Annotated in this window: 51 protein-coding genes (2 of these 51 only partly in view); 34 read left to right on the forward strand and 17 right to left on the reverse strand. The window is 63.3% G+C overall.

The window, feature by feature from the left end; all coding sequences use genetic code 11:
- The 4 genes in view from V7Q53_RS01275 to V7Q53_RS01290 are tightly spaced (at most 24 nt apart) and all read left to right on the forward strand, a layout consistent with a single transcriptional unit that may run on beyond the window.
- Positions 1 to 822 carry the 3' portion of an acyl-CoA dehydrogenase family protein gene (locus V7Q53_RS01275; RefSeq protein ID WP_333826551.1) on the forward strand. The gene continues 318 nt to the left of window position 1, outside the view, so only the last 822 of its 1,140 coding nucleotides appear in the window; the start codon falls outside the window, past its left edge; it ends in the stop codon at positions 820 to 822.
- Positions 822 to 3,281, forward strand: coding sequence for a CaiB/BaiF CoA transferase family protein (locus V7Q53_RS01280; RefSeq protein ID WP_333826552.1), 2,460 nt, complete (start codon positions 822 to 824; stop codon positions 3,279 to 3,281). The genes V7Q53_RS01275 and V7Q53_RS01280 overlap by 1 nt, the downstream gene beginning before the upstream one ends.
- A 16-nt stretch (positions 3,282 to 3,297) precedes the next feature.
- On the forward strand, positions 3,298 to 4,869 hold the full coding sequence (locus V7Q53_RS01285; RefSeq protein WP_333826553.1) for a class I adenylate-forming enzyme family protein: 1,572 nt from the start codon (positions 3,298 to 3,300) through the stop codon (positions 4,867 to 4,869).
- A 24-nt stretch (positions 4,870 to 4,893) separates the two neighbouring features.
- A complete protein-coding gene (locus tag V7Q53_RS01290) occupies positions 4,894 to 5,898 on the forward strand; it encodes an SDR family NAD(P)-dependent oxidoreductase (protein WP_333826554.1) in 1,005 nt (334 codons plus the stop codon).
- Positions 5,899 to 5,980: 82 nt separating this feature from the next.
- On the opposite strand, the gene V7Q53_RS01295 is transcribed toward V7Q53_RS01290, so the two are convergent.
- Complete coding sequence (locus V7Q53_RS01295) at positions 5,981 to 6,607, reverse strand: TetR/AcrR family transcriptional regulator (protein WP_333826555.1); 627 nt, start codon at positions 6,605 to 6,607, stop codon at positions 5,981 to 5,983.
- A gap of 346 nt (positions 6,608 to 6,953) precedes the next feature.
- On the opposite strand from V7Q53_RS01295, the gene V7Q53_RS01300 reads away from it, so the two are divergent.
- The 10 genes from V7Q53_RS01300 (at position 6,954) to V7Q53_RS01345 (ending at position 17,784) form a co-directional block, all read left to right on the forward strand.
- Positions 6,954 to 7,934: a Bug family tripartite tricarboxylate transporter substrate binding protein gene (locus tag V7Q53_RS01300; RefSeq protein ID WP_333826556.1), complete on the forward strand. Its 981-nt coding sequence runs from the start codon at positions 6,954 to 6,956 to the stop codon at positions 7,932 to 7,934.
- A gap of 128 nt (positions 7,935 to 8,062) precedes the next feature.
- On the forward strand, positions 8,063 to 8,512 hold the full coding sequence (locus tag V7Q53_RS01305; protein WP_333826557.1) for a tripartite tricarboxylate transporter TctB family protein: 450 nt from the start codon (positions 8,063 to 8,065) through the stop codon (positions 8,510 to 8,512).
- Positions 8,512 to 10,038 carry a tripartite tricarboxylate transporter permease gene (locus tag V7Q53_RS01310; protein WP_333826558.1) on the forward strand — a complete coding sequence of 509 codons (1,527 nt, stop codon included), beginning with the start codon at positions 8,512 to 8,514 and terminating at the stop codon, positions 10,036 to 10,038. Before V7Q53_RS01305 ends, V7Q53_RS01310 begins: the two co-directional genes overlap by 1 nt.
- A 268-nt stretch (positions 10,039 to 10,306) precedes the next feature.
- Positions 10,307 to 11,092, forward strand: a complete 786-nt coding sequence (locus V7Q53_RS01315) for a FadR/GntR family transcriptional regulator (protein ID WP_333826559.1) — start codon at positions 10,307 to 10,309, stop codon at positions 11,090 to 11,092.
- A gap of 92 nt (positions 11,093 to 11,184) precedes the next feature.
- Entirely contained in the window at positions 11,185 to 12,018 is an 834-nt protein-coding gene (locus tag V7Q53_RS01320) for an ABC transporter ATP-binding protein (RefSeq protein WP_333826560.1), read from the forward strand.
- Positions 12,015 to 12,899 carry a branched-chain amino acid ABC transporter permease gene (locus tag V7Q53_RS01325; protein ID WP_333826561.1) on the forward strand — a complete coding sequence of 295 codons (885 nt, stop codon included), beginning with the start codon at positions 12,015 to 12,017 and terminating at the stop codon, positions 12,897 to 12,899. Before V7Q53_RS01320 ends, V7Q53_RS01325 begins: the two co-directional genes overlap by 4 nt.
- Before the next feature lie 2 nt (positions 12,900 to 12,901).
- Positions 12,902 to 13,945, forward strand: coding sequence for a branched-chain amino acid ABC transporter permease (locus V7Q53_RS01330; RefSeq protein WP_333826562.1), 1,044 nt, complete (start codon positions 12,902 to 12,904; stop codon positions 13,943 to 13,945).
- Positions 13,946 to 13,972: 27 nt separating this feature from the next.
- Positions 13,973 to 15,139: an ABC transporter substrate-binding protein gene (locus tag V7Q53_RS01335; protein WP_333826563.1), complete on the forward strand. Its 1,167-nt coding sequence runs from the start codon at positions 13,973 to 13,975 to the stop codon at positions 15,137 to 15,139.
- Positions 15,140 to 15,145: 6 nt separating this feature from the next.
- On the forward strand, positions 15,146 to 15,955 hold the full coding sequence (locus V7Q53_RS01340; RefSeq protein WP_333826564.1) for an ABC transporter ATP-binding protein: 810 nt from the start codon (positions 15,146 to 15,148) through the stop codon (positions 15,953 to 15,955).
- 8 nt (positions 15,956 to 15,963) lie between these two features.
- On the forward strand, positions 15,964 to 17,784 hold the full coding sequence (locus tag V7Q53_RS01345; protein WP_333826565.1) for an AMP-dependent synthetase/ligase: 1,821 nt from the start codon (positions 15,964 to 15,966) through the stop codon (positions 17,782 to 17,784).
- Between the two features lie 58 nt (positions 17,785 to 17,842).
- Here the strand turns inward: V7Q53_RS01345 and V7Q53_RS01350 are convergent, their stop codons facing one another.
- The 7 genes from V7Q53_RS01350 to V7Q53_RS01380 form a co-directional block, all read right to left on the reverse strand.
- Positions 17,843 to 19,603 carry a putative bifunctional diguanylate cyclase/phosphodiesterase gene (locus tag V7Q53_RS01350; RefSeq protein WP_333826566.1) on the reverse strand — a complete coding sequence of 587 codons (1,761 nt, stop codon included), beginning with the start codon at positions 19,601 to 19,603 and terminating at the stop codon, positions 17,843 to 17,845.
- Positions 19,604 to 20,131: 528 nt separating this feature from the next.
- On the reverse strand, positions 20,132 to 21,757 hold the full coding sequence (locus tag V7Q53_RS01355; protein ID WP_333826567.1) for a class I adenylate-forming enzyme family protein: 1,626 nt from the start codon (positions 21,755 to 21,757) through the stop codon (positions 20,132 to 20,134).
- A complete protein-coding gene (locus tag V7Q53_RS01360) occupies positions 21,754 to 22,542 on the reverse strand; it encodes an enoyl-CoA hydratase/isomerase family protein (protein ID WP_333826568.1) in 789 nt (262 codons plus the stop codon). Before V7Q53_RS01360 ends, V7Q53_RS01355 begins: the two co-directional genes overlap by 4 nt.
- A gap of 2 nt (positions 22,543 to 22,544) precedes the next feature.
- Positions 22,545 to 23,318: an ABC transporter permease gene (locus tag V7Q53_RS01365; RefSeq protein ID WP_333826569.1), complete on the reverse strand. Its 774-nt coding sequence runs from the start codon at positions 23,316 to 23,318 to the stop codon at positions 22,545 to 22,547.
- Positions 23,318 to 24,148, reverse strand: a complete 831-nt coding sequence (locus V7Q53_RS01370; RefSeq protein ID WP_333826570.1) for an ABC transporter permease — start codon at positions 24,146 to 24,148, stop codon at positions 23,318 to 23,320. Before V7Q53_RS01370 ends, V7Q53_RS01365 begins: the two co-directional genes overlap by 1 nt.
- An 80-nt stretch (positions 24,149 to 24,228) precedes the next feature.
- Complete coding sequence (locus V7Q53_RS01375; protein WP_333826571.1) at positions 24,229 to 25,293, reverse strand: ABC transporter substrate-binding protein; 1,065 nt, start codon at positions 25,291 to 25,293, stop codon at positions 24,229 to 24,231.
- A 22-nt stretch (positions 25,294 to 25,315) separates the two neighbouring features.
- On the reverse strand, positions 25,316 to 26,347 hold the full coding sequence (locus V7Q53_RS01380) for an ABC transporter ATP-binding protein (protein WP_333826572.1): 1,032 nt from the start codon (positions 26,345 to 26,347) through the stop codon (positions 25,316 to 25,318).
- Positions 26,348 to 26,465: 118 nt separating this feature from the next.
- Between V7Q53_RS01380 and V7Q53_RS01385 the strand changes: the two genes are divergently transcribed.
- Positions 26,466 to 27,110 carry a TetR/AcrR family transcriptional regulator gene (locus V7Q53_RS01385; RefSeq protein ID WP_333826573.1) on the forward strand — a complete coding sequence of 215 codons (645 nt, stop codon included), beginning with the start codon at positions 26,466 to 26,468 and terminating at the stop codon, positions 27,108 to 27,110.
- A gap of 91 nt (positions 27,111 to 27,201) precedes the next feature.
- Here V7Q53_RS01385 and V7Q53_RS01390 read toward each other — a convergent pair whose 3' ends face one another.
- From V7Q53_RS01390 to V7Q53_RS01400, 3 genes are read right to left on the reverse strand one after another with little or no spacing between them, the layout of a single operon-like run.
- Positions 27,202 to 28,293: a TRAP transporter substrate-binding protein gene (locus tag V7Q53_RS01390; protein ID WP_333826574.1), complete on the reverse strand. Its 1,092-nt coding sequence runs from the start codon at positions 28,291 to 28,293 to the stop codon at positions 27,202 to 27,204.
- A gap of 43 nt (positions 28,294 to 28,336) precedes the next feature.
- Positions 28,337 to 29,653 carry a TRAP transporter large permease gene (locus V7Q53_RS01395; RefSeq protein WP_333826575.1) on the reverse strand — a complete coding sequence of 439 codons (1,317 nt, stop codon included), beginning with the start codon at positions 29,651 to 29,653 and terminating at the stop codon, positions 28,337 to 28,339.
- Positions 29,650 to 30,210: a TRAP transporter small permease subunit gene (locus V7Q53_RS01400; RefSeq protein WP_333826576.1), complete on the reverse strand. Its 561-nt coding sequence runs from the start codon at positions 30,208 to 30,210 to the stop codon at positions 29,650 to 29,652. Before V7Q53_RS01400 ends, V7Q53_RS01395 begins: the two co-directional genes overlap by 4 nt.
- Before the next feature lie 194 nt (positions 30,211 to 30,404).
- Between V7Q53_RS01400 and V7Q53_RS01405 the strand changes: the two genes are divergently transcribed.
- Positions 30,405 to 32,006 (forward strand): GMC family oxidoreductase, encoded by a 1,602-nt coding sequence (locus tag V7Q53_RS01405; RefSeq protein WP_333826577.1) that lies wholly within the window; start codon positions 30,405 to 30,407, stop codon positions 32,004 to 32,006.
- A gap of 6 nt (positions 32,007 to 32,012) precedes the next feature.
- On the opposite strand, the gene V7Q53_RS01410 is transcribed toward V7Q53_RS01405, so the two are convergent.
- The 4 genes from V7Q53_RS01410 to V7Q53_RS01425 form a co-directional block, all read right to left on the reverse strand.
- Positions 32,013 to 32,789 (reverse strand): IclR family transcriptional regulator, encoded by a 777-nt coding sequence (locus V7Q53_RS01410; protein WP_333826578.1) that lies wholly within the window; start codon positions 32,787 to 32,789, stop codon positions 32,013 to 32,015.
- A 204-nt stretch (positions 32,790 to 32,993) separates the two neighbouring features.
- The gene (locus tag V7Q53_RS01415) at positions 32,994 to 34,430 is read right to left on the reverse strand and encodes an amidase (protein ID WP_333826579.1); all 1,437 of its coding nucleotides are present in this window, start codon (positions 34,428 to 34,430) and stop codon (positions 32,994 to 32,996) included.
- 56 nt (positions 34,431 to 34,486) lie between these two features.
- The gene (locus V7Q53_RS01420) at positions 34,487 to 35,515 is read right to left on the reverse strand and encodes an extracellular solute-binding protein (RefSeq protein ID WP_333826580.1); all 1,029 of its coding nucleotides are present in this window, start codon (positions 35,513 to 35,515) and stop codon (positions 34,487 to 34,489) included.
- Between the two features lie 58 nt (positions 35,516 to 35,573).
- Positions 35,574 to 36,953, reverse strand: coding sequence for an aminotransferase (locus tag V7Q53_RS01425; RefSeq protein WP_333826581.1), 1,380 nt, complete (start codon positions 36,951 to 36,953; stop codon positions 35,574 to 35,576).
- Between the two features lie 112 nt (positions 36,954 to 37,065).
- Here V7Q53_RS01425 and V7Q53_RS01430 point away from each other — a divergent pair, with 112 nt between their 5' ends.
- Positions 37,066 to 37,719, forward strand: a complete 654-nt coding sequence (locus V7Q53_RS01430) for a TetR/AcrR family transcriptional regulator (protein WP_333826582.1) — start codon at positions 37,066 to 37,068, stop codon at positions 37,717 to 37,719.
- 94 nt (positions 37,720 to 37,813) lie between these two features.
- Here the strand turns inward: V7Q53_RS01430 and V7Q53_RS01435 are convergent, their stop codons facing one another.
- Positions 37,814 to 38,230 (reverse strand): Rrf2 family transcriptional regulator, encoded by a 417-nt coding sequence (locus V7Q53_RS01435; RefSeq protein WP_333826583.1) that lies wholly within the window; start codon positions 38,228 to 38,230, stop codon positions 37,814 to 37,816.
- A gap of 76 nt (positions 38,231 to 38,306) precedes the next feature.
- On the opposite strand from V7Q53_RS01435, the gene V7Q53_RS01440 reads away from it, so the two are divergent.
- The 8 genes from V7Q53_RS01440 to V7Q53_RS01475 are packed head-to-tail and all read left to right on the forward strand — an operon-like array spanning position 38,307 to position 44,318.
- A complete protein-coding gene (locus V7Q53_RS01440) occupies positions 38,307 to 38,768 on the forward strand; it encodes a group III truncated hemoglobin (protein WP_333826584.1) in 462 nt (153 codons plus the stop codon).
- 15 nt (positions 38,769 to 38,783) lie between these two features.
- Positions 38,784 to 39,290, forward strand: a complete 507-nt coding sequence (locus V7Q53_RS01445; protein WP_333826585.1) for a hemerythrin domain-containing protein — start codon at positions 38,784 to 38,786, stop codon at positions 39,288 to 39,290.
- A complete protein-coding gene (locus tag V7Q53_RS01450) occupies positions 39,274 to 39,972 on the forward strand; it encodes a 5-formyltetrahydrofolate cyclo-ligase (RefSeq protein ID WP_333826586.1) in 699 nt (232 codons plus the stop codon). Before V7Q53_RS01445 ends, V7Q53_RS01450 begins: the two co-directional genes overlap by 17 nt.
- Complete coding sequence (ubiT, locus tag V7Q53_RS01455) at positions 39,969 to 40,499, forward strand: ubiquinone anaerobic biosynthesis accessory factor UbiT (RefSeq protein ID WP_333826587.1); 531 nt, start codon at positions 39,969 to 39,971, stop codon at positions 40,497 to 40,499. The genes V7Q53_RS01450 and ubiT overlap by 4 nt, the downstream gene beginning before the upstream one ends.
- Positions 40,496 to 41,494, forward strand: coding sequence for a ubiquinone anaerobic biosynthesis protein UbiU (gene ubiU / locus V7Q53_RS01460; protein ID WP_333826588.1), 999 nt, complete (start codon positions 40,496 to 40,498; stop codon positions 41,492 to 41,494). Before ubiT ends, ubiU begins: the two co-directional genes overlap by 4 nt.
- 4 nt (positions 41,495 to 41,498) lie before the next feature.
- A complete protein-coding gene (ubiV, locus tag V7Q53_RS01465) occupies positions 41,499 to 42,410 on the forward strand; it encodes a ubiquinone anaerobic biosynthesis protein UbiV (protein WP_333826589.1) in 912 nt (303 codons plus the stop codon).
- Positions 42,411 to 42,431: 21 nt separating this feature from the next.
- A complete protein-coding gene (locus tag V7Q53_RS01470; RefSeq protein WP_333826590.1) occupies positions 42,432 to 43,640 on the forward strand; it encodes an NnrS family protein in 1,209 nt (402 codons plus the stop codon).
- 12 nt (positions 43,641 to 43,652) lie between these two features.
- On the forward strand, positions 43,653 to 44,318 hold the full coding sequence (locus V7Q53_RS01475) for an NnrU family protein (RefSeq protein ID WP_333826591.1): 666 nt from the start codon (positions 43,653 to 43,655) through the stop codon (positions 44,316 to 44,318).
- A gap of 5 nt (positions 44,319 to 44,323) precedes the next feature.
- On the opposite strand, the gene V7Q53_RS01480 is transcribed toward V7Q53_RS01475, so the two are convergent.
- The gene (locus V7Q53_RS01480) at positions 44,324 to 45,022 is read right to left on the reverse strand and encodes a cyclic nucleotide-binding domain-containing protein (RefSeq protein WP_333826592.1); all 699 of its coding nucleotides are present in this window, start codon (positions 45,020 to 45,022) and stop codon (positions 44,324 to 44,326) included.
- 249 nt (positions 45,023 to 45,271) lie between these two features.
- Here V7Q53_RS01480 and V7Q53_RS01485 point away from each other — a divergent pair, with 249 nt between their 5' ends.
- The 9 genes in view from V7Q53_RS01485 to V7Q53_RS01525 are tightly spaced (at most 37 nt apart) and all read left to right on the forward strand, a layout consistent with a single transcriptional unit that may run on beyond the window.
- A complete protein-coding gene (locus V7Q53_RS01485; protein WP_333826593.1) occupies positions 45,272 to 47,995 on the forward strand; it encodes a nitrate/nitrite transporter in 2,724 nt (907 codons plus the stop codon).
- 37 nt (positions 47,996 to 48,032) lie between these two features.
- Positions 48,033 to 51,779 (forward strand): nitrate reductase subunit alpha, encoded by a 3,747-nt coding sequence (locus V7Q53_RS01490; protein WP_333826594.1) that lies wholly within the window; start codon positions 48,033 to 48,035, stop codon positions 51,777 to 51,779.
- A complete protein-coding gene (gene narH, locus V7Q53_RS01495) occupies positions 51,776 to 53,302 on the forward strand; it encodes a nitrate reductase subunit beta (protein ID WP_333826595.1) in 1,527 nt (508 codons plus the stop codon). Before V7Q53_RS01490 ends, narH begins: the two co-directional genes overlap by 4 nt.
- 2 nt (positions 53,303 to 53,304) lie before the next feature.
- Positions 53,305 to 54,015, forward strand: coding sequence for a nitrate reductase molybdenum cofactor assembly chaperone (gene narJ / locus V7Q53_RS01500; RefSeq protein WP_333826685.1), 711 nt, complete (start codon positions 53,305 to 53,307; stop codon positions 54,013 to 54,015).
- An 11-nt stretch (positions 54,016 to 54,026) separates the two neighbouring features.
- Complete coding sequence (gene narI / locus V7Q53_RS01505) at positions 54,027 to 54,815, forward strand: respiratory nitrate reductase subunit gamma (protein ID WP_333826596.1); 789 nt, start codon at positions 54,027 to 54,029, stop codon at positions 54,813 to 54,815.
- Positions 54,816 to 54,820: 5 nt separating this feature from the next.
- Positions 54,821 to 55,615 (forward strand): peptidylprolyl isomerase, encoded by a 795-nt coding sequence (locus V7Q53_RS01510; RefSeq protein WP_333826597.1) that lies wholly within the window; start codon positions 54,821 to 54,823, stop codon positions 55,613 to 55,615.
- Positions 55,616 to 55,634: 19 nt separating this feature from the next.
- On the forward strand, positions 55,635 to 56,201 hold the full coding sequence (locus V7Q53_RS01515) for a hemerythrin domain-containing protein (protein WP_333826598.1): 567 nt from the start codon (positions 55,635 to 55,637) through the stop codon (positions 56,199 to 56,201).
- On the forward strand, positions 56,191 to 56,316 hold the full coding sequence (locus V7Q53_RS01520) for a hypothetical protein (RefSeq protein WP_333826599.1): 126 nt from the start codon (positions 56,191 to 56,193) through the stop codon (positions 56,314 to 56,316). The genes V7Q53_RS01515 and V7Q53_RS01520 overlap by 11 nt, the downstream gene beginning before the upstream one ends.
- Positions 56,313 to 57,069, forward strand: partial view of a molybdopterin molybdotransferase MoeA gene (locus V7Q53_RS01525; RefSeq protein WP_333826600.1) — the 5' portion only. Its footprint extends 524 nt past the window's final position; only the first 757 of its 1,281 coding nucleotides appear in the window; its start codon is at positions 56,313 to 56,315; its stop codon lies beyond the right edge, outside the window. Before V7Q53_RS01520 ends, V7Q53_RS01525 begins: the two co-directional genes overlap by 4 nt.

The raw sequence follows: 57,069 nt of genomic DNA on the forward strand, positions 1-57,069 counted from the left end.
GAGCAGAAACGCCGCTGGCTGCCGCGTATGGTCACCGGTGCGCTGATCGGCGCGGTGGCGATGACCGAGCCGCAGGCGGGCAGCGATCTGAAGGCGATCACCACCACCGCGCGCCGCGAAGGCGATCATTTTATCATCAACGGCGCCAAGACCTTCATCACCAACGGCATCAACGCAGACCTTATCATCGTGGTGTGCAAGACAGCGCCGGAACTGGGCCGCAACGGTGTCAGCCTGATTGTGGTCGAAGCCCCGGTCGAGGGTTTTGCGCGCGGCAAGCGGTTGAAAAAGATGGGGATGAAGGCCTCGGACACGGCAGAGCTGTTCTTTGACAACGTGCGCGTGCCGGTGGCCAACCTGCTTGGGGCCGAGAATGCCGGTTTCAGACAGGTGATGCACGAGATCCCCAAAGAGCGGCTTTCGATCGCCACCATCGCCATGGCGGCCTCGCAGCGCGCTTTTGATATGACGGTGGCCTATGTCAAGGAGCGTGTGGTTTTTGGCCAGCCGCTGATCGAATTCCAGAACACGCAGTTCAAGCTGGCAGAGCTGAAAACCCAGCTCGTTGTCGGCTGGGCGCATCTGGACCATTGCATTGCAAAGCATCTCAAAGGGGAACTGACCTCGGACGAGGCGGCGATTGCGAAGCTGTTCAACTCCGAGCTGCAGTGCCGGATGGTCGATGAATGCCTGCAACTGCACGGCGGCTGGGGCTATATGGCCGAAACCCCCATCGCGCGGATGTATACCGATGCGCGCGTGCGCCGGATCGCGGGCGGGTCGTCCGAGATCATGAAGGTTCTTATCGCGCGGACCCTGTGATGAGCGGGCAGGCAAGCCAGGGGAATAGCAGCGCACCGCTTGCCGGTCTGCGGGTGCTGGACCTGTCCACGGTGGTGGCCGGGCCCTTCGGCAGCGACATTCTGGCCGCGCTGGGGGCCGAGGTTATCCGCATCACGCCCGCGCCTGAAACCCCGCGCGCCCCGGGCGACACGGTCAGTGAAGCCGACGGGTTCCTCTATGCGCTGGCGCGCAACAAAGAGGCCGTGGCGCTGGATCTGAAATCAGCCACGGGCCGGGCAGAGTTCCTGAAGCTGGTTGCCGTGTCGGACGTGGTTTATGACAATTTCCGCCCCGGCGTGACCGCCCGGCTGGGCATTGATCACACGACCCTGAGCGCGCTCAACCCCGGTTTGATCTGCTGCTCGATCAGCGGCTATGGCGCCTCTGGCCCCTGGGCCGGAGTGGGCGCCTATGATGTGACGGTGCAGGCCCTGAGCGGCGCCATGAGCATCACCGGATCGAACGACAGCGCCTGCATGCCGTGCCGCTGGGGCGTGCCCATCGGCGATATCACCGGGGGTTTTTACGCTGTTGTGGGCATCCTTGCAGCGCTGAACGAGCGCGCGCGCACCGGGCGGGGGCAGGCGCTGGATATTGCGCTTCTGGACGGGCAACTGGCGCTGAACACCTACCGGGTGCCGCAGGCCTTTGGCGCCGGGGTGACCTTCGGCGCGCCACAGCCGCGCCGGGGCGGGGCGGGGACTGTGCCCTATGGCCCGTTCCTGTGCGCGGATGAAAGCTGGCTGGTCATTGGCGTTGCGACGAATTTCTGGCGACGGTTCTGCGTGGCGCTGGAACTGCCCGCGCTGGCCGATGATCCGCGTTTTGCCACGCTGGCCCTGCGGCAGGCGCATCAATCCGATCTGGAAGCGCTGCTTGAGCCGTATTTCCTGACCCGCAGCGCTGGGGACTGGCAGGCCCGGCTGATTGCCGCCGGGGTGCCGGTGGGCCGGGTGAACACCATACGCGAGGCTTTCGCCCAGCCGCAGGCGCAGGCGCGCGGCATGGCCGTGCCGCTGGCGGGCGCGGCGGGTGTTACCGTCGCAGGCTCGCCGCTGCGCTTCGTCGATGAGGCGCCTGTCACCTTCACCGCGCCCCGCAGCGCCGGGGCCACCTTGCCAGAGCTGAAGCCCCGCGCCAGCCCGCCCCCGCCCGTCAGCACTGCCAGTCCGGCGGCCTTGGCGCTGGCCGCGCAGCAAGGCCCCCTCAACGGGATCACGGTGCTGGAGCTTTGCGGTGATGAGCCAAGCGGCACCTTCGGCACCCAGATTCTCGCCGATCTGGGCGCAACGGTCATCAAGATCGAACGCCCGCCCACTGACCCCGCCACCTGCGACCCTGCCGATCTGCCCGTCACCCCGGCGCTGGCCTATTACTACGGGCTGAACCGCAACAAACGCTCGCTCTGCCTGGACCTGAAGACCGGCGCCGGGCGGGATACGCTGCTGCAACTGATCGCGCGGGCGGATGCGATCTATGACAACCACAAGCCCGGCGTGATGGCCCGGCTGGGGCTGGACACCGCCACACTGCGAAGGGCCAATCCGGGGCTGGTCTCGGTCTCGGTGTCCGGGTTCGGGCACAGCGGTCCTTGGTCGCACCTGCCCGCCTATGACGCCACCATTCAGGCGCTGGGGGGCGGGATGAGCATCACCGGCACCGGCGCGCCCGGCACGATGCCGGTGCGGTGGGGCAATCCCATCGGCGGGATCGGCGGGGCGTTTTATGCGGTGATCGGCCTGCTGGCGGGCCTGCACCGGCGCCGGGCCACCGGGCAACCGGCGGCGCTGGATATCGCGCTTCTGGATGTGCAGCTGGCGATGCATTCCTACCGCGTTGCGCCTGCGCTGGCCGGGCATGACTACCCGGCCACGCAGCGCCGTGGCGGCAGCGGTGCGCTGCCTTACGGCCCGTTTCGCTGCGCTGACGGGCGCTGGTTTGCGCTGGGGATCACCGGCCAGTTCTGGGCGCGCGCCGCAGCACTGCTGGGCCACCCTGAATGGGCCACCGACCCGCGCTTTACCACCGAGGCCGACCGGCAGGCAAACGAGGATGCGCTGAACACGCTGGTTGAGGCCGCGATGCGTCACCGCACCGCCGATGAATGGCAGGCGCTGTTTGTAGAGGCCGGGTTGCCCGGTGCCACCGTTCGCACCATCCCCGAGGCGTTTGATCACCCCCATGTGCCCACGCGCGACATGCTTGTCAGCTTTGATCACCCGCTCGGCGGGCGGATGCGGGTGGCCGGATCGCCGCTGAAACTGTCTGCGCATCCGTTTTCAGGCTTTCGCCATGCCCCCGCTCTGGGCGAAGATAGCCGCGCGATCCTGACCACATTCGCCGGTCTGTCGGAGGCGCAAGTGCAGGCGCTGCGCGATAGCGGGGCTGCGTGGTGGGCCGATACAGGGCAGTGTTTCAACCGGCCCGCCGTGGTGTGAACCTTTGGAAAATGGAATGACGATGCGCCTTCATGACTGGTTCGAATATCACGCCCGCTGCCGCCCCGATGTGCCCTTTCTGGAGATGGATGGCGCGGCTCTCAGCTATGCGCAGGCCGACCGCCGCGCCAACTGCTGGGCGCAAGCGATGATTGCGGCGGGGCTGCGGGTGGGGGACCGCATCGCCTATCTGTCAACCAATGACATCGATATGGGCGTGATGCTGATGGCCTGCGCCAAGGCCGGGGTTGCGCCGGTCATGCTGAACTACCGCCTTGCCGCGCGCGAAATGCAGTGGATATTGCAGGATGCCCTGCCACGGCTGATCTTCGCGCGCGGGGCGGGATATCTGGCGATGATCGACTCCATTCTGCCCAGTCTGACCGGCGTCGAAGGGTTGATCAGCGTGGGCGCTGATACTGCCAAGCGCTGGCAGGGTCTCGAAAGCTTTCTGGCCGATGCGCCCGAGGCCGCGCCCGGCCTGCCAATCGCGGCTGATGACATGCTGTATCTGCTCTACACCAGCGGCACCACCGGCCTGCCCAAAGGCATCATGATCAGCCATCTCAATGTGATCGCGCATGTCGAACAATCCATGTGCGCCTCAATTGCCGGGCGGGCACCGGGGGCGCGGGCACTGGTCACCACGCCGCTCTATCACGCGGCTGGCGTGCTGCGGATCATGACCGCAGCCATCAACGGCGGCACGGTCGTTCTGATGGAGCATTTTGAGCCGCAGGCCTTCCTGAACAATCTGGCGACGCTGCGGATCAACACGGTCAATATGGTGCCCGCGATCATTCAGCAGTTGCTGGAGATGCCGGAGATCAGGAACCTGCATTTCCCTGATCTTCAGGTCATCTATTACGGGGCGGCACCGATCGGCGAGTCCGTCCTGCGCCGGGCGCTGGAAACCTTTCAATGCCCGCTCATTCAGGGCTACGGGCTGAGCGAATCTACCGGCGGCATCGCCTATCTCAATGAGGTTGATCACCTCAAAGCCCTTGCCGGGAGGCCCGAATTGCTGAAATCCACGGGCCGTGCGGTGGTGCTGGCTGAACTGCGCGTCATTGATGATCAGGGCCAGCCGGTGCCTCCCGGAACTGTGGGTGAATTGTGCATCCGGGGGCCGAATGTGATGAAAGGCTACTGGCGCAACCCCGAGAAAACCGCCGAAACCATCCGTGACGGCTGGCTGCATTCGGGCGATGCCGCCTATCTGGACGCTGAGGGCTATGTGTTCCTTCAGGACCGGATCAAGGACATGATCGTGTCCGGCGGAACCAATCTCTACCCCAGCGAAATCGAAAGTGCGTTGCTGGAACATCCGGAGTTGCTGGATGTCGCCGTGATCGGCATCCCGCATGAGAAGTGGGGCGAGGCGGCGCTGGCGGTCTGTGTCACCCGCAGCGGGCAGCCGCTGGAGGCCGACACCCTGATCGCGTTTTGCCGCAACCGGCTGGGCGGCTACAAGATTCCGCGCCAATACCGCTTTGTTACTGAGCTGCCGCGCAATGCCAGCGGCAAGATCCTCAAGCGCGTGCTGCGCGAACCTTACTGGAAAGGTCATGCGCGTTCGATCGCGTAGCCCCCTGACAGAGAAAGAGACCCCATGACCACCACAACCACACCCGCCCGCCTGAACGTGCACGGCCAGCCGCGCATCCTGTCACGGTTCGACGCCCGCTCAACCGCCGCCGAGGTGGTGGAGGGGATGGACCTCAGCGGCCAGCGCGCGCTGGTGACCGGCGGCGGGGGCGGCATCGGGGCCGAGATTGTGCGCGCGCTCGCGGGCGCCGGGGCCGAGGTGCTGATCGCCGATGTGGCACTTGACGCCGCGCAGGCCACTGCGGATGCCATCAATAGCGCCCTGCCGCAGCCCCGCGTCACTGCGCGCGCCCTCGATCTGGGCTCATTGGCGACGACGCGCGCGTTTGCCGACGCCCTGGTGGATGAGGGGCAATCCTGGCCCGGCGGGCTGGATATTCTGGTGAACAATGCCGGTGTCATGGCGCCGCCCCTGTCGCGTACCACCGACGGGCATGAGCTGCAGTTCGGCGTCAATTTCCTTGGCCATTTCGTGCTGACCCGTGGCTTGCTGCCGCTGCTGCGTGCGGGGGGTGGGGCGCGGGTGGTCAGTGTTTCGTCCATCGGGCACCGGCGTGCGGGCATTCAGTGGGATGATCCCGACTATAACACCCGCCCCTATGACCGCTGGGAAGCATATGGTCAGTCAAAGACTGCCTGCGCGTTGCTGGCCGTAGCGCTGAATGCGCGCCATTCCGGGGCGGGGGTTTTCGCCAATGCGATGAACCCAGGCGGGTCAATGACCGGGTTGCAACGGTTCATGACCGAGGCAGAACTGCGCGACATGGGCTGGATCGACGCTGATGGAAACCTGCCCGCGCATTGGCGCTCACCCGGACAATGCGCGGCAACCTCGGTCTGGCTGGCGACCGCGCCCGGGCTGGCGGGTATCGGCGGGCGCTATTTCGAGGATTGTGCCGAGGCCGCGCCGCGCGATCCCGCCTTTCCCATGAAAGGGCTGATGCCCCATGCGGTGGACCCGGTCGATGCCGCGCGCTTGTGGGAACTGGCAGAAATGATGGTGGGGTGACCTGACCCACCACCTCCGGCGCAGCGGATACTACCCTGGGGTAGATTTGCGCCTGCCCTGATCTTGCGCCCGGAAATCGGTCTCAATCGCGCCCGCTATCTTGTGCTGCGGGCAAAACGCCGCGCGCAAAGAAATCGAGGAACTGATCGGCAATCGTTTCGGGTTTTTGCGGGCCGCTCTGGCGGTACCAATAGGTGACCCAGTTGAACGCGCCGAACATGGCGAAGGAAAGCTTCTTGGGGTCCACGCTGCGGATGGAACCGTCAGCGATGCCCTGTGCGATAATCATCTCAACCTCGCGGTTCAGCCGGCGGCGCCCGGTCCATAGCTTGTCGCGGCTTTCCTTTTGCATCAGGCCCGGCGAGGTGGACCGGATCAGACAGACCCCGAAATCGCTGCACATCACCTTCACATAGCCTCTGAAAAGCATTTCCAGCCGCTCCCAGCCCGTCATATCGGCGGCGCGCAGATCGTCCAGCATCACATGCAGCTGTTCTGTTGCGATGCGAGAACACTGGTAGAGAATGTCTTCCTTATCCTTGAGGTAGTAATACAGGAACGGCTTGGTCACATTCAGCGCTGTGGCCACATCCGACATCGAGGTCTGATGATAGCCCCGCTCATTGAAAATCTTTGCCGCAGCTTCGAGGATCGCCATCCGCTTTGCCTCGCGGGGGGTTTGTGCGTCGTCTGATTTCGAGATTGCCATGTGCACCGCCTTCTGCTTCAACAAACAGCCTACTAGTTGGTAGCGATTTGTTCCAGCCGATTTGTGGCGTTGCGGCGCACTTTGCCCGTGCTTCCGATTCGTTTCAGCCGGAAGAAACGACCCAACCTTCGGGCGGGCGCGGCCAAAACCTACCAATAGGTACGGTTCGGAGTGGCAGAACTGCTGCGCTTGCCGCTCAATGCGCCATTTAATATCTGAATCCGATCAAAAAGGGGCATTCAGCCCCCGGCGATCCGGGTTGATTTATACTCAGAAGTAGGCATTATCAGAGTCGTCAGTCTATCCCATGCGGAGGTGGCAGAACTGACCAACAGGAGGAGAGAAAATGCAGACCAGACGAATGATGGTAAAGAGCATTTGGGCTGCTGCCCTGACAGCGGTTCTGGCATCAGGCGCAGCGGCGCAATCATTTCCCGACGGCCCGGTGACGATGATCGTTCCCTATGCGCCCGGCGGGCCGACCGATCTGATGGCCCGGTTCGTCGCGCAGCGTTTGTCCGAAAACTGGGGGCATCCTGTGCTGGTCGAGAACCGACCAGGGGCTTCGGGAACGCTGGGCTCGGATCATGTCGCGCGCTCCGATCCGGATGGCTACACACTGGTTGTCGCCAATAACGCGGCGCAGGGTGCCTATGAACTGCTCAACCCCTCCACCACCCCGTATCAGACCCTTGAGGCCTTTGCCCCGGTCGCCATGGTGTCGCTGGCACCGCTGGTCATGATCGTGCCCAGCAGCGCTTCTGCCACCACGCTGGCGGAATTCGTCGAATGGGCCGCTGCGCGCCCGGGCGAAGTCAACTACGCCTCGGCCGCCGTCGGCAGCGCGACGCATCTCGCATCGATCATGCTGAGCGAGATGGCGGGACTGGACATGGAGATGATCGTCTTTCAAGGGGCGGCACCTGCGCTGCAGGCAGTCGTCGCCGGGGAAACCGACATGTATGCCGGCGGCTTTTCCACGGTTGCCGGGCAGGTCGAGGCCAACACCGTCCGGGCACTGGGTGTGATGGCCCCGCAACGGCTGGGCGCGGCACCGGATTTGCCGACCTTCGCCGAGCAGGGCTATGACATCGACTATGGATCGTGGTTCGGGCTGATGGCGCCCGCCGCAACCCCGGGCGATATCCTGGACCAGATCAATGCCGATGTTGCCACTGTTCTGTCCGATGACACGGCCCGCGAAGCCCTGGCCAACTACGGGATGGAACTGATGCTGACCGACCGCGCCACGTTCGGAGAGATGATTCAGGCCCGTATCGACCTTGATCGCCGCCTGATTGCCGAAGCGGGTATGGAAACGAACTGATCCGAAGCAACGACGCCGCAAGCCTGCTGGTCCGCCCCACCGCTGCAACCCGCCGGCGGTGTGGCGCCACCCCATAAAGGCCCGGGTCTGAAGCCGGGGTAATTGCGGCACGACAAGAGAGGGAGCGAATGGAAACCGGAGCGGCAGGCGAACGAATTGTTGGTGGTGCACTGGCCATAGCCGGACTGCTCTTTGCCTGGTACGCGGCGGAGCATTACACGCTGGGCACCCTGCGCCGCATGGGGCCTGGAATGTTTCCGATGGGGCTGGGGCTGGTTCTTGCCGGGTTGGGTGTTGCGATCATGATCGCGGCACCGGAACGCAACCTGCTCCGGCCTGACTTCAGCCCCGGAATCGCGTTAAAGGTCATCAGCGCAATCATCGCCTTCGGCTTGATCGTAAGCGCATTCGGGTTGGTCCCGGCCATCATGGCAACGGTGGTTATCGCCTCGCTGGCGGAACCACCGTTTCGCCCGCTCAGTGTCTTGTTGCTTGGCATATTCCTGTGCGTGCTCTCCTGGCTCATTTTCAAGCTCGGACTGGGGCTGCCGATTTACATGATGAACTGGCCGTTCTGATGGATCTGCTGCCGAACATCGCCCTTGGGCTGTCGAACGCCCTGTCCACCACAAACCTGCTATATTGTTTCATTGGGGTGTCGCTGGGCACGCTGCTGGGTGTGATACCGGGGATCGGTGTGCTGGCAGCGATGTCGATGCTGTTTCCCGTCACCTTCTACCTGCCCCCGGATGCGGCGCTGATCATGCTGGCGGGAATCTGGTATGGAACCACCTATGGCGGCTCCACCGCCTCCATCCTGTTGAATGTCCCGGGCACACCGGCGAATGCTGTTACCTGCCTTGACGGCTACCCCATGGCGCGCAACGGCCGCGCCGGGACTGCGCTGTTCATGACCACGGTTGCATCCTTCTTCGGGGCGTCTGTGGGCATCGTGCTGCTGATGCTGTTCTCGCCGGTCATCGCGCAGTTCGCGCTGCGCTTTGCCGATGCCGAGTTCTTTGCGCTGATGCTGCTGGGGCTCGTCGCGGCATCGACCATGTCGTCGGGATCGGTGCTGAAGGGGCTGGCGATGATGATCGTGGGGATCATGCTGGGCATCGTGGGTGCCGATATCGGCACCGGGGTTCACCGCTTTACCTTCGGGCAGCTCGATCTGGTGGATGGAATCAGCATCGTGGCGCTGGCAATGGGCATTTTCGGCGTCAGCGAGGTGATCGCCAGTGTCGGAAAGATAACGCCGGGAAGTATCCCGCCCGAGAGTGTACGCCTGAAAGCCATGGCCCCGACGAAAGATGAATTGCGACGGTCATGGTTTCCCATGGTGCGGGGTTCGGCGATCGGCTCGTTCTTCGGTGCGCTGCCGGGGGCTGGCCCCGGCATTGCGGCCTTCATCGCCTATGCCACGGAAAAACGGGTATCAAAGACGCCCGAGCGCTTCGGCAAGGGCGCGATCGAGGGCATCATGGCGCCCGAAGCCGCCAACAACGCCGCCGACCAGACCGCGTTCATTCCCACGCTTACACTGGGCATTCCCGGCAGCGTGACGATGGCGCTGATTCTGGGTGTGCTGATGATCCACGGTATCCAGCCCGGGCCAAACCTGATTACCAACCAGCCCGCGCTTTTCTGGGGGCTGATCATGAGCTTCTGGATTGGCAATATCATGCTGCTGTTCCTGAACATCCCGTTTGTCGGGCTGTGGGTGCGGCTGCTGACAATTCCGTATCATCTGCTGTTCCCGGCGGTTCTGGTGTTCATCTGCATCGGCACCTACACGCTGTCGTATAACAGGTTCGATATCTGGCTGGTGGCGGCGTTTGGTCTGGCGGGGTATGTGATGCGGCTGGCCTGGCTGCCCGCGGCGCCGCTGCTGCTGGGGTTCGTGCTGGGGCCGCTGATGGAAGATCATTTCCGGCGCGCTATTCAACTTGCGCGCGGCGACATCACCACGTTTTTCACCCGTCCGGTCAGTGGGGTGATCATGGCAATCGTTCTGGCGCTGCTGATCTGGTCGTTCTGGTCGGCGCTTCGAAGACCGATCAGGAGTTACAGGTCCACCAGAGCCGGACGCCCCCCTTCTTAGTGTCAGCCCGCAGTGACATCCACGCTCGTGCGGCCCAGACCCTCTGGGCCTGCTTGCGTTTACTATGACTGTGCAACCGTTGCCGACGTGCTGCCAAGGGCCTCTGGCGCCGATCTGCGGCTTCGAAGGGTCAACACAGACGGCTTCGTGACGCCACGTCTGAAGCCGCACAAACTGATTGACTCAAGACCGGAACGCGGCAACCTTTGTCCGACAAACGGAATTGTGAACAACTGATGTTTGTGAACAAGGGTGCGCGCTACCGGCCATGACGCAGATACCGACCCCCACCACAGCGGATGACCGCTTCACGCCCCTCAAGGTGTTGTCGGCCTATGAAATGGTCGCCGCCACCATCGAGCGTGAAATTCTTGCGGGGACGCTCTGCCCAGGTGACGGGCTGGGCACAGAGCTGGATCTGTCGCGCCAGTTCGCCGTCAACCGCTCGACCGTGCGCGAAGGCATCCGCATGCTGGAACAGTCCGGGCTGGTGGAGCGGCGCGCGGGGCGCCGCATGTTTGTGACCCGACCGCAGCCGCGCAGCCTGTCGAACCGGATGGCGCGGGCGATGGTGATGCATGACGTCACCTTTACCGAAGTGTTCGGCGCGGCACTGGTGCTGGAGGTCGGGGGCGCTGAACAGGCGGCGAAATGTGCCACACCGGCCGATCTTGCAGCGCTTGAGGCCAATCAGGCGCTGGCCATTGCCGCGCGCGATGATCCTGAGAGGCTGGCGGCACTGGATGCCGCCTTTCATCAGCTTATCGCGCAGGCCACGCAGAACCGCGTGCTGGAACTGGCACGGGAATCGCCGTCGCTTCTGTTCATGCCGACCACGGCGATCATCTGCGCTCAGGTGCCGGAAGCGCCGGGCCGCCTGCTGGAGGCGCATGAAGCCCTGATAGACTGCCTGCGCCGGAGGGACAGCGAGGAGGCTGGCCGCTGGATGCGCCGTCATGTCAGCGACTGGATGAAAGGGTTCCGCCGCACCGGACGCGACCCCGACGCGCCGGTGGAGCGCGCGCTGGCGGTCGCTGCGACAACCGATACATGAGGATGTGAACGACCGGCCCATGGCCGCAGGAGGGGAGGGGGAGGAGACATGGCTGCAAAGGCGCAAGGGGCCCTGAGAGCCGGGGTGCGGGCATGACGGCGGGTGCCATGCCAGCGGCGGCTTCGCTGCGTGTCGAAGGGGTTTCGCTTTCCTTTGGCGGGCTGAAGGCGTTGCGCGATGTCAGCTTTGACGTGGCGCCCGGCACGATCACGGCGCTGATCGGGCCGAATGGCGCGGGCAAGACCTCGATGTTCAACTGCATTTCCGGCTTTTACAAACCCGGCGCCGGGCGCATCGTGATGGACGGGCAGGATGTCAGCCGGATGCATCCGCCCCAGCGCGCAAAACTGGGTTTCGCGCGGACCTTCCAGAATATCGCGCTGTTTCGCGGCATGACGGTGCTCGACAACATCAAGCTGGGCCGCCACGCGCATCTGAAAACCAACATCTTTCAGGCGCTTGCCTATTTCGGCGCCGCCGCGCGCGAGGAAGAGGAACTGCGCGCCGAGATCGAGCGCGATGTGATCGACTTTCTGGAAATCAACCACATCCGCAACGCGCCGGTTGGCGCGCTTTCCTACGGGTTGCAAAAGCGGGTGGAGCTGGCGCGCGCGCTGGCCATGCGTCCGCGCATCCTGCTGCTGGATGAGCCGGTCGCGGGCATGAACCGCGAAGAGACCGAGGATATGGCGCGCTTCATCCTCGATGTGAAGGAAGAATGGGGTATCTCCATTCTGATGGTCGAGCATGACATGGGCATGGTGATGGATATTTCCGACCATGTGGTGGTGCTGAACTTCGGGCAGGTCATCGCGCGCGGTCTGCCGCATGAGGTGCAGGGCAACCCTGAGGTGGTCGCCGCCTATCTGGGCAGTGGCGACCCGGCGGCGCTGATGAAACGTCTGGCCGAGGAGGCGGGCGCATGAGTGGCGAGATGCTGTTCTTCTTTGAGATCACGCTGGCCGGGCTGGGGTCAGGCGCGCTTTTGTCGCTGACGGCGCTGGCCTTCGTGCTGATCTACAAGGCCACCAAGATCATCAATCTGGCGGTCAGCGAGTTGCTGATGATGGGGGCCTATTTCTTTCTGGCGCTGGCGGCGGGCTGGGGCCTGTCGCCCTGGCTGGCGATTCCGCTGGCCATTGCCGGGGGCGGGGCGATCGGCGCGGTGGTCGAGCGCGGCATCATCCGCCGCATGCTGGGCGAAAGCCCGATTTCGGTCTTCATGGTCACTGTCGGGCTGGGCTCGGTTCTGGTGGGGCTGGTCGAGCTGATCTGGGGTGCAAACCCGCGCACCATTCCTGATTTCATTGGCCGCAGCCCGGTGTTCATCGGTGAGGCCTATGTCAACCGCAAGATTTTCGTGGCTTTCCTGGTCTCAGCTGTGGTGATCGGGCTGTTTCTGCTGCTGTTCCGCTTCTGGCGCGGCGGGGTGGCGCTGCGCGCCACCGCCACCGATCAGGCGGCGGCCTATAGTTGCGGGATCAATGTGCCCGGCGTCTTCTCGATGGCGTGGATCATCGGTTGCGCCACGGCGGCGGGGGCAGGCGTGATGCTGGGCGCTATTGGCGGGCTGTCGCCGACGATGGGCGCATTTGGCCTGTCGGCGCTGGTCGTGGTGATTGTCGGCGGGCTGGACAGCCCCTTTGGCGCGCTGGTCGGCGGGTTGTTCATCGGCCTCGTCGAGGCCTATGCGGGCACCTATCTGGGCGGCGAGTTCAAGCTGGTGGCCACCTTCTCCATTCTGGTTCTGATGCTGGTCGTGCGGCCCTACGGGCTGTTCGGCACGCGCGAAATTGAACGGCTCTGACCATGCAGATCGCAACCGCCAAAGAAACCTACCGCGCCGATCAGGCCCTGCTGACCACCCGCCCGCAATGGGTCTGGATGGTTCTGTTCATGGCCTTTCTGGTGGCCTATCCGTTCATGGCCAATGCCTACTGGGCCTATCTGGCCTGCCTTGTGATGATCAACGTGGCCTCGGCCACCGGGCTGAACATACTGACCGGCTATACCGGGCTGGTCAGCCTTGGGCACGGCGCGTTCATGGCGCTGGGGGCCTATACGGTCGCCATACTGGAGCAACGCCTCGGCACGCCGTTTCTGCTGAATATCTTCATGGGTGGCGCGGTGGCCGCAGCGGTCGGTGTGGTGGTGGGCATTCCCAGCCTGCGGGTGAAGGGGCTGTATCTGGCCATCGCCACCATCGGCGCGTCGATCATCCTGCAGTTCGTGTTCCTCAACTGGTCATCGGTCACCGGCGGCTCCCGCGGGATCAATGTGGCTCCTGCCACGGTCTTCGGCCTTGGTTTGACGCGCCCGGCGCAGCTTTACTGGGTGTTCATGCCGCTCACCGTGCTGATGGTGCTGGGCGCGGCAAACCTGTTCCGCACCCGCATCGGGCGCGCCTTCATCGCCATCCGTGACCGCGATATCTCGGCCGAGGTGCTGGGCATCGACCTGTTGCGCTACAAGCTGCTCAGCTTTGCGATCTCCAGCTTTTATGCCGGGGTCGCGGGCGGAATGTGGGCCTATATGTTCCGCTCGGTCGGGCCGGAAAGCTTTACGCTGCTGACCTCGATCTTCTTTCTGGCGGCGGTGATCGTGGGCGGCATGGGGTCTATCCTCGGGGCCATTCTGGGCGCCGTATTCATGACCATGATGCCCGAAATGCTGCGCTTTGGCGTCGATATCGTCTCGCCCTATGTGGCCAACGCCGCAACCCTGCTGGCACCCGTGCGCACCATCGTGTTCGGGATGCTGATCATTCTGTTTCTGGTGCTTGAGCCGCAGGGCATGGCCGAGATCATCCGCCGTATCCGCCGCAGCTGGCACCTGTGGCCATTCCGAAAATAGACGACCCAACCGAGGAGGAGGAAAACCATGTTTGCACTGACCAGACGAACGCTACTGGCCGCCGTGGCGGGCACCGCGCTGATTGCCGGGGCACCCGCCGCCAAGGCCCAGGACATCGTGATCGGCGGCTCCATCCCGCTGACCGGCGTCTTTGCCTTTGCGGGCATCGCCATCGAGGCGGGGATGCAGGACTATATCGCCTATGTGAACGAGCAGGGCGGGATTCAGGGCCGGCAGGTGCGGCTGGAATATGAGGATACCGGCTATCAGGTCGATCAGTCGGTCGCCGCCTTCAACCGGCTGACCAGCCAGCACGATATCAACCTTTATTACGGCGATTCCACCGGCTTCGCGCGGACCATCAACCCTGAGCTGAACCGCATGGGGCAGATGATCATGGCCGGTGCCTCGTTCGCATCCGAAATCAACGACCCCGAGGCCTTTCCCTACCAGTTCATGGCCGGGCCCGATTACACCGAGATGACCAACATCCTGCTGGAATACATCGCGCAGGAAACGCCGGGCGCCAGCATCATGCTGGTCAATTCCGACACCGAATTCGGCCGCGACCCCATCGACGGCACCCGCGCGCGCGCCGAGGAACTGGGCCTGACGGTGGCCGACGTGATCATCACCCCGCCGGGCGCGGTGGATGTCTCTACCGAGATCCTGAAACTGCGCCGCGCGCGCCCCGATTACGCAATCTTCCACGGCTATATTCTGGCGCCGCTGCCGGAATTCATGAGCCAGGCGCGGGAGCTGGGCCTTGAAACCCGGTTCATGGGCACCTTCTGGTCGATGGACAGCTCCATCTGGGCCAGCGTGGGCGAGGCCGCCGACGGCTTCATGGGCGTCATGCCCTACCGCTACTATTATGACGACGAGGGCGGGCCGATGCTGGACTATATCCGCTCGGTGCGCCCGGAGTACCAGTCCACCGGCTATATCCAGGGGTTCCTGACCGCCATGCTGCTGCTGGAAGCCACTGACCGCACGCTGGAAGCGGGGCAGGAACTGACCGCCGAAAACCTGAAAGCCGCGCTCAACTCGATCGAGGATTTCGACACCGGCGGGCTGATCGGCACGCCGATCTCGATCCCCGGCAATTCGATCCCGATTGGCCGTGTCTATCAGTATGACGCGGAGGCGCAGCGGATGGAGCCGGTTTCAGACTGGATCAACGTGCAGGAGTGACCGGCCATGGCCGCGGATGCCATACTTGAAGTGAACAACATCGAGGTGGTCTATTCCAAGACCATTCAGGTGCTCCGCGGCCTGTCGCTCAGGGTTGAGCGCGGCAAGGTGGTCACGCTTCTGGGCTCCAACGGGGCCGGGAAATCGACCATGCTGAAGGCGATTTCCAACCTTCTGGCGCTGGAGAATGGTGCGGTCACGGCGGGGCAGATCCTGTTCGAGGGCGCGCCGGTCTCCGGCACCACGCCGCACGGGCTGGTGCGGCAGGGCCTGTTCCATGTGATGGAGGGGCGGCGGATCTTTGACGATCTGACGGTTGAGGAAAACCTGACCGCCGCCACCTTTGCCCTGTCGGGGCGCGGCGTGAAGCCCACCAGTTTCGATCTGGTCTATGAATATTTCCCCCGCCTGCATGAGCGCCGCTCAGGCCGGGCGGGGTATCTGTCCGGCGGTGAGCAGCAGATGCTGGCGATTGGCCGCGCGTTGATTGCCCAGCCCAAGCTGATCTTGCTGGATGAGCCTTCGCTGGGCCTGTCGCCCATTCTGGTCGAAGAGATTTTCCGCATCATCGCCCGGATCAACCGTGAAACCGGCGCGTCGATGCTGCTGGTCGAACAGAACGCTGCCGTGGCATTCGCCGTGGCGCATTACGGCTACATCATGGAGACCGGCAAGATTGTGCTGGACGGCCCCAGCGAAAAGCTGGTGAACGACCCCGATGTGCGCGAGTTCTATCTGGGCGTCTCGGGCGGAGAGGATGCGAAAAGCTACCGCGATGTGAAACACTACAAGCGCCGCAAGCGCTGGCTGTCGTGAGGGTGACCATGGCTGCAACCGAGCTTCCTGAGCTGACCCTGCCACAGATGCTGCACGCCAATGCCCGCAGCATCGGCAGCCGCACCGCCATAAGGCAAAAAGATTTCGGCATCTGGAACCCCATGAGCTGGGCGCAATATTACGCGCGTGCGGCGCATGTCGGCCACGGGCTGCGCGCGGCGGGGCTGGAGCCGGGCGGGCATGTGGCGGTATTGTCGGAGAACCGCACCGAATGGGTGCTGGTTCAGCTTGGCGCGGGGTTGGTGGGGGCGGTGACCATCGGCATCTATCCCACAAGCCCGGCCAACGAAGTTGCCTATGTGCTGGAACATTCCGAGGCCGAGATCGTGATCTGCGAAGATCAGGAACAGGTCGACAAGGTGCTGGAGGTGCGTGGCAGCCTGCCAAAGCTGCGACAGGTCGTGGTGATGGAACCCAAGGGCATGCGCGGCTACGCTGTCGATGCCGTGACCCCCTTCGCCACGCTGGAGGAACAGGGCCGCACCCACAGCAAAGCCAATCCCGGCCTGATCGACGCGGTTCTGGCCGGCCAGACGCTGGGGGACCGGGCGCTGATGATCTACACCTCGGGTTCCACCGGCAAGCCCAAGGGCGCGATCCTGAGCTATCGCAACCTGCGCGCGCAGGCGATTGCGGTGATCGACCGGCTGGGGCTGACGGCGGATACCTCGCATCTGTCCTACCTGCCGCTCTGCCATGTGGCCGAGCAGTTCTGCACCACGATGGTGCCGGTTTATTTGGGCAGCCAGATCAACTTTGGCGAATCCATCCGCACCGTGCAGGAAGACCTGCGCGAAGTCGCGCCGCGCATGTTTCTGGGTGTGCCGCGGATCTGGGAAAGGCTGCATTCCTCCATCTATATCCGCATGCTGGAATCCGGCGGGCTGCGCAAACGGCTGTTCGACTGGGCGATTGCGCGTTGTGAACCCCTCGCTGAAAAAACCTGGAGCCGCCTGAGCGCGGGTGAAAAGCTGACCTATGCGCTGGCCTATCTCACCGTCTTCCGCCCGTTGCAGAACTACATCGGCCTGACACATTGCCGCATCGCCATGACGGGTGCCGCGCCGATCTCGCCGCGCGTGGTCCGGTTTTTCCGCACCATCGGCGTGCCGCTGGTAGAGGTGTATGGCGCCACGGAAACCAGCGGCATGGTGCTGGGCCAGACCCGCGATCACCTGATCGAGGGCAGTGTCGGCACACCGGTGTGCAACGCGGAGGCCAGACTGGGCGAGAGTGGCGAGCTTCTGATCCGCTCCGATCTGGTGTTCGAGGGCTATTACCGCAACCCCGAGGCCACCGCCGCCACCATCCGCGATGGCTGGCTGCATACCGGCGATGTGGCCGAGATGGATGCGCAGGGCCAGTTCCGCATCATCGACCGCCTCAAGGACATCATGATCACCGCAGGCGGCAAGAACCTCAGCCCCTCCGAGATTGAAAATACCGTCAAGGGCAGCCCCTATATCAAGGAATGCATCACCATCGGCGAGGCGCGTAAATATGTCTCGGCGCTGATCCAGATTGATTATGAAACCGTTGGCAAATGGGCCGAGGAACAGAACATCCCCTACACCAACTTCCGCAATCTGGCCGAAAACCCCGCCGTGCGCGCCCTGATCGACGGTGAGATCGCGCAGGCCAATGCCGGGCTTGCGCAGGTTAGCCACATCCGCCGCTTTCACCTCCTGACCAAGGAGCTGGACCACGACGACGATGAGGTGACTGCCACCATGAAAGTCCGGCGCGCCAATGTGCAGGCCAAATATGCGAGTGAGATTGAAAGCCTCTACGCTACCAAAGCGGTATAGCTACCCCGAGCAGGCTGAGAATACGTACCCGGGCCTGATCAACTGGCCATGGAGAAGGTCAGATCGGGCCGCTGGTCGGGGTGAGTGAGCGAAGCCACGGGAGAAAATGCCCGGCCTCCATCGGCCGCGCGAAATGGTAGCCCTGCGCCTCATCACAGCCCATGCTGCGGAGCAGGGTCACCGCCGCTTCAGACTCCACACCCTCCGCCACCACGCGGTAGCCCAGGTCATGTGACAGAGTGATAATGGAACGGACCAGCGCCTGATCCCGCGCGTTCCTGTCGATTTCGCTTATGAAGCTTCGGTCAATTTTCACCACATGAGCAGGGAGTTTCTGGAGGTAGGCAAGGCTGCTGTAGCCGGTTCCGAAATCATCGATGGCCACCCGGACACCGAGATCCGACAATTTCTGCAACTGTGCCAGCGCCTGATCCGCATCATGCATCACGGCGCTTTCAGTGATTTCCAGCTCCAGCCGGTCAAACGATATGTCGTGTTCCCTGACGGTGGCCGCAAGCGATTCCACGAAATCGGTCTCGCTCAGGTTTGCCGCTGAGATGTTCACCGATATGGTCAGCGACAGCCCGGCGTTCTGCCAGTCGTGCATCTGTCGCATCGCAATGTCCAGCACATGCGCCGTCATGGCCGATGCCCGCGGAGATCGCTCTGTCATCGGGATGAAATCGTCCGGCGGAACGTTGCCATGCACCGGATGGTTCCACCGCAGCAATGCTTCGGCCCCCAGGCACTCGCCGGATATGAGGTCGATGCGGGGCTGATAGACCAGTCGCAACTGATCATCCGATTCCAGCGCTGCGGTTACATCCTCCAACAGGTGATAGCGCCGCTGGTAATCGCGGTCGGCCTCATCGGAATACACGCTGATGCGGTCCGGTGCTGCCCGCGCATCCTGAGCGGCGCTGTGCAGGGCGCGCAACAGGTCACGAGGGGTTCTTTTGTGTGGCTCAAAGCTTACTATCCCGATAGCGCCGTTGGCAGGTAACCCTTTACCCGCAAGGGTATTTCTGCCGTGTGCATTGACAGCGTTGACATAGCTGTCCGCTGTTGCCCCGGCTGGTGCAAGCCAGACAAACTGCGCGGTACCGACATGGTAGATGGCCCTTTCCGGACCAATCCCCCGGCGTATTTCAAGGACGGCTTTGCGAACCATTTCGTCAGCGCGGCCGGGTCCCATGACGCGCACATAATCGCTGATCTGTACGGCGCTGAAGGGGTCCAGCAGAACCGCAATACGCTCTGCCGCCTCAGGGGCGTTCGCAAGATCAGCCATGTCCTCAAGAAACTGGTTTCGGTTGGGCAAGCCGCTGACCGGGTCAACGCGGCCAAAGGCATGGTGCAGTTCGATCTGCGCCATCACCATCGCGGCCAGATCTTTCAGCGCTGCTACCTCCGCCTCAGTGATCTCCCGCGGTTCTGTGCCCAGAACGCACAAGGAGCCAAGGCCGAAGCCTTCCCGTGTCACAAGCGGCGCACCGGCATAAAAGCGCGTGCCATTCTGGCCGAGCAGGCTGTCGGCATAGTATGCGTCTTTGGCAAAGTCGCGGATGACCAGAAATTCCCTGCTATCCGCCACCTCTCCGCAAGGTGCCTTGTCGCGGGGGATCGAGTTGTGCTCGATGCCCACGCGGGACTTGAACCACTGGCGGTCACTGTCGGTCAGAGAGATTGCGGCAACGGGGAGGTCGAAAATCTGGCTCGCCATCCGCGTGATGCGATCAAAGCTTTCGCTGGATAAAGTGTCGAGCAGCTTGAGTTGATGAAGGGCATCCAGTCGCAATGCTTCGTCGATCTGGGCCATCGGTTCCCTGCTTCCTGATTTGGTCGTGCCAACCGCTTGGTTCATGCGGTTTTCCGGGAGGACCGACCCTTGTCTTGCAGGCCCGGCAAGACGGGTCAAATGACATTATGCTGAGGTCGGATCTGGCGGAAACCTGCAGGCCGCACGACCGTTCAGGCCGAACAAAGTGCATTCCGTCAAGACCCTGGACCGCGTGGCCGCATCGTTAGGAGAAGCCGTGGACCGGCTGTTCGAAGATGCACCATGGAACCAGAAGGTGGCGCAATCTGGGCATAAGGCACCGAAGACGAAAGCATCATTGTCTTTTCGTTCGGAGGCAAAACCTCGCCCAAGATCATCGAGCCGGGCGCCGGGGTGATCACGACCGCTTACGGCCCAACAGGCCTGACCCCGCGCGGGATGCGCAACAGGCACTTGTGGCTCAATGCGTGCCCCTCATGCGGCCGTGGCGATTGATCAGGAACAGGTGTCGCGATTCCGGGCCGGAGGGCTCCAGCCCGGTGCATCGAGGTCAGGCTGCTTGTCAGATCAGAGCCATCTTTTTTCGATACGGTCATAGGCGCCTTCGCGCAAATTGGCCGCCCCTTCTATGAGCCGTGGTTTGGCGATCTTGTGCGAGGCGGTTCTTGGAAAGGCGTCTATGAATGCGACGAAACGAGGCAGTTTGAACGCCGCCAGATGCGTTGCGCAGTGCGTCAGAAAGACCGCCATGTCGAAAGTGTCGGCGCTCACCCCATCGCGCAGTTTCAGGTAGATCTTGACCTCTTCCTTGCGCAGCGGGTCCGGCACGGGCACTGCGGCAGACTCCTCGACATCGGGATGGGCATTCGCCACCGCTTCCACCTCACGCGCAGAGATGTTCTCGCCCGACCGGCGGATCATGTCCTTGATGCGGCCGACAATGCGCAAGTAACCCTCAGCGTCCTGGGTGAACAGATCGCCGGTGCGGAACCAGTCGCCATCAAAGGCGGCGGCGTTGGCGGAAGGGTTCTTGTAATAGCCCCACAGGATGGAGCGCCCGCGCACCTGCAATTCGCCGGGTAGGCCCGGCGCGCAGGGCTGACCATCGGCATCGACAATCCGCACTTCGCGGAACGGGGCGGGCAGACCGCAGGAGCGGCTTTGCAGCTTGTGGGTGGCGGCATGGGGCATCATCATCCCGGCACCGATTTCGGTCATGCCGAAACTGTCGCGGGCGATCAGGCCAAAGCGCTCTTCGGCCTCGGCAATAGCTTCGGGGCTCCAGCCGAAAGCGTTGATGTAGCGCAATTCGATGGCGCTGTCGGCGTCACTCCGCGGCAGGGACTTGAGCACCGCTTCGGGGAAATAGGTGTAATGGACACGATAGTCGCGCACCCAGTCAAAAAACCGGCTGAGGCTGAGGCGCTCGGCGATATAGGCCACGGCGCCCAGTTTCATCGACATCAGAAGCTGCCATTGCGGGTCCATGTAGAAGAACGGTGCCCAGAGAAGCGTGCGCCCGACGCCCTGTTCAGCCGCACCAAGGGCGGCGGAATGGGAAAGAAGCACCCAGTAATCCTGCGGCAACATGCAGCCCTTGGGAAAGCCGGTGGTGCCTGAGGTGTATTGCAGGCTGGCCAGATCGGTGGCGGCAACCGGCCAGGGGGCGGTGAACGTTGCATCGGCCATGAGGCTGGCCAGCGCCACCTGACCGGGCTGCGGTGTGCCATGGACAAAGATGCGCGCGTCTTCCAGCACCGCAGGGCGTTTCTGCATGGCGCTCAGCGTGGGCAGGAAGGCGGCATCCAGCACCAGCGCCTGCGCATCGGACTGGTTGAGCAGATAATCCAGCTCAGCCCCGGTATAACCCACGTTCACCGGCACCATCACGCAGCCCAGCTTGGCGATGGCGAACCATGTGAACAGGAATTCGGGCACATTGGGCAGCATCACTGCGACATGGGCACCTTTGCGCAGCCCGTGCGCCATAAGGCCGGCGGCGACGGCATCAGAGCGGCGGTCAAGCTCGGCAAAGGAAACCTCGATACCCTTCTCGAACCAGATTGCGGCGGTCTGATCGCCCAGGGTGCGCGCCCGCTCGCGCACGAAATCACCGATGGAGGAGGGTAGCGGGGCATCGGCCAGTTGCGCGGCAAAACGCGTCATTTCCAGCGCGCCGGGGTCCATGTTCATTGCTTGCCCTCCCGTGCGGCCAGCGGCGGGGTGTCACGGTCCTGCGTGGCGCGCACCAGATGATAAAGATTGCTGGTATAGGCCAGTGCATCGGCGCGCGTCATGTCCTGCGCGCGGTAATAGCCGTCCATCTCGGCGCGCACGGCGACCGGCGGGTGGCTGGCGATACGTCCGGCGAGCGCACGGGCGCGTGGCATCAGGGCATCGGGCTGCACCACCTCGTTGATCAGAAAGCCGCGCGCGGCGGTTTCAGCGTCGATCATCTCGCCGGTAAGGGCCATCTGCATTGCCAGAACATGCGGGATCTGCCGCCCCAGCCGGGTGGCGGCGCTGGCCCCGGGCATGCCATAGGCGATCTCGGGCAGGCCGAAACGGGCGTTGGGCGTGGCGATGCGCAGATCGGTGAGCAGCAGCAGATAGATCATGCCTTGCCCCAGACAAACGCCGTTCACCGCCGCGATCATCGGCTTGAGGCGGGGCAGGGACAGCACCTCACCCTCCCAGCCGGGGTATTCAAAACTGTCACCTTCGCGCCGCGGCGTCAGGTAGCGCTCGGCAACCTCGGCAAAGCTGCGTTCCGGGCGCGCGGTTTTCACATCATCACCGGCGCAGAAGGCACGGTTGCCTGCAGCCGTCCAGATTCCGCAATGCACGGCCGGGTCGGTGTTGAAATCGCGCAGAATCTCCAGCAGATCCTTGTGCAACTCGGGCGTAAGCACGTTTACCGGCGGGTTATCGAGGGTGATTGTGGCGATGCCGTCAGCTTTTTCGTAATGAAATTTCATACTTACCTCAGTTTTTTCTCAGTGCGCATGCGCAGCAGTTCGGCGATTGCCATGGCGATGGTGGTGATGGTGACGAAGAAGGCAGAGATGGCGGCGATTGTCGGATTGATCTCGAACCGCAGGTCATTCCAGATGCGTACAGGCAGTGTTTCGGACCCGCCCATCAGGAAAAGCGCGACCACCAGCTCATCAAACGAGATGAAGAAGGCGAAGATGCCGGCGGCCACCACGGCGGGCAGGATCGGCGGCAGGGTGGCGGCCATGAAGGCGCGCACCGGCCCCGCGCCGCAGACCCGCGCGGCGCGCTCAAGGTTGGGGTCCACCTGACGATAGGCGGCACCGACGATCATCACCACAAACGGCAGTGCAAGGGCGGCGTGCGCCAGCGTGAGGGTGACGACGCTGTCGGTCGTGCCGAATGTCAGCGCGAGGATGAAAACCCCGAGCGCGATAATGACATTGGGCACAATGGCAGGCGCGATGAACAGGCCGGTCAGCCCCGCCCGCCAGCGCGGCCCCATCCGCCCCAGCCCGACTACACCCAGAAGCCCCGCGAGCGTGGCAAGCAGGCTGGCGAACAGCGCGATCCTGAGCGAGCGGAAGGTGGCCGCCATCCAGACCGGATCGGTGAAATAGGCGCGGTACCACGTCAGCCCCCAGCTTTGCGGCGGAAAGCCCAGAAAGCGGTCGGCACTGAACGACATCGGCACAACCACGAGGATGGGAAAGAACAGCAAAAGCACGCCCAGTGCGAACAGGAGTGTGGAGAACCGCATCATACCCCTCCTTCGCGCGGAGAGTGGATGAACCGGGCAGCCAGCAGGCGCATGAATGCCAGCAGCGCGATGGTCGCACCCAGCAGGACAATCGCCATCGCGGCGGCAAAGCCCCAGTTGGTCTGGGCCACCTGCGTGACGATCATGTTGCCCAGAAGCGCATCCTGCCGTCCGCCCAGAAGGGCCGGGACAATGAAAAAGCCCAGCGACAGGATGAAGATCACCGACCAGCCCGTGAGCGCGCCTTCAAGGCTGAGCGGCAGAAACACATGACGGAAGGCGCGGACGGGCCCTGCGCCGCAAACCCGCGCGGCGCGGATCAGGCCGAGGTCGATCTCGGTCATGGCCGAATAGCAGGTTACCACCATGATCGGCAGCAATATCTGCACCATCGCCACATAGACGGCGCCCGAGGTATAGAGCATCTGCAACGGCGCTTCGATCAGCCCCAGCGCCATGAACGCACTGTTGATCACCCCCTCGCGCCCCAGAACCACCATCCATGCATAGGTGCGCACCAGTATCGACATCCACATCGGCACCAGCACCAGAAACAGCAGCAAGGGCCGCCAGCGCGCCGGGCGGGTGACGATGTAGAGCGCCATCGGATAGCCGATCAGCAGGCAGCCGGTGGCGACGATACCAGCCACCATCAGCGTGTTGCGGAACACGGCCTGGAACACCGGGCGGCCGAAAAAGCGCTCGAAATGCACCAGCGTCCAGTTCGGATCGAACAGCGCCTCGCGCAGCACAAGCGCGACCGGCACCGCGAACATCACCAGTGCCAGCACCAGCGCGGGCAGCACGGTCCATTTCTGGCTGAGGGTCATGGCGTGGTCCGATCAGGAGAGAGGTTGCGCTGGGGGGTGCGCCGGGGGGCTGGCCCCCGGCGCGGGCGGCAGCGGGCGGGTTATTCCAGCAGCCATTCGTCCCAACGGTCGCGCAACTCGTCCATATGCTCGGCCCAGAAAAGCGCGTCGGTGACGAACTGCACCTCCATATTCGCCGGGTAGGTGGGCAGGTTGGCGCCGACCTCTTCCGGCAGGTAATCATAAAGCTGCGGCAGCATCGCCGGATAGGCGACCATTTCGGCGAATTGCGCGGCGCGTTCGGCATCGGTCAGCATCATGCGCAGGTATTCATGCGCGGCATCCGCCATCTGTGTGCCCCGGATGATCGCCATATACGACGGCTTCAGCGCGCCGCCCTGCCAGACCATATCAACCGGCACCCCTTCGGCCTGCAACTGGGTGATGCGGCCATTCCACGCCGAGGTATAGGCCACCTCGCCATCGGCCAGCATCTGCACCGGCTGCGCGCCCGCTGTCCACCAGGCGGTGACATGCGGCTTGATCTCATCAAGCTTGGCAAAAGCGCGATCAACGCCTTCATCGGTGGCGAGTTGCTCATACAACTGATCAAGCGGCACGCCATCGGCCAGAAGCGCGAATTCCAGATTGTCCATGACCGAGTTCTGCAGCGCGCGCTGACCGGGGAACGCCTCCACATCCCAGAAATCAGCCCAGGAGGTCATGCTTACCCCCTCCGGCAGCCGGTCGGTGCGCACGGCCAGAACTGTGGAATAGGTCGCCACCACGGCAGCATCCTCCAGCCGGGCGGCATCGGGCAGCAGGGTGTCCGGGTCGGCGCGCGCCCAGTCGATGGGTTCAAGCCAGCCGTTGGTGGTGGCGATGGCGTAATCTACCGGCGTCAGTTCGGCGACATCCCAGACGGTGTTACCCGCCCGCATCATGGCTTGCAGCGCCGAGGCCCGGTCGCTGGTGGCCAGCGCGTTGACCGGAATGCCGGTGGCCGCGGTGAAGGGCTGGTCATAGAGCATGTCCATCACCTGCGCGAGCCCGCCGCCCGAACCTGCCACTGTCAGCGTATCGGCCGTGACCGCCTGTGCGGCAAAGCCTGCCAGCGGCAGGGCCAGCGCGGCGGCGATGATCTGTCTTCTGTTTCTTGTGGTCATTTCTTCCTCCCTTGAAGAATGGTCAGTCGTTCAGCGTCACGATATCTGCCGGGGCGCAGCCCATCACGGTCTCCTGTCCCGGGGCGGGGCAGGGGGTGTCACCGGCGCGGGGCACGGCAAAGCGCAGCACCTGCCCGTCCGGCAGCCGCAACCGCCCCTCGATACTGGCGCCGAGAAAGGTCAGATCCTCGATCGTACCGGAAAGCCGGATATCGCCGGGCTGCGGAGACAGGTGCAGCCGCTCGGGCCGGATCGAGGCCCATGGTGCCGCGCCGGGCGCGCGCCAGCCATGACCGCTGATCTGTTCCAGCGTGGCGCGGGGGATGATATTGGTGCGGCCGATGAAATCAGCGACAAAGCGGGTGGCGGGGCGGTCATAGATGGCCTGCGGCCGGTCGATCTGGCACAGGCGGCCCTCATTGAGCAGCGCCACGCGGTCCGACAGCGACAGCGCCTCGGACTGGTCATGCGTGACAAAGATCACTGTGGTGCCCAGCGTGGCATGGATGCGTCGGATCTCATCGCGCATTTCCTCGCGCAGTTTCAGATCAAGCGCGGACAGGCATTCATCCATCAGCAGCACCGGCGGTGCGGCGACAATCGCGCGGGCAAGGGCCACACGCTGACGCTGGCCACCCGACAGCGCGGCAGGCTTGCGATCGGCCATGCCTGACAGATGCACGGTTTCCAGCGCCGCGCCGACCCTGCTGCGCATATCACTGCGCGTGGCCCTGCGCATCCGCAACGGGAAGGCCACGTTGTCAAACACGCTCATATGGGGAAAGAGCGCGAAATTCTGAAACACCATGCCGACATTGCGCCGTTCGGGCGGCAGCGCACCAACGGGGCGGTTGTCGATGAACACCTCGCCCTCGCTGGCCTGCGTGAAACCGGCGAGGATGTTCAGCGCCGTTGTCTTGCCCGATCCGCTGGGACCAAGCAGTGTCAGAAACTCGCCCGCCTTCACCTCCAGTGTCAGGCCTGCCAGCGCGATGGCCCCGCCGTAGCGCTTGGAGACATCCCTGAACGACAGCGGAGCGTTGTGTTGTGGCATCACTTCCCCGGTTTATGACACTTTGTCTATTTATGACGTTGATGTCATTTTTATTCTGTGTCAACCATTTTTCATGACCCACAGTGATCCTGCCAGCCGGCCCCGCCCAGAGCCCTACTTGCCGCCGCCGGGCGCGCTCGATATGGTGGCGCTGCTGAATGCGCGGTTGTTGCGGGTGCGGGGCAGGCCGAAACGGGCACGTACCCGCGCGCGCATCCTTGCCGCCACCGCCGAGGAAATCGGCGTTTCGGGGTATCCAGCGCTGACGGTTGAGCGGATCTGCGCGCGTGCCGGAATGGCGCGGGGCACCTTCTATCTGTACTTCTCGCACCGTTCAGACGCCGCGATGGCCGTTTACCGGCTGTTCTGGGCAACGATGCGCCGGTGGCGCCCCCGGCATCTGGCGGTCAACCTGTCGGAACGCGTACGTATGACCAACGCGTTCTATGTGGCGACCTATGCGCGCAACCAGCACCTGCTGGGCGGGCAGATTGCGCTGGCCAGCGAGCGGCCTGATTTCGCGCTGGTCCGCGACACGGTCAACCACCGCTGGGCACAGGTTATCGCGCGGATCCTGCCCGCGTCGCTGGGCGATGATGCCCGCGTCCTGCGCGCGCGGGCGCTGGCCGGGATGGTGGATGAGCTGCTGCGCGACATCTACAGCCAGCCGTCGCCGACACTTGCGCACTGGCGCGACCAGCCGCTGGAGCTGGCGCATCACATCTCGGAAATCTGGCTGGCGGTGATCCGGCGCGACGCCTGAGCGTTGGCAGCATCGGCGCCGTTGACAAGTGAGGCGCCTGATGCGGGGTTGAAAAGGGGCGGTCGTGTGAACGACCGCCCCTTTTCCTTGCTCAACGGTCGGTGACGCGCGTGTAGGTTCCCAGTGCCCGCGAGTGATACGGACGCAGGAGATCGGCGAATTCGACCTGCGAGTTGTAAACCCGCGCAAAGAATTCGTTGCTGTCCAGATAGTTCTGGATCACCCCGTTCTGGGCCTCGATGAAGGCGGAAAAGTAATCCTCGGGGGTATCGAGAACATTGATCCCCTCCTCCTGATACTGGGCAATCGCGAGCGCGTTTTCATGCATGTTGACTGCCATGGTCAGCGTCACATTCTGCATCACCGCCGCCTCGACGATGGCTTGCAGATCCTCGGGCAGGCTGTCCCACCAGGTTTTGCTGATGATCAGTTCCGCGACCGAGGTGTGCTGATGCAGGCCCTGCAGGTAATAGTAGTTCCAGACCCGGTGCAGGCCCAGATTGCGGTCATCTGCCGGGCCGATCCATTCGGCCGCGTCAAGCGTTCCGCGCTGTGCGGCAGGGACCAGTTCGCTGCCGGGAAGAGCGATGGCGGGCACGCCCATGGCGTTATAGGTCTCACCCGAAATCCCCGGTGGCACACGGAAGCGCAGCGCGCGCAATTCGTCCATGTCGCCAAACTCGCGCGAGAACCAGCCCAGCGGCTCAGGCCCCATGGGCTGCATCAGAAACGCCTCGACATCCAGACCCATGACATCCTGCATCAGTTCGCGATACAGCTCACGCCCTCCGCCAGAGTAGTACCAGGACATCAGAACAGTCTGATCCATGCCGACACTGGCCGGGACATTCGAGAACAGCACATAGGCCGGGTGCAGCCCCGACCAGTAGTGCGGCCAGGCGTATCCCGCCGTGATCACGCCGCCATCGACGGCTTCCAGCAGTTCGAACGCACCGATTTCGGCACCATCGGGCAGAACATGGGTCTGGATGCGCCCGCCGGACATCCGCTGAAGGCTTTCGGCGAAGTCTTCGGTCAGCCGGAAATACAGGCTGGAATTGGGCACGGCGGTGTGAATGTCCATCCGCCAGGTTTCCTGCGTATGGCCCGGCGCGGGTGCGCCCAGCGTCAGAACAGAGGCAAGCGCCACCGCGCCGGCCCCCTTGATCAGTGAATGCGTCATCTTCTTCCTCCTCCTGTTGTGTCACGTGACCCCGGCCGCCGCGCTAGTTGAGCACGCCCGGCAGCCAGAGGATGATCTGTGGAAAGGCGATCAAGAGGCCGACCACGAAAAGCTGCAACACCACGAACTGCATCATGCCCAGGTAGATGTCGCCCATGCTCCAGCTTGGCACGACGCCTTTCAGGAAAAACGCCGACAGACCCATGGGCGGTGTCAGCCATGAAGTTTGCAGCGTGACGGCCACCAGAATGGCGAACCACAAGGGGTCAAAGCCAAGCTGCACCATGGAGGGCAGAAAGATCGGCACCACGACAAGGACAATGGGTATCCACTCCAGTGGGGCGCCCAGCACAAAGACGATGCCGAGCATGATCACCAGCATCACCAGCGGCGAGAAAGGCAGGCTCGTCAGGAAGTCTGTCAGCAACGCCGCGCTGCCCAGCCGTGAGAACACCGCGCCGAAGAAATTGGCCGATGCCAGCAGGAACATGATCATCGCGGTCAGCAGGATGGTGTTGTAAACGCAGTATTTGAACGCCTCCCAGGTCATCTTGCGATAGAGCAGCGCCAGCACCAGCGCCGCGAGCGCGCCGCAGGCCGCGGCATCGGTGGGTGTGGCCAGACCTGAGACGATGGCACCCAGCGTGGCGCCGATGATCCCCACCACCGGGACGATGCCCAGCATCAGTTCCTTCAGCTTTTCCATCAGCGTGGTCTCGCCCAGTTCCGCGAACGAGACCGGCGGGCCAAGCTCGGGGCGCAGGTAGCTGCGGATCAGGGTGTAGAGGATGTAAACCGTCGACAGCAGCAGCCCCGGAATGATTGCCGCGGTGAACAGGTCAGACACCGGCACACCGATCACCGGCCCCAGCACGATCAGCAGGATCGAGGGCGGGATAAGCACCCCCAGCGTGCCCCCCGCGCCGATCGCCCCGGCTGACATGCGCGTGTCATAGCCGCTGGCCGTCATGATCGGCGCGGCCATCACCCCCAGCACGGTAACGGAAGCCCCGACAATGCCGGTCGCCGCCGCAAACACCGTCGCCACGATCAGCACCACCAGATAGAGCGAGCCGCGCACCCGGCCCAGAAGCAGGCGCAGCGCCATGAACATCCGCTCCATCAGGCCCGAGCGTTCAAGCAGGAAGCCCATGAACAGAAACAGCGGAATTGCCGCCATGGTGGTGTTGCGCATCAGCGCGAAGAACTGGAACTGCAGCAGGTTCACCACCCGCTCGCCCATCCCGAAATAGCCGAACACCAGACCAATGAAGATGAAGGTAAAAGCCATCGGATAGCCCGCGAGAATACCTACAAAAAGCAGGCCGAGAGAGATAAGGCCAAGGATCGGTTCGCTCATGATACAGAGGGCTCCTGCCAGTAGCGGCGGTTGGTGGCTATGGCAAAGCCGCTTTTGAGCAGCTCGGAAAAGCCCTGGATCAGCAAGAGCGCGCCGGTGACCGGCATCACGGTTTTCAGCGGATAGATGATCGGCATCATCGGGCTGGAGGGCAAGCGCTCCCCACGCTGCCAGGACACCGCCGCATAATCCCAGGTGACCATGGTGAACATGTAGATCGCGGGGAAAAACAGGCAGATGATGAACAGCGCGTCGATAACGCCTTGCGTGCGCGGCGAGAGGACATTGAACAGGAAATCCGCCCGGACATGCGCGTCGCGGCCAAGCGTATAGGCGGCGCCCAGCATGAACATGGCTGCGTAGAGCATGTAGGTGGCGTCATAAGCCCAGATTGTGGGCCGGTTGAACGCAAAGCGCGCAACCACCTCATAGACCAGCGCAAACATCATCGGCACGATCAGCCAGGCGGCAGCCTTGCCCACGATGATGCCCGGCAGATCCAGAAGCGCGGTAACGCGGCGCAGGCGATGCTCGGCGGGCGAGGGGCTTCTTACCATGAGAGGAAGCCCGCCATCAGCGCAACGCCCCGGCCCGGGCATGTCGCTGCGGGCGACCAGACACCGGGTGCCGATTCGAAATCAGTACTCATTCCGTTCCTCCCAGACAGAAAATGAGACTTGCAATATCAATATTGCTTGATTTACGCTTTCATGCAACAGAAATAATCCAGACCAATACATGCCGGGGAGCGATGGACAGCCTTGAATTCGACTTCATTGTGATCGGTGCCGGATCAGCCGGATGTGTCGTAGCAAACCGGCTGAGCGCCGACCCCGGCACCCGCGTTCTGCTGCTGGAGGCCGGGGGGCGGGATACCAGCCCCTGGATTCACATCCCCGTCGGGTACTTCAAGACCATGCACAACCCTGCCGTGGACTGGTGCCTGCGCACCGAGGCTGACCCGGGCCTGAACGGGCGCAGGCTGGAATGGCCGCGCGGCAAGGTGCTGGGCGGTTCATCCTCGCTCAACGGGCTGATCTATGTACGCGGTCAGCCCGCCGATTATGATCGCTGGGCGCAGATGGGCAACACCGGCTGGGGCTGGGATGACGTGCTGCCCTATTTCCGCAAATCCGAGGATCAGGAGAATGGCGAAAGCCCGCTGCATGGGGCAGGCGGGCCGCTGGCGGTGTCGAACATGCGCCTGCGTCGGCCGGTCTGCGATGCCTGGGTGGCGGCGGCGCAGGCGGCGGGCTATCCGTTCAACCCCGATTTCAACGGCCCTGACCAGCACGGCGTCGGCTATGCCCAGCTGACGGCGCGCAAGGGGCGGCGCTGTTCGGCGGCGGTGGCGTTTCTGCGGCCCGTTCGCAACCGTCCGAACCTGCGCATTCTGACCCGGGCGCAGACCACGAAGCTGGAGATCGTGGGCGGGCAGGTGACCGGGGTGCATTTTGTCGATGCGGGCGGCAAGCCGCATCTGGCCCGCGCGCGCGCTGAGGTGGTGCTGTGCGCAGGCTCCATCGGCTCACCCCATCTGCTGATGCTGTCGGGCATCGGAGACCCTGACATGCTGGCGGCACAGGGGATCGACGCGCGGGTGGCCGCCCCCGATGTGGGGCGCAACTTGCAGGACCATTTGCAGGCGCGGCTGGTTTTCAAATGCAATGAGCCCACGCTGAATGATGAGGTGCGCAGCCTGTTCGACAAGGCCCGGATCGCGGCGGAATACGCGCTGTTCCGCACTGGCCCCATGGCCATGGCCGCCAGTCTGGCGCTGGCTTTCCTGCGCACAAGGCCTGAGGCGGCAACCCCTGACATCCAGTTCCACATTCAGCCCTGGTCCGCCGACAGCCCGGGCGCGGGGGTGCACCCGTTTTCGGCCTTTACGGCGTCGGTGTGCCAGCTCAGGCCTGAGAGCCGGGGGTGGCTGAACCTGACCTCGGCTGACTACCGGGTGCCGCCGGCAATCCATCCGAATTATCTGGCGACCGAGGGGGATTGCGCGACCATTCTGGCCGGGGTGCGGGTGGCACGGGCGATCAGCGCGCAGGAGCCGCTGAAATCCCTCATCAGCGCGGCGCACAGCCCGGCGGATGATGTGCTGGATGACGCGGCCCTGCTGGACTGGGTGCGCAACACCGCAACCACCATCTACCACCCCTCCGGCACCTGCCGCATGGGCACTGACCCGCGTGCCGTGCTGGACCCGCAACTGCGTTTGCGCGGGGTCAAAGGGCTGCGGGTGGCGGATTGCTCGATCATGCCTGAAATCGTGTCCGGAAACACCAATGCCGCGGCCATCATGATCGGTGAGAAAGTCAGCGATATGATACTGGCGCAGCGGCGCTGAACTGGTTCAGGCGACCAGAATGCTGGCGATCCGCTCTGCCGCGCGCTTCATTTCGGCGACATGGCCATGTGCGGTGGCGATGTCCAGCCGCTGGCAGGGCGCGTGGAACGACAATGTTCCAAAGAGCCGCCCTTCGATCATCACGCCGACCGAAAGGCCGATCATTCCTTCCATGAATTCCTGATCGTCGATGGTGAAACCCTGCGCGCGGAAGGTATCAATCTGGGCTTCAAGCTGGTTCAGGTCGGTAATCGTGCGGTCGGTGAAGCGCTTGATTTCGATGAGTTCCAGCAGCCGCCGCAGCCTGGCAGGCGGCAGCGAGGCCAGATAGCATTTGCCGCTGGCCGTGCAGTGGAACGGCACGGTGCTGCCAACCGGCGGCAGGTTGAAGCGCAGCGGCCATTTGGTCTCGGCGCGCTCGACATATTTCATGCCGGTGCGCTCGGGCATCGAATAGTTGCAGGTCTCGCCGATCAGTTCCGACAGCGCCTGAAGGACCAGCAGCACTTCGTTGCGCTGCTGGGGTGCCGTGGTGATCATGACCGCCAGCTTCCTGAGCCGGGGTGCGGGCGCATATTTGCGACCGTCCAGAGTGCGCTCCAGAAAACCCTCCTGCTCAAGCGTGACGAAAAGCCGGTGGAGGGACGGTTTTGGCAGATCGATGCGGCCGTAAAGATCGGCGGGTGTGACCGGGATGCCGATGGCCGCGATCTCCTCCAACAGAACCAGCAGGCGCAGATTGGTCGGGATGCTTCGGGGTGTCGGGCGTGTGTCTGAGGGCACGGCACAGCCTTTCTTGCGGTGGGCAATGAATAACTGAATGCCCTATACAAGCTGGCGTTTGCGATGGCTACTGCCCGCAGCAGTCGTGGACCCACGCCAGACGCAGGAGGGTGGGACGCCTCGGAAGGCACCCACACTGAACCGCAGGCGGCGCGCATCCGCAACGGTTTAGCCGCCGCCCGGGGAGGGCCCCGCGGGCGCAGCTTATGCGCTGGCGATCAAAGGCCTTTTGCCTGCGCGATCATACCAGCCGCCGACAGCCTGCTCATAGGCCAGCCCGATACGAAAGACGTCAACCTCGGCCCAGGGGCGGCCAACGATCTGCATTCCGGTGGGCACCCGGTTGGCGGCATGTCCGGTCGGAACGGCAAGCACCGGACAGCGGCCAAGCATGTTAAAGGGCAGGGTCATCATCCAGCCGTAACGCGGGTTCACCGGCTCACCGTCAATAACGGGCACATCGCACGACCAGTCGTAATCGGCCTGAACGGCGGGCAAGCCGTTGGTGGGGCAGATCAGCGCGTCAAAACGCTCAAAGACCGGGCCGAGGGTTGCATACATCTGCCCGGCGGACTGATAGCAGCGTGCCAGAGCGGTGCCGGGCACTTCGGCGGCCAGCGTGATCAGGGCGTTCGCATAGGTGGTAAGTTCCTCTTCCCTGCCCGATGCGAGGTCGCGCAGCACGTTCCCCATCAGCAGTTTCAGATAATCAAGGCCGTGCTCAAGCCATTCTGCCTGCCAGCCAAGGTCCACCTCCTCGACGATTGCGCCAAGATCACGCAGCACATCAAGGGCGGCTTCGGTGTTGCGCCGCACCTCGGGCTCGACGCGGTAGATGCCCAGATCGGGCGACCATGCGATCTTCATACCGCGGATCGACTCCGGCTGGCGGGAAATATGGGGAACATCCCGCTGCGTGGCGATATCAAGAGGGTGCGGCCCGGCCATCACCCCGAACATCAGCGCGGTATCGCCGACACTGCGTGCCATCGGACCCTGATGGCAGAAGATATCCAGATTATAGGGCGGCTCTTCGGGCACGCGGCCATAGGCGGGCTTCAGCCCCACCACGCCACTGGCCGAGGCCGGAATGCGGATGGAGCCGCCGATATCCGAGCCTGAGGCCAGCGTACAGCTTCCCGCCGCCAGCGCCGCGCCGGCCCCGCCCGATGATCCGCCCGGCGTGAAATCCAGGTTCCACGGATTGCGGGTGATACCCCACAGCCGCGACCATGTGTATCCGGCACAGGAGAACTCCGGGGTGGCGGTGCGGGCATGAACGATCGCCCCGGAATCCAGCAGACGCTGGTTGACTGGGGAGGTGTAGTCGGGGATCGTCCCTTCCAGCAGAAGGGAGCCGTTTGAAAGCGGTTTCCCCTTGATTGCGCCCTCATCCTTGACGGCAAGCGCCAGCCCGTCCAGCTGCCCGGCAGGCGCGCCCTGCATATACCGGGCCTCGGCGGCGCGCGCCAGCATCAGCGCCTCGTCGAAATGTGTGTAGGTCAGCGCGTTTACCTGACCTTCGACCATTTCGGCGCGGTCGATGACGGCCTGCATCAGCTCGACCGGCGACAGCGACCTGTCGGCAAATCGGGTCAGCGCCTCGGTCGCAGTCATGTAGCAAAGGTCTTCGTCCGCCATGGGGGCAATCTCCAGCAGGGTGTCACGCGGCTTCGGCAGTGTGTGGCAATACGGGCTTACTGCATCACTTCCATCCACATGCGGGCATAGAGATCCATCACCGCCGGATCGCAGATCAGCATCAGTTCGCCCGCCTCCACCAGATCATCCGGAATGATGATTTCCGGCGCGTTCAGCAGTTCTTCGGGCAGATAGGCCTCAGAGCCGGTAATGGAATTTGCATAGCCGGCGAAGGCCGTGATCAGCGCGGCGTTTTCGGGGTCCATGACGAAGTTCATGAACAGCCGGGCATTGTCGACATTGCTGGCGTCCGCCAGTACCGCGACGCTGTCCATCCACAAGGGATACCCCTCGCGCGGGTAGCCGTAATGCAGGTCCGGATTGGCCGCACGCATCCGCAACGCGGCACCGTTCCAGGTAACCGTCGCCAGAAGATCCTCGCCCACCATCGAATCGAGGCTGCCATAATCGATGGAGATCCAGTGTTCTTTCGCGGCCAGAAGTGCCTGGTGCGTAGCGCGCAGGACATCACGATCATCGGTGCACCAGTCGCCGCCAACATAGCGGATAGCCAGAAACAGGATATCGGCAAGCTCCGGCACAACATTGACACGTCCCCGCAGCTCGGATGGCGGGTCAAGGAAGATGGCCGACGTGTTGATATCGCCGTCATAGGCTGAAGTGTTCACCGTAACGCCGGTACTGCCCCACAGCCACGGCACAGTGTAGCGGCGCTCAGGGTCAAAGGACGGGCTGCGGAACCGCTCATCGACATGGATGAAATTTTCCATTTCGGCGGGATTGGTCTCCAGAAGCAGACCTTCCTCGATCCAGACCGGCGTGACTACGGCGGCAGGAACGACGATGTCAAACCCATGCCCCCCCTGACGGATGCGGGCGATTGCCGTGTCACTTGAATCATAATCGGTGATGGTGACGCGAACGCCGTGAGCTTCCTCAAAACGGTCGATCAGCGTGGGGTTCGTGTAGTTTCCCCAGGTGTAAATATGCAGCTCGCCGTCTGCCAGGGCGGGCCCCGCCAGAACGGCAAGCCCCGCGGTGAGAAGCCAGTCCTTCAGTGTCATGCGCTTACTCCCTGTCTTGCCCCTGGCGGGCGGTGGTTGTTTTCAAAGGGGTGTCGGGTCAGGCCACCCGGACCCCTTGTCGCACAAGGTCATCCGTGGTCAGCCGGATGCCCTGCTCAAGAATATCGAACATCTGGTCGACTTCGTCGTGAGAGATAATCAGGGGTGGCGAGAAGACACACATGTTCAGGAGCGGTCGCACGATCAGTCCCAGTTTGCGGCAATGCGCGTCAATCAGATCACCGACAGCCTTGTCCAGCGCCAGCGGTTCTTTCGCGTCCCGGTCAGCCACGCATTCGACACAGCCCATCAGCCCCATGCCGCGCGTATCGCCTACCAGCGGAAGGGCACCCAGTGCGGCCAGCCGTTCCTGAAAATGCGGGGTAAGGGTGCGAACATGTTCCAGAATGCCCTCACGCTCGATGATCTCGATATTCTTCAACGCGGCCGCCGCGCTGACCGGATGGCCGGAATAGGTGAACCCGTTGGAAAAGACCGCGCCCTGTGACGCCGCGCCGGAAATGTCGTCAAACAGCCGCTCGGAAATGATGCAGGCCCCCAGCGGTGCGTATCCCGATGTCAGCCCCTTCGCGCTGGTGATGATATCCGGCACCATCCCGAACACCGCCTCTGACGCAAACCAGTGCCCAAGCCGCCCGAAGCCCGTGACCACCTCATCGGCAATATAAAGCACATCATGACGGCGACAGATTTCAAGGCAGCGCCGGTGATAACCCTCGGGGGGGACAATCACGCCGCCCGAAGCCAGAATCGGCTCTGCGATGAAGGCCGCCACGCGATCAGCACCCAGCGACAGGATCGCATTCTCCAGATCGGCAAGCTTCGCCTCCAGAAACGCCTCGACGCTTGTTCCGGCGGGGCGGCGGTAAGGATTCACATCGGGCAGGAAATGCACCAGCGCGTCGGCATGGTCGAACCAGTTGCGATCACGCTCTTTCCCGCTGACACTGGCCGAAAGATAGGTTGACCCATGATAGGCCTTTTGCCGGGTGATGAATATTTTCTTCCCGGCCCTGCCCAGCAGGTTGTTGCGGAACTGCACGAAACGCAAAGCGGTATCCACGGCGGTCGACCCGCCGGTCGTGAAAAACACCCGGTTCAGATCGCCGGGCGTGCGTTGTGCAATCACGGCGGCCAGCCGGGCGCTGACCGGGCTGGTGCTGGAAAACGGCGAGAAATAGGCCATCTCCTGCGCCTGATAGGCCATGGCCTCGCCAATCTCTGCTCGCCCATAGCCAACCTGAACGCACCACATGCCGCCGGGCCCGTCGATGCGGGGGCGTCCGTCCCCTTCGGTCACATGAATCCCGCTTGCACGTTGGGCCACCATGCGCCCGCCCGTGCCCAGATCTTCCATCGACTCCCAAGGGTGGACAAAATGCCGTGCATCCAGATCGGCGATCATCTTGGAAAGCATGGCGCAGCTCCTGATGGCGTCTAAAAATGAACATACGTTCATACAATTTTATTGCACCTCAGGTTTGAAGATGTCAAGTGGTTTGACCGGAACCCCGCAGAGATTTCAGGCGATGAAGAAAAAAGACGAGGAAAGCGGCACCACCCCGCCGGAAACCGCGCCAGAGGGTCTGCGTGACCGCAAGAAGGCGCATCACCGCAGCCTGCTGATCGAGGCCACCGGGGAGGCGGTTCTGAATCACGGGGTCCGCGGCGCCACGATTGACCGTATCCAGCAGATATCAGGCCTGTCGCGCGGGATGATAAGCCTGCATTTCGGGTCCAAGGAAAACCTGCTTCTGGCCCTGATCGAGCAACTGGCCGAGGAATACACCCAGAACTGGCGCGCTGCCGTCGATCAGGGAAACACCGATCCGGCCTGGCGGCTTGTAACCTTGATGCGGGCCGATTTCGCACCCGCCGTTCTGAACCGCCGCAACATGGTGATCTGGTTCGCCTTTCGGGCTGAAGCGCCCTCAAATCCGCAGTACCGGCCCTTTGTCGATTCGCGTGAAAGCAATTTCCGCCGGGCAATGACCGAAACCTGCCGCACGCTCGCCGGGCCCGGAAATGAAGCGCTGGCAGATCAGCGGGCCTATGCCCTTACCGCCTTGCTGGAGGGGATGTGGGCGGATTTTCACCTCAATCCCGAAAGCTTCAACCGCGCCGAGGCTCTGGAAACCTGCATTCTGGTCGCCCGCCGCCTGTTCCCCGATCACACTTTCTGAAACTGCACCGCCTTTTGACTGACCCCTGACATCGCCAAGATCAGCACAGCCAACGGTGTCTTTCAGTCGCGCCGCGATGGCAGGAAGCGCCGGTTCAGAACTGTGGAGACGGGTCCAGGGCAATATCGGCGAGTGTCGAGCGATCAAGGTGAGCAAGAAATGCCGCTTCGGCGGCGCGCAGACGCGCCTTGAGCCGACAGCGGCCGTCAAGCACACAGGCCCCGCTGCCTGTGCCGAGACATTCGACCAGAGGCTGGCCCTCTTCCAGTAACCGGATAACGGCACCAAGCATGATCTCGTTGGCCGGACGGGCGAGTGCGGCACCGCCGCCGCCGCCACGCCGGGTCACGATCAGACCGGCACGGGCGAGGTGTTGCATGATCTTGGCCAGATGGTTGCGCGACAGTCCGAATTCCTCGGCCAGTTCGGCGGTTGAGAAGGCGCGCCCGGGCGCGCTGGCCATGCGCATCAGCATCCGCAATCCGTAATCAGTGAAGGTGGTGAGGCGCATTGTCGCTGCTTTCGAATAGGCATTTACAATACCTATTAGCAACCATACCCTCGATCGCAAGCAAGAAATGACACAAATGATCATGAAACCGCCCAGCAATTCGCCCGATGACTCATCCGCCCGGCCTGACCTTACGGCGGCCATAGGGGCGGCGACGGGGCTTGATGACGCTGTGCTGCGCGCCCTTGTGCATGGCTTTTACAGCAAGGTCCGTGGCGACCCGCTCCTTGGCCCGGTATTCGCAGCACGCATCACCGACTGGGAACCCCATCTTGAACGGATGGTGGCCTTCTGGTCCTCGGTGGCGCTGATGACTGGTCGCTATCATGGTCGCCCGGTGCCTGCGCACCTGCCGCTTCCCATCAACGCGTCGCATTTCGCGCGCTGGCTGCAACTCTTTCGTGAGACGGCGCAAGAGATCTGCACTCCTGAAGGAGCAGCGCATGTCATTGCGCGCGCCGAGCGGATCGCGCGTTCCCTGCAAATCGCTGTGGCGGAGGCGCAGGCCGCCCCCGGTGCCGTGCCCTCACTTATCTGACGAAAGGATATCCCGATGGCTGATACCCCTCCGATTCATGACGCTGCCGAACTTACCCGCTACATCGAGGCACGCTACCACGCGCGCCACCGCGAGCAGCTGCCGGTTCTTGCTGCGATGGCCGGAAAAGTGGAATCCGTGCATGCTGGCAGCGACGGTGTGCCCAAGGGGCTGTCCGGGCTCTTGCACCGGATGATCGGCGAAATGGAAGTGCACATGAAGAAGGAGGAGCTGATCCTTTTTCCCGCTATCCGCAAAGGCGGTGGCCCGGGCATTGAAAACCCCATCGCCGTGATGCGCGCCGATCACGACAGTCATGCGCTTGAGGTGGCCGAGATCCGGCGTCTGACCGGCGGCCTTACATTACCTGCGGGCGCCTGCGGAACCTGGACCCGTCTGTATGAAGGAATCGCCGGGTTCGTTGAGGACCTGACCGAGCATATGCGTCTGGAGAATGACGTGCTGTTTCCGCAGTTCGAGCCCGGGAGTGTGGCGGGGGCGGGCAATGAGCGGACAGAGTGACCGACCCGGTCGCTTCGCCTCACCGCCCTGCATGGCGGGCGAGGTGGCGCCGGATTATTTTGACCCACTCGGCACTGATCCTGAACAGGCGCGCGATGTGGCGCGTTGGCGTCGGGCAGAAAGGATACGGCTGGCCGGACTGAGGGAGGGTCTGGGCCAGACCGGGCGGGCGCAGGTCTCGGTGGAGATCAGCGCGCATCTGGCAGGGGTGCTGGCTGCGCGCGGGGCAGGGCAGGGGACGGTCGTATCCGGCTACTGGCCGATCAGGGGAGAGCCTGACCTGCGCCCGCTTCTTGGGGAATTGCATCGCGCGGGCGTCACCATCGCCTTGCCGGTGGTGGAAACCCGCGCGGCACCGCTGGTTTTTCGCCGCTGGACGCCGGAAACCCGCATGATCCGGGGCGACTGGAACATTCCGGTCCCCCCGCCCGGGGCTGAGGTGCTGGTGCCCGACATGACACTGGCGCCCTGCCTTGGATGGGATGGCGGCTGTTACCGGCTGGGCTGGGGCGGCGGATATTTCGACCGCACGCTGGCGGCGCTGAGCCCGCGCCCGCTGGCCATCGGCATCGCGCTTGCGGCTGCGCGCCTGTCCACGATCTTCCCCCAACCCCATGATATCCCCCTCGATGTGATCGTGACCGAGGGCGGAATTGCAGCCGAAAGGACGGCCCGGTCATGAGCACCGAAATTCGCATGACACCGCAAGCCCCGTTGCCCGGCGCCGCCGTGGCTGCGCGTCTGGCCTGCGCCATGGCGCAGCCGGTCCTGTCGCGCGTCGTGCGGCGCATGGCCCTGCGGCACCCGTCGCTGTTCGCGCGTCTTGGCCCGCATCAGGGCACCGATTTTCTGATCGACCCGGTGGAGCTTCCCTTTGCCCTTCATCTGCGCCCAGACCCACAGGCGCTGATATTCCGCGCCGTGCCGCGCGATGCCGCGCCGCAGGCGGGCGCGGTGATCCGGGGCCGCTTCATGCTGCTGCTGGAACTGGTCGATTCAGAGGAAGACGGCGATGCCGCCTTTTTCTCGCGCGATCTTGAGGTCTCCGGCGATACCGAGGCGGTGGTGCGTTTGCGCAACGCGCTTGACGATGTCGAGGGCTCGGTTGCCGAGGATGCCGCCGAAATGTTTGGTGCCCCCGGTCGCGCCATTCTCGCGCGTCTGCGCCGCAGCTATGCCACATCACAGAAAGGACCGGCCCCCCGATGAGCCTGGCTGAACTGATCTGCCCGGCGGGCACCCCCGCCGCCCTGCGCACCGCCGTCGATGCCGGTGCCGATGCCGTTTATTGCGGGTTTCAGGATGCGACCAACGCGCGCAACTTTCCCGGCCTCAACTTCACCCCCGATGAACTGGCCGGGGCTGTCGCCTATGCCCACGCCAAGGGCAGCAAGGTGTTGCTGGCGCTCAACACCTATCCGCCCGCAGGCAAGGTGGACCTCTGGCGGCAGGCCGCCGATCTGGGCGCGCGCTTTGGCGTTGATGCGTTCATCGTGGCCGATATGGGTGTGGCCGATTACATCGCGCGCACCTATCCTCAGGCTCGGCTGCATCTGTCGGTGCAGGCGGCGGCCTCGTCGCCCGAGGCGATCCGGTATTATTGCGCGCATTTCGGGGTAAAGCGCGTGGTCCTGCCGCGTATCCTGACGATCCCCGAGATCCGGCATATCCGGCGTGAGATCCCCTGCGAGATCGAAACTTTCATCTTCGGCAACCATGGCCTGATGGTGGAGGGGCGGTGCAGCCTGACCAACTACCTGACCGGGCAATCGACCAATATGGATGGCGTGTGTTCCCCTGCCTCAGACGTGGAATACACCCGCGATGCCGATGGATCGATGTCATCGCGCCTTGCGGGCTTCACCATCGACCGTTTTGAGGCCGGGGAAATGGCGGGCTATCCCACCATCTGCAAGGGCCGCTACATCGCACCGAACCGTCCTGAGGGCTATTATGCGTTTGAAGAGCCGGTCAGCCTGAACCTGTCGCGCCTGTTGCCCGAGCTGATCGACGCGGGCGTGCATGCCTTCAAGATCGAGGGGCGGCAGCGGTCAAAAAGCTATGTCCGCAATGTGGTGTCAGCCTTCCGGCAGGCGGTCGATGATATCCGCGCCGGGCGCGCGGCCAATATCGCCGATCTGATCGCCCTGACCGAGGGGCAGAAACAGACGCAGGGCGCGTTCGAGACGAAGAAATGGCGGTGAGAGCATGACAAAACTGACACTGGGGCCCATCGTCTATCACTGGTCTGCCGACAAACGCCGCGATTTCTACGCCCGCATTGCCGATGAGGCCCCGGTCGATGAGGTCTATCTGGGCGAAGTGATCTGCTCCAAGCGCGCGCCGTTCCATGAGCGCGACTTGCCTGAAACCATCGAGCGGCTGGAACGCGCGGGCAAAACGGTCGTGTTGTCCACGCTGGCCGAGGTGATGCTGAAACGCGAGCGCAAGGCAACCGGGGATATCGCCGCGATGGACGCGCCCGGGATCGAGATCAACAATGCCGCCGGGCTTTATGCCCGTGGCACCCGCCCGCACCGGATTGGCCCCTTCATGAACGCCTATAACGAGGCGACGATTGCCTGGATGGCAGGGCAGGGGGCGACCCATGTCAGCCTGCCGCCGGAGCTTCCCGGCCCCGCCATAGCCATCGCCACGCAGGCCGCGCGCGCACTGGGGCTGGGGGTGGAGGTGCAGGTGTTCGGCCGCGTCTCGCTGGCGGTCTCGGCGCGCTGCTATCACGCGCGCGCCCATGGCCGTACCAAGGACAACTGCCAGTTCGTCTGCGAGGAAGACCCCGACGGCATGCCGCTGCGCACCCGCGACGATGCGCCGATCCTGCGGGTGAACGGCATTCAGACACAATCTGAAAGCTATGTTAACCTCCTGCCTGAAACGGGGCGGCTGGTGGGCGATGGCGTGACGCATCTGCGGATCATGCCGCAGGATGTGGATATGGTGGGCGTGGCCCATCTGTTCCGCGCGGTGCTTGACGGCCAGCTGCCGGTGACTGAGGCCGAAGCGCGCCTGCACAGCCTTTGCGCGGGCACGGGTTTCAGCAACGGGTTCTACCATGGGCAGGCCGGATATCGCCGGATTGCCAGTGCCGCACCGGCATGAAGCCCACAGAAAGATACAAAGATGACCGCGACAACAGCCCAACAGATGCGCGCCTGGACCGGCCCCGCGATCCTGACCTATGGGTTCCGGCCGTTCTTTTTCGGGGCGGCGGTCTGGGCCGCCTTCGCAATGGCGCTCTGGGTGCCGATGCTTTCAGGGCATGTGGCATTGCCGACAGCGTTTGATCCGGTCAGCTGGCACGCGCATGAATTCCTCTATGGCTATCTGGGTGCGGTTGTGGCCGGGTTTTTGCTGACGGCTGTGCCGAACTGGACCGGGCGCCTGCCCATCGTCGGCTGGCGGCTGGGGGCGCTGTCGCTTGTCTGGCTGGCGGGTCGGCTGGCTGTTGCTGTCTCTGCCGGGTTGCCTGCCGGGGTGGTGGCAGCGGTTGATCTGTCCTTCCTTGCGGTGCTGGCGCTCGTCCTCGCGCGCGAAATTGTCGCGGGCAGGAACTGGCGCAACCTGATCGTGCTGGGCATGCTGGCGGTTTTCATCCTGGGCAACGGCCTGTTTCACTGGGAAGCCGCCCAAGGAGCCTATGCCGCACAGGGTGCGGGGCTCAGGCTTGGCCTTGGTGCCGGGATCATGATGATCGCGGTGATCGGCGGGCGCGTCGTGCCGTCTTTCACCCGGAACTGGCTGGTCAAGCAGCACCAGGGGGCATTGCCAGCGCCGCCGATGCAGACGTTCGACAAGCTGGCGCTGGTCGTGCTGGGTGCAGCGCTTCTGCTTTGGGTCGCGCTTCCGCTGAGCGCGGTGACGGGGGCGGCGCTGGCGCTGGCCGGGGTCTTGCACCTCCTGCGCCTCGCCCGCTGGGCGGGCCACCGGACACTGGCCGAGCCATTGGTGACGGTGCTGCATGTGGGTTATGCCTTTCTACCCCTCGGCGCACTCGCGCTTGCGGCAGAGATCCTTGCGCCGGGCACCTTCGGCACCTCGGGCGCGCAGCATCTGTGGATGGCGGGCGCGATCGGGCTGATGACGCTGGCGGTGATGACACGGGCCACGCTGGGCCATACCGGGCAGGCGCTGACCGCCGGGCCGGGAACGGTTGCGATCTACTGCGTCTTTGTCGTGGCGGTTCTCGCACGGGTCGCGGCGGGACTCTGGACTGAATTCTCGGGGGTACTGCATATGATCGCAGGCATCGGGTGGATCATGGCGTTTGGCGCGTTTGCCGTGATCTATGGCGCTCTTCTGCTGCGCATGCCTGCGGGCAAGAGCGTCTGAGGGGCGGGTTTCATGGCCTGGTCCGGGTTCATCATTGCCTATGTGGTTTTCTTCCTGTCGCATTCGCTGCCCGTGCGTCCGCCGCTTCGGCCTTGGTTGCAGCGGCGACTGGGGAGGGGCGGCTTCACGCTGGCCTATTCCGCGCTGTCGCTTGCCGTGCTGGCCTGGCTGATCGCCGCCGCCGGGCGCGCGCCCCATGTCCCGCTGTGGGATTGGGCGGCGTGGCAGGTGTATGTCCCGCTGACCATGATGCTGCCGGTCTGCCTGATCCTTGCGCTTTCCATCGCGCGGCCAAACCCGTTTTCCTTCGGCGGTGCGCGCAATGCGCGGTTTGATCCGATGCACCCGGGGATTGTCCGGTGGGCACGGCACCCGCTGCTTCTGGCGCTGGCGCTCTGGTCCGCAGCCCATGTCGTGCCGAACGGGGATCTGGCGCATGGGGTCCTGTTTGGCACCTTTGCGGTCTTCGCGGGTATTGGCGGGCGGCTCATCGACCGCCGCAAGAAACGCGAGATGGGGGCAGAATGGCACCGTTTGCGGTTGGCCGTCGCGCGCGCTCCGCTGTTTTCGTCCTCAGTCTCTGCGGTTCATATGCTGCGGCTGTCAGCGGGTGTGGCCCTCTATGCGGTGCTGATCTGGCTGCACCCGTTCCTGGTCGGGGTCAGCCCGCTGCCCTGAGGGTTTCAGGATGCGTGATCATCGATCAGCGGATTGGGCTTGGCGAAACGCTCCAGTTCGGCCTGATTGCCGATGGTGATGCGCGTGCCATGCACGGCCACCCCGTAGGGACCAAGGCCCTTGAAAGCCCTGCTCAGGTTTTCAGGCGTCATGCCGAGCACCGAGGCGAGGCGACGCTTCTCGAAATCGAGCTCAAAAGTTGCCCCTGCGCCCCGGCGCAACTGCTGCCGCAGAAGGTAGTTCGCCAGCCGCTCAAGCGAGGTTCTGAGCTTGAGATTCTTCTGTGACTTGACGACGGAGCGGTAGCACTGCGCAAGTTCGGTGACGATCGCGCGGGCAAAGTTGGCATCGACGGCGAAAATGGCGCGCACGTCCTGACTGGGGATAAGCACGATGCGGCTTTTCTCCAGCGTCCGCGCCGACATCAGGTAGGGGGCGTCGTTGATCGTGGCCGCCAGAATGAAGGTCGAAACCGGCCGCACAGTGGCCATGCTGGTCTCCCGGCCATTCCATTGCGCAAACAGATCGACCGATCCGGAAAGCACGACGTGCAGAAAATCGCTCGGCTCCCCTTCGGTTATCATTTCAATCTGCGGTGGGAAATTCTGCAGATAGGCGCCACGCATGAGCGCACGGAACTGGTCATCCGCCATGCGCGCGAAAAGGTCGAGCTTGCGGATTTCCGGGTACTCTGACTCGGGCATGATCTCTCCGATACCTGCTGACGGGTGCAGGGTAGCATTTGATAATTATCAAGCATAGGGCTGATCTGCACAGCCATATCCCTTGAGGAAACAGCATCGAAGGGATGATAAATTTCGCTAAGCCATTTATTTCATTAAGATTTATTCCTCAGCCTGATCTAGATCAAACAATCCGCGCGGCGCTGACAGCAGGTATGGCACTGATCCCCGCTCGGGGTTGCACATGCCATTTCCTGCCGGAGCCCTGCCATGCAGACCGTAGCCACCGCCTCGCACGCCGATCAGACGCGCGCCCTGAGCCTGAGCACCATCGCCTTCACCGCCTGTTTCGCGGTCTGGACGATCTTTTCCATCATCGGTGTCGCCATCAAGGCAGAGCTGGGTCTGAGTGACACCCAGTTCGGCCTGCTGGTGGCCACGCCCATTCTGACGGGTTCCATCACCCGCCTGTTCCTTGGTGTCTGGACCGAGAAATACGGCGGGCGCATCGTCTTCTCGGCGCAGATGATCCTGACCGCGCTCGCCACCTGGGCGCTGACGCTGGCCGACACCTATGTCATGTATCTGATCGCAGCCCTTGGCATCGGGCTTGCGGGCGGGTCTTTCATCATCGGTGTCGCCTATGTCAGCCGCTGGTATGACGCCGGGCAGCAGGGCACCGCCCTTGGCATTTTTGGTGCCGGGAACGTCGGCGCGGCGGTTACCAAGTTTGTCGCCCCCTTCATCATGGTCGCCTTTGGCTGGCACGGCGTGGCCTATGTCTGGGCGGCGGGGCTGGCGATCATCGGTGTGCTGTTTTTCCTTCTGGCCAAGGACGACCCCGAGCTGGTCGAGCGGCGCAAGACCGGGGCGAAGGCACCGTCGTTGGCCCAGCAGTTTGCGCCGCTCAAAAACCTGCAGGTCTGGCGCTTCTCGCTCTATTACTTCTTTGTCTTCGGTGCGTTTGTGGCGCTGGCGCTGTGGATGCCGCACTATCTGATCGACGTCTACAGCATTGATGTGCGCACGGCGGGGATGGCGGCGGCGTCGTTCAGCCTGTCGGCATCGCTATTTCGCGCCTATGGCGGCGTCTTGTCAGACAAGTTCGGCGCGCGCTCGGTCATGTACTGGACCTTCGGCTTTTCGCTGATCTTCCTGTTCATGCTGTCCTATCCGCCCACCGATTACATTATTCAGGGCAAGGACGGCCCGATCGCGTTTTCGACCAGCATGGGTCTGTGGCCCTTCATAGCCGTGCTGTTCGCGCTTGGCTTCTTCATGAGCCTTGGCAAGGCCGCCGTGTTCAAGCACATCCCGGTCTATTATCCGCGCCATGTCGGTGCGGTGGGTGGCCTTGTCGGCATGATCGGCGGGCTTGGCGGGTTCGCGCTGCCCATCGCGTTCGGCGCGCTGCTGGATCTGACCGGCATCTATACCTCCTGCTTCGCGCTGCTTTTCGTGCTGGTCGCCATTGCCTTGAGCTGGATGCACCTTTCCGTCCGCGCGATGGAACGTGCGGCGCATGGCGATGCGCTCGACCAACTGCCGCAACTGCCCGAGATGCAGGCCATCCATCACCCCGACCGCACCCTGATGCCGCGCGTGATCGAGGATTGGCGGCCGGAAGACGCGCAGTTCTGGGCGGAGAAAGGCCATGCCGTCGCCCGCCGCAACCTCTGGATCTCGATCCCGGCGCTGCTGCTGGCCTTTTCGGTCTGGATGGTCTGGTCAATGGTCGTGGCGCGCCTGCCTGCGATCGGCTTTGCCTTTGCGCCGGAACAGCTTTTCTGGCTCGCCGCCCTGCCAGCCCTCTCGGGGGCGACCCTGCGGATCTTCTATGGCTTCATGGTGCCGATCTTTGGCGGGCGGCTCTGGACAACGCTTTCGACCGCCTCGCTGCTGCTGCCCGCCATCGGCATCGGCTATGCCGTGCAGAACCCTGAAACCCCGTATTTCATCTTCCTTGTGCTGGCGCTGCTGTGCGGGCTGGGCGGGGCCAACTTTGCGTCAAGCATGGCCAATATCGGTTACTTCTTCCCGAAATCCGAAAAGGGCAATGCGCTGGCACTGAATGCCGGTCTTGGCAACCTTGGCGTCAGCGTCATGCAGTTTCTGGTGCCGCTGGTCATCACGCTCAGCGTATTCGGCGCCATGGGCGGTGCGCCGCAGGAACTGCCCGACGGCGGCCAGCTCTGGATGCAGAACGCAGGCTTTATCTGGGTGCCGTTCATTCTTGCGGCTACCATCGCGGCATGGTGGGGCATGAACGATATTGCCGATGCCAGGGCCAGCTTTGCCCAGCAATCGGTGATCTTCGGGCGCTCGCACAACTGGCTGATGTGCGTTCTCTATATCGGCACCTTTGGCAGCTTCATCGGCTATTCGGCGGGCTTCCCGCTCCTCAGCCGGATCGCGTTTCCTGAGATCAACGCGCTGCAATTCGTCTTCCTCGGGCCGCTGGTGGGTGCGCTGAGCCGCGCGGGCACCGGCTGGGTGTCTGACAGGTTCGGCGGCGGGCGCGTCACCTTCTGGGTGTTCGTGGGCATGATCGCCTCGGTCCTCGCGGTGATCCTGTCACTGCAGGCGGGCAGCTTTGCCGGGTTCTTCGCGGGCTTCATGGCGCTGTTCTTCTTCACCGGCGTCGGCAACGCGTCAACCTTCCAGATGATCCCGGTGATCATGGGCAAGGAGGTTCCGCGTCTCATGCCCCATCTGACCGGAACCGAGCGCGCGCGCCAGATCGCCATGGAATCGGGCGGGATTGTCGCTTTCACCAGCGCCATCGGGGCCTATGGCGGGTTCTTCATCCCCAAGGCCTATGGCTCCTCCATCGCCATGACCGGCAGCCCCATCGGCGCGCTGTGGCTGTTCCTCGCCTTCTACGTCCTTTGCCTCGCCATCACATGGCTCGTCTACACGCGCCCCGGCGGGTTGCTGCATGACATTGAGCATGCCCGCGCGGCACCGCTCGCTTCAACCCAGCCCGCACAATGACCCAACCGAATTTCCAGACACTCGAAAGGAAAGCAAGATGAGCCATCTGCTCGACAGACTGAACTTCTTCCAGAGCAAGGAGCTGGAGACCTTCTCGGACGGTTGGGGCCAGACCACCAACGAGAACCGCGACTGGGAGGACACCTACAGAAACCGCTGGCGCCATGACAAGGTCGTGCGGTCCACCCATGGGGTGAACTGCACCGGCTCCTGTTCATGGAAGATCTATGTCAAATCCGGCATCGTGACGTGGGAGACGCAGCAGACCGACTATCCGCGCACCCGCGCAGGCCTGCCCAACCATGAGCCGCGTGGTTGTGCGCGGGGCGCGTCTTACAGCTGGTATCTCTATTCCGCCAACCGCGTGAAGAACCCGCTGATCCGGGGCGCTTTGATGCGCGCATGGCGCCAGATGCGCGAAACAATGACGCCGGTTGCCGCCTGGGCGGCGATCCAGAACAATCCGGCCTTGCGCGCGTCTTATACCACAACCCGTGGCAAGGGTGGTTTCGTACGCGCCACATGGGATGAGGCGACCGAGATCATCGCCGCCGCCAACGCCTATACCGCCAAGGTCTGGGGCCCCGACCGGGTGTTCGGCTTCTCGCCGATCCCCGCCATGTCGATGGTCAGCTACGCCGCCGGGTCGCGTTACCTGTCGCTTCTGGGCGGCACCTGCATGTCCTTCTACGACTGGTATTGTGACCTTCCCCCCGCCAGCCCGCAGACGTGGGGCGAGCAGACCGATGTGCCGGAAAGCGCTGACTGGTACAACGCGGGCTTCCTGATGCTCTGGGGCTCGAACGTGCCGCAGACCCGCACGCCGGACGCGCATTTCTATACCGAGGTGCGCTATCGCGGCACCAAATCCGCCGTGGTCAGCCCCGACTATTCCGAGGCCGCCAAGTTCGGCGATATCTGGCTGAACCCGCAGGCGGGCACCGATGCGGCGCTGGCGATGGCGATGGGCCATGTCATCCTGCGCGAGTATCACCTTGACCGGCAGGCCCCCTATTTCGAGGATTACGCCCGCAAATACACCGACATGCCGATGTTGGTGCGTCTGGATGAAAAGGACGGCCACCTTGTGCCGGGCCGGATGCTGCGCGCTGAGGATTTTGACGGCAAGCTGGGTGAGACCAACAACCCGGACTGGAAAACCGTGGCCTATGACGAGGCCAGCGGGCAGGTCGTGGTGCCCAATGGCTCCATCGGCTTTCGCTGGGGCGAAGCGGGCAAGTGGAACCTTGAAGAGCGTGCGAAGGGCGCTGAGGCTAAGCTGCGCCTGAGCCAGATCCTTGACGGTGATCACGACGCGGTGGTTGGGGTCGACTTCCCCTATTTTGGCGGGGCCGCAACGGGTGATTTCGTGAAATGCGACCACCCCGAGGTGCTGACCCGCAACATCCCCGCCCGGCGTGTCACGCTGGCCGACGGCAAGGAGGCGCTGGTCGCCACGGTGTTCGACCTGTTCTGCGCCAATTATGGCCTTGACCGGGGTCTGGGCGGCGAATGGGTGTCGAAGGATTTCAACGACGACAGCCCGTACACCCCCGCATGGGCTGAAAAGATCACCGGCGTGGAGCGTGAGAAGATCATCGCGGTGGCACGGGAGTTTGCGGGCAATGCGGAAAAGACCCATGGCAAATCCATGGTCATCCTCGGTGCCGGGCTGAACCACTGGTACCACATGGACATGGCCTATCGCGGCATCATCAACATGCTGGTGATGTGCGGTTGCATCGGGCAGGAGGGGGGCGGCTGGTCGCATTATGTGGGGCAGGAAAAACTGCGCCCGCAGACCGGCTGGCAGCCGCTGGCCTTTGCGCTGGACTGGAGCCGCCCGCCACGGCAGATGAATTCAACCTCCGCCTGGTATGCCCACACCGACCAGTGGCGCTACGAGACGCTGAGCGCAGGCGAGATTCTGTCGCCGACCGCGCCCGAAGGCGACTGGGATATTTCCCTGATCGACTACAACATCCGTGCCGAGCGGATGGGCTGGCTGCCCTCCGCGCCCCAATTGAAAACCAACCCGCTTGAGGTGGCGAAGGCCGCCAAAGCGGCTGGAAAGGACATTCCTGCCTATGTCGCCGAACAGCTGAAATCCGGCGCTCTTAAGATGTCGTGCGAAGACCCGGATGCGCCGGAAAACTGGCCGCGCAACCTTTTCGTCTGGCGCTCCAACCTGCTGGGGTCATCCGGCAAGGGGCATGAATACTTCCTCAAGCACCTGCTGGGAACCGATCACGGGGTAATGGGCAAGGATCTGGGCGAGGAAGGCGGCGTGATGCCGGTTGAGGCCGTCTGGCATGACGAGGCGCCGAAGGGCAAGCTTGACCTTTTGGTAACCATCGACTTCCGCATGTCCACCACCTGCGTCTATTCCGATATCGTGCTGCCCACGGCCAGCTGGTATGAGAAGGACGATCTGAATACATCCGATATGCACCCGTTCATCCACCCGCTTCAGGCGGCGGTGAACCCGGCGTATGAGTCGAAATCCGACTGGGAGATCTTCAAGTCGATCGCCCGGAAATTCTCGGAAGTCGCGCCCGAGGTGCTGGGGGTGGAGACCGATATCGTCCAACTGCCGCTGCTCCACGACACACCGGGCGAGCTGGCGCAGGCGCATGTCCGCGACTGGAAGAAGGGCGAGTGCGATCTGATCCCCGGAAAAACGGCGCCGAACTACATTGCGGTCGAGCGGGATTATCCTAACCTTTACAAGAAGTTCACCTCGGTCGGCCCGCTGCTGGAAAAGCTGGGCAACGGCGGCAAGGGCATCAACTGGGATACGAAAGTTGAGGTGAAGCACCTGCGCGATCTCAACGGGGTCGTGCTGGATGAGGGTGTCTCGAAAGGCCACGCGAAGCTGGAAACCGCGATTGATGCCTGCGAGATGATCCTGATGCTGGCGCCCGAAACCAACGGCGAAGTGGCTGTCAGGGCGTGGCAGGAGCTGGAAAAACCCACGGGCCGCCATCACGCCCATCTTGCCGAGGGTGCGCACCACACCAAAATCCGCTTCCGCGATATCGCCGCCCAGCCGCGCAAGATCATCTCCTCGCCCACATGGTCAGGGATTGAAAGCGAAGAGGTCTGCTATAACGCGGGCTATACCAATGTGCATGAACTGATCCCCTGGCGCACCCTGACGGGCCGCCAGCAGCTCTATCAGGATCACCTGTGGATGCGTGCCTTTGGCGAAGGCTTCGTCAGCTACCGCCCGCCGGTGGACCTGAAAACCATCACCAAGGCCGTCAACAACGACGCGGCTGAGGGTAGCCCGCATGTGGTGCTGAACTTCATCACGCCGCACCAGAAATGGGGTATCCATTCGACCTATACCGACAACCTGCTGATGCTGACGCTGAACAGGGGCGGGCCGGTCGTCTGGATGTCTGAAATCGACGCAGCCAAGGCAGGCCTTGTCGATAACGACTGGGTGGAAGCCTACAACATCAACGGCGCGCTGACCGCGCGGGTGGTGGTGTCGCAGCGCATCAAGCAGGGCACGCTGTTCATGTATCACGCGCAGGAGAAAATCGTGAACACGCCCGGGTCGGAAAAGACCGGGCATCGCGGTGGTATCCATAACTCGGTCACGCGCACCACGCTCAAGCCCACGCATATGATCGGCGGTTATGCGCAGCTCAGTTACGGGTTCAACTATTACGGCACCGTCGGCTCGAACCGCGATGAGTTCGTCATCGTCCGCAAGATGAAAAACATCGACTGGCTTGATCAGCCCGCAACCCGGAAAGTGGAGGCAGCGGAATGAAAGTACGTGCGCAAATCGGCAAGGTTCTGAACCTCGACAAATGCATCGGGTGTCACACCTGCTCGGTCACCTGCAAGAATGTCTGGACCTCCCGCGAGGGCGTTGAATACGCGTGGTTCAACAACGTCGAAACCAAGCCCGGCACCGGCTATCCCACCGACTGGGAGAACCAGAAACGCTGGAACGGCGGCTGGGCGCGCTCAAAGTCAGGCAAGTTGCACCCCAAACAGGGCAGCAAATGGCGCATTCTGGCGAACCTGTTCGCCAACCCCGACCTGCCCGAGATCGACGATTATTACGAGCCGTTCGATTTCGACTATGACCACCTGAAATCGGCCCCCGACATGGACCATTTCCCCACCGCGCGCCCCCGGTCCAAGATCACCGGCGAGCGGATGGAGAAAATCGAGAAGGGGCCGAACTGGGAAGAAATCCTCGGCGGCGAATTCTCGAAACGCTCACAGGACTATAATTTCGAGAATATTCAGAAGCAGATCTATGGAGAGTATGAAAATACCTTCATGATGTATCTGCCGCGCCTGTGCGAACATTGCCTCAACCCGACCTGCTCGGCCGCCTGCCCCTCGGGCGCGATCTACAAGCGCGAGGAAGATGGCATCGTGCTGATCGATCAGGAGAAATGCCGGGGCTGGCGGATGTGCATTTCGGGCTGTCCCTACAAGAAAATCTACTACAACTGGGAAAGCGGCAAATCCGAGAAATGCACCTTCTGCTATCCGCGTATTGAGTCCGGCCAGCCAACGGTCTGTTCGGAAACCTGCGTGGGGCGCATCCGCTATCTGGGCGTGATCCTCTATGACGCCGACAAGATCGAGGCGGCTGCCAGTTCCGAGCGCGAAACCGACCTCTACGGCGCGCAGCTTGACGTGTTCCTTGATCCCAACGACCCCGAGGTGATTGCCGCCGCTCGCCGCGACGGTATCCCCGAGGACTGGATCGAATCCGCCAAGGTCAGCCCGATCTGGAAGATGGCGATGGAGTGGAAGGTGGCCTTCCCGCTGCACCCCGAATACCGCACCCTGCCGATGGTCTGGTACATCCCGCCGCTGTCGCCGATCCAGAACGCCGCACAGGCAGGGCAGATCGCGATGAGCGATCAGATGCCCGATGTGCGGTCCCTGCGCATTCCGGTGCAGTATCTGGCCAACATGCTGACGGCGGGCGACGAGGAACCCATCGTTCACGCGCTGGAGCGTATGTCGGCGATGCGCCTCTATATGCGGGCGCTGACGGTGGATGGCGTGCGCGACGAGGGCATCGCCGCGCGCGTCGGCATGTCAGGCCGGATGATCGAGGATATGTACAAGATCATGGCGATTGCCGATTACGAGGACCGCTTCGCCATCCCCACCGCGCACCGCGAACAGAACGAGGAAGGCGCCGACATTCGCGGCGGCTGCGGGTTCACCGATGGCAACGGCTGTTCCAGCGGCGACACCGGCAAGACCAGCATGTTCGGCGGCAAGAAGAAAAGCTTTGCCCTGCCACTGGAGTCATTCTGATGATGGACCGCACACTCAAGGCATTGTCGCTGATCCTGAGCTATCCGACGGGCGAGCATCAGGAGGCCATGCCGGAAATCGGCGCGGTGTTCAGCGCCGATCAACGCCTGTCCCCCGCGACGCGGGACGCCCTGCGCGCGCTCACTGAGGGGCTGGGGCAGGGCGATCTGTATGATCTGCAGGAGAGCTATGTCATGCTCTTTGACCGCTCGCGCACGCTTTCGCTCAACCTGTTCGAGCATGTCCACGGCGAAAGCCGGGACCGGGGCGGCGCGATGGTCAGCCTGATCGAAACCTACCGTACAGGCGGGTTCGAGCCCGCCACCTCTGAGCTGCCGGACCATCTGCCGGTGCTGCTGGAATTCCTGTCGACGCGTCCACCGGCAGAGGTTCAGGAAATACTGGCGGATGCGGCGCATATTTTTGATACGCTCGACACCCGGCTGGTGCGGCGCGAAAGCGCATATGCGAGCGCCTTCGCGGCACTTTCCCAACTGGCAGGCGCTCAGGCCGACGCCGAGGCCGTGGCCGGGATGCTGGCCCTGCCTGACGACGACCCGACCGACCTTACCGCCCTCGATGCGGTGTGGGAAGAAACCGAAGTCACCTTCGGCCCCGATCCGAATGCCGGATGCCCGCAGGTGCGCGACATGCTGGCCACCATGGACCGGCCGCTCACCCCTGCACCCGCACCGTCGCAAGCCGCTGAATAGGAGTAGACATCATGTTCGGTAATTTCGATATCAACTTCCTGATCTTCGGCATCATGCCCTACGCGGTGCTTGCCGTGGCGCTGGTCGGCACCATCGCGCGCTATGAACGCGACCCGTTCACCTGGAAAACCTCATCCAGCCAGCTTTTGCGCCGCAAACAGCTGATGTGGGGGTCGGTTCTGTTCCACGTCGGCATCATCGTGCTGTTCTTCGGCCATCTGATCGGCCTGTTCACGCCGGTATGGGTGCTGGATGCCCTGGGTATCAGCTACGGCTTCAAGCAATGGGTGGCGGTGATCCTTGGCGGCGTGGCGGGCGCGGCGGCCTTTGTGGGCGCGTCGATGCTGTTGCATCGCCGCTTGTTCGATACCCGCATCAGGGTCAATTCCAGCTTTGCCGATATCGCCATTCTCGCGGCGCTCTGGCTGCAGATCGTGGTGGGCATGGGCACGATCGTGCTGACACTGGGCCATATGGACGGCTCCAAGATGGTGCAGTTCATGACCTGGTCGCAAAGCGTGATGGGCCTGCAGATCAATGCATGGCTTGAGGTGGTGGATGTCCACTGGCTTTACAAGCTGCACATCTTCCTTGGCATGGTGATCGTGGCCGCATTCCCCTTTACCCGGTTGGTGCACATGCTTTCGGTGCCGATCCGCTATGTCACGCTGCGTCCGGGCTATCAGATCGTACGCTCGCGCCGCAGGCGTCCGCTGGAAGAACGGCGCCGCGCCCATGACGCGCGGCAGGGCAAACCCGGCCCCACAGTCACGACAGCAACCCCGACACCGGCGGAGTGAGCGCAATGAACATGGCCCTTTTCCCCGATGTCGTCGTGAACCATGAGACCATCCCCTCGGCGGCCATTGCCGCCGAGGCCCAGAATCACAGCGCGCCCAAGGACAAGCCCGGTATTGCCTGGCGCAAGGCAGCGCAGGCGCTGGCGATCCGCGCCTTGTTGCTGCAGGAGGCGCGGGCCCGTGCGCTTGAGGCAGAGCCGGAGGAACTCGCGCCCGGCCGGGTCGAGACCGAGGACGAAGCGCTGATCCGCGCCCTCCTTGACGCGGCGCTGACCATTGCCCCGGTGACAGAAGAGGTCATTCGCACTGAATGGGCCAAGGGGCCGGACCGCTACCGCTCATCGCCTTTGTGGGATGTGTCGCATATCCTGTGCGCCTGCGATCCGCGCGACGACGCAGAGCGCGCAATGGCGAGCGCACGCGCCGAGGCCGTGCTTGCCCGGCTGGGCGGCGATGCCAAGGGGTTTGCGCTTGCCGCCCGCGAAAGCGACTGCGGGTCAAAGGCGGCGGGCGGGCATCTGGGGCAGCTTGGCCCGGGCGATACCGTGCCGGAGTTTGAGGCCGCCCTGCGCACGCTTGAGGAAGGTAAAATAACCCCCACCCCGGTGTTGTCGCGGCACGGCTGGCACATCATCCGGCTGAACGCGACGGCGCCGGGACAGGTGCTGCCCTATGAAACCGTGCGCCCCAAGATCGCGCAGGCGCTGGAAAAGGCAGCCTGGGCGCGCGCCTCGCGTGACTTCATCGAGACACTTGCCAAGGGCGCGCAGATCACCGGCGCCAGCCTTGCGCCGATCTGAATGCGCGAAAGGGCGGGCCATGAAACAGTCAGAGCCAATGCGGCGCGGGAGCGGTCTTTTCCCGACTGACCCCGCGCTGCTTGCGGCCCCGCTGGTCTTCATCCGCGAAGAACACCTGCGCGAACGGCAGATCTGCGCGGTGATGGACGGGCTTGCGGCCTCGGCCTCGCTTGACCTCAAGGCTGCGCGGACGGTGCTGCACTTCCTCGGGGAGTTGTGCCTGCACATCCGCGACATGGTTGAGGATCTGTTCCCGCTTCTTCTTTGTCGTTGCACGACTGAAGATGCGATCGACTGCACGATCACCCGGATCAGGATTGACCACGACGCGGTCAACCGCTTGCTGCCACGCCTGCGCGCCGCCCTTGCCCGCTGCCTCGATGCCGGTGCTGACCTGTCACTCGGGGAGGCCACGATGCTGATGCGCTTCGCCGGCCATGTCCGTCACCAGCTGGCGGCCGAGAACGCCATCCTGCTGCCACTTGCCCGCGTCCGCCTGACGCAAAGTGACCTGCAAATACTGTCGCAGCACATGCGGATACGGCGGGGGCTGCTTTTTATTCCGGAGACAACGGATGCTCAATGATCTTCTGACGCGTCATCAGGACGCTGGCCCTGCAACAAACGGGGCAATTGTTCGCCTGCGCGATGTTGATTGGCGTACCGGCCCCGGCCAGATCAATACGGAGGCGGCGCAATGACCATGTTTCAACCCATCGCAACACAGGGCTGCGGCTGCGACCGGCGTGATACTGTCAGGACACTGATCAGCATCGACGTGGCGCTCGCCCTGATCGCTGACCGGACGGCTGCTGTTGACGAGGCCGAAGATATCCCGCTTGGCCATGCACTGGGCCGCATCCTTGCGCACCCGGTCAGATCCGTCTGCATGACCCCGCCTTTCGATAACGCCGCAATGGATGGCTACGCTGTCGTAACTTCGGCGCTGGCAGGCAAGGGCCCCTGGACGCTGGATATCAATGCACGGGTTCCGGCGGGGCAGGCCGCATTGTGCCCGCTGTCCGGTCTGCAGGCCACCCGGATTTTCACCGGGGCGCCGATCCCGGCAGGGGCGGATGCCGTTGTGATGCAGGAAGACGTTGAACGGACCGGCACGACCATCCGGATGCGCCATCGCCCCGGGCCGGGCCTGAACATCCGCCGGGCGGGAAGCGAGATGGCCGCAGGCATGACCGCTCTGGCGCAGGGTCAGCGGCTGGGGCCACGCCAGATTGCCGTGTGTGCCGCTGCCGGTGCTGGCATTGTCCGGGTCCGCAGGCGCCTGCGCGTTGCCCTGCTGGTGACGGGCGATGAGGTGCGTCAGGCTGGCGCCACCCGGGCAAAGGCCCAGATCTGGGATGTGAACACGCCCATGCTGGCCGCCGCGCTGACCCGGCCTGACATCGATCTTGTCGCCTTTGAGCACGGTGTCGACAGCGCGGAGGGGTTGTTGC

Source organism: Pararhodobacter sp., from assembly GCF_036802785.1.
Taxonomy (GTDB): domain Bacteria; phylum Pseudomonadota; class Alphaproteobacteria; order Rhodobacterales; family Rhodobacteraceae; genus Pararhodobacter.

Bases quoted from the DNA above. Each gene is read 5' to 3' on its own strand.
- V7Q53_RS01280 (WP_333826552.1), top strand. From the start codon at position 822: ATGAGCGGGCAGGCAAGCCAGGGGAATAGCAGCGCACCGCTTGCCGGT.
- V7Q53_RS01285 (WP_333826553.1), top strand. From the start codon at position 3,298: ATGACGATGCGCCTTCATGACTGGTTCGAATATCACGCCCGCTGCCGC.
- V7Q53_RS01290 (WP_333826554.1), top strand. From the start codon at position 4,894: ATGACCACCACAACCACACCCGCCCGCCTGAACGTGCACGGCCAGCCG.
- V7Q53_RS01295 (WP_333826555.1), bottom strand. From the start codon at position 6,607: ATGGCAATCTCGAAATCAGACGACGCACAAACCCCCCGCGAGGCAAAG.
- V7Q53_RS01300 (WP_333826556.1), top strand. From the start codon at position 6,954: ATGCAGACCAGACGAATGATGGTAAAGAGCATTTGGGCTGCTGCCCTG.
- V7Q53_RS01305 (WP_333826557.1), top strand. From the start codon at position 8,063: ATGGAAACCGGAGCGGCAGGCGAACGAATTGTTGGTGGTGCACTGGCC.
- V7Q53_RS01310 (WP_333826558.1), top strand. From the start codon at position 8,512: ATGGATCTGCTGCCGAACATCGCCCTTGGGCTGTCGAACGCCCTGTCC.
- V7Q53_RS01315 (WP_333826559.1), top strand. From the start codon at position 10,307: ATGACGCAGATACCGACCCCCACCACAGCGGATGACCGCTTCACGCCC.
- V7Q53_RS01320 (WP_333826560.1), top strand. From the start codon at position 11,185: ATGACGGCGGGTGCCATGCCAGCGGCGGCTTCGCTGCGTGTCGAAGGG.
- V7Q53_RS01325 (WP_333826561.1), top strand. From the start codon at position 12,015: ATGAGTGGCGAGATGCTGTTCTTCTTTGAGATCACGCTGGCCGGGCTG.
- V7Q53_RS01330 (WP_333826562.1), top strand. From the start codon at position 12,902: ATGCAGATCGCAACCGCCAAAGAAACCTACCGCGCCGATCAGGCCCTG.
- V7Q53_RS01335 (WP_333826563.1), top strand. From the start codon at position 13,973: ATGTTTGCACTGACCAGACGAACGCTACTGGCCGCCGTGGCGGGCACC.
- V7Q53_RS01340 (WP_333826564.1), top strand. From the start codon at position 15,146: ATGGCCGCGGATGCCATACTTGAAGTGAACAACATCGAGGTGGTCTAT.
- V7Q53_RS01345 (WP_333826565.1), top strand. From the start codon at position 15,964: ATGGCTGCAACCGAGCTTCCTGAGCTGACCCTGCCACAGATGCTGCAC.
- V7Q53_RS01350 (WP_333826566.1), bottom strand. From the start codon at position 19,603: ATGGCCCAGATCGACGAAGCATTGCGACTGGATGCCCTTCATCAACTC.
- V7Q53_RS01355 (WP_333826567.1), bottom strand. From the start codon at position 21,757: ATGAACATGGACCCCGGCGCGCTGGAAATGACGCGTTTTGCCGCGCAA.
- V7Q53_RS01360 (WP_333826568.1), bottom strand. From the start codon at position 22,542: ATGAAATTTCATTACGAAAAAGCTGACGGCATCGCCACAATCACCCTC.
- V7Q53_RS01365 (WP_333826569.1), bottom strand. From the start codon at position 23,318: ATGCGGTTCTCCACACTCCTGTTCGCACTGGGCGTGCTTTTGCTGTTC.
- V7Q53_RS01370 (WP_333826570.1), bottom strand. From the start codon at position 24,148: ATGACCCTCAGCCAGAAATGGACCGTGCTGCCCGCGCTGGTGCTGGCA.
- V7Q53_RS01375 (WP_333826571.1), bottom strand. From the start codon at position 25,293: ATGACCACAAGAAACAGAAGACAGATCATCGCCGCCGCGCTGGCCCTG.
- V7Q53_RS01380 (WP_333826572.1), bottom strand. From the start codon at position 26,347: ATGCCACAACACAACGCTCCGCTGTCGTTCAGGGATGTCTCCAAGCGC.
- V7Q53_RS01390 (WP_333826574.1), bottom strand. From the start codon at position 28,293: ATGACGCATTCACTGATCAAGGGGGCCGGCGCGGTGGCGCTTGCCTCT.
- V7Q53_RS01395 (WP_333826575.1), bottom strand. From the start codon at position 29,653: ATGAGCGAACCGATCCTTGGCCTTATCTCTCTCGGCCTGCTTTTTGTA.
- V7Q53_RS01400 (WP_333826576.1), bottom strand. From the start codon at position 30,210: ATGGTAAGAAGCCCCTCGCCCGCCGAGCATCGCCTGCGCCGCGTTACC.
- V7Q53_RS01405 (WP_333826577.1), top strand. From the start codon at position 30,405: ATGGACAGCCTTGAATTCGACTTCATTGTGATCGGTGCCGGATCAGCC.
- V7Q53_RS01415 (WP_333826579.1), bottom strand. From the start codon at position 34,430: ATGGCGGACGAAGACCTTTGCTACATGACTGCGACCGAGGCGCTGACC.
- V7Q53_RS01420 (WP_333826580.1), bottom strand. From the start codon at position 35,515: ATGACACTGAAGGACTGGCTTCTCACCGCGGGGCTTGCCGTTCTGGCG.
- V7Q53_RS01425 (WP_333826581.1), bottom strand. From the start codon at position 36,953: ATGCTTTCCAAGATGATCGCCGATCTGGATGCACGGCATTTTGTCCAC.
- V7Q53_RS01430 (WP_333826582.1), top strand. From the start codon at position 37,066: ATGAAGAAAAAAGACGAGGAAAGCGGCACCACCCCGCCGGAAACCGCG.
- V7Q53_RS01435 (WP_333826583.1), bottom strand. From the start codon at position 38,230: ATGCGCCTCACCACCTTCACTGATTACGGATTGCGGATGCTGATGCGC.
- V7Q53_RS01440 (WP_333826584.1), top strand. From the start codon at position 38,307: ATGATCATGAAACCGCCCAGCAATTCGCCCGATGACTCATCCGCCCGG.
- V7Q53_RS01445 (WP_333826585.1), top strand. From the start codon at position 38,784: ATGGCTGATACCCCTCCGATTCATGACGCTGCCGAACTTACCCGCTAC.
- V7Q53_RS01450 (WP_333826586.1), top strand. From the start codon at position 39,274: ATGAGCGGACAGAGTGACCGACCCGGTCGCTTCGCCTCACCGCCCTGC.
- ubiT (WP_333826587.1), top strand. From the start codon at position 39,969: ATGAGCACCGAAATTCGCATGACACCGCAAGCCCCGTTGCCCGGCGCC.
- ubiU (WP_333826588.1), top strand. From the start codon at position 40,496: ATGAGCCTGGCTGAACTGATCTGCCCGGCGGGCACCCCCGCCGCCCTG.
- ubiV (WP_333826589.1), top strand. From the start codon at position 41,499: ATGACAAAACTGACACTGGGGCCCATCGTCTATCACTGGTCTGCCGAC.
- V7Q53_RS01470 (WP_333826590.1), top strand. From the start codon at position 42,432: ATGACCGCGACAACAGCCCAACAGATGCGCGCCTGGACCGGCCCCGCG.
- V7Q53_RS01475 (WP_333826591.1), top strand. From the start codon at position 43,653: ATGGCCTGGTCCGGGTTCATCATTGCCTATGTGGTTTTCTTCCTGTCG.
- V7Q53_RS01480 (WP_333826592.1), bottom strand. From the start codon at position 45,022: ATGCCCGAGTCAGAGTACCCGGAAATCCGCAAGCTCGACCTTTTCGCG.
- V7Q53_RS01485 (WP_333826593.1), top strand. From the start codon at position 45,272: ATGCAGACCGTAGCCACCGCCTCGCACGCCGATCAGACGCGCGCCCTG.
- V7Q53_RS01490 (WP_333826594.1), top strand. From the start codon at position 48,033: ATGAGCCATCTGCTCGACAGACTGAACTTCTTCCAGAGCAAGGAGCTG.
- narH (WP_333826595.1), top strand. From the start codon at position 51,776: ATGAAAGTACGTGCGCAAATCGGCAAGGTTCTGAACCTCGACAAATGC.
- narJ (WP_333826685.1), top strand. From the start codon at position 53,305: ATGGACCGCACACTCAAGGCATTGTCGCTGATCCTGAGCTATCCGACG.
- narI (WP_333826596.1), top strand. From the start codon at position 54,027: ATGTTCGGTAATTTCGATATCAACTTCCTGATCTTCGGCATCATGCCC.
- V7Q53_RS01510 (WP_333826597.1), top strand. From the start codon at position 54,821: ATGAACATGGCCCTTTTCCCCGATGTCGTCGTGAACCATGAGACCATC.
- V7Q53_RS01515 (WP_333826598.1), top strand. From the start codon at position 55,635: ATGAAACAGTCAGAGCCAATGCGGCGCGGGAGCGGTCTTTTCCCGACT.
- V7Q53_RS01520 (WP_333826599.1), top strand. From the start codon at position 56,191: ATGCTCAATGATCTTCTGACGCGTCATCAGGACGCTGGCCCTGCAACA.